Consider the following 41674-nt stretch of genomic DNA (forward strand, 5'->3'; position numbering starts at 1 on the left):
CTGATAGGGTTGGCCGAAGGCGATGCTGTGGGTTCTAGACCACCCAAGGTAAACCTAAGACGTAACGTCTTGATAATCTACGAGATAAGAAGTACCAGCCTATCTAATCTCTAAAACCCGGAGATAGAGTACTTGGAGAAGATGCATGAACGGTACTGCAAGACCGGGAGTCAATCAGCCAAGACTGCCATGATCGACGAAGTAGTGAATGTGCTTGGCTATCACAGAAAACACGCTATTCGGGTTCTCAACGGGATGCTCCCTGGCAAGCGGCCTTCGGTTAAGCGCAGAAGACAGGTCAAGTATCTTGAGTCTCTCCCTGCCATCCAGTTAGTCTGGGAAGCTTTGGACTATCCATGTGCCGAAAGACTTCATCCGGTTTTGGCAAAAACCGCTCAGACACTGGCCTCTCATGGTGAGACCCACCTCACACCAAGTGTTTGCCAGCAACTTACCCAGATCAGTCGTTCCACCTTGGCAAGGCGGATATCAAAGTGGGACTGCCCGAAATTCCGTCATGCCCTAAACAAGAGACCCAATTCATCCGCAATGTCCCAAGTACCACTGGGGCGCTATGATTGGAATGAAACACGCCCCGGCGCCCTAGGAGTAGACCTTGTGGAACACAACGGCGGCTCCTGCATCGGTCACTTTGCATACACATTGACCGGTAGTGGACACTGTCAGCGGTTATAGCCGCCGCAGGGCCATCCTAGGGCGAGGTCAGGCCGGGGTCTTCGCCGAACTCACTAACATCCTCCAACATTGGCCCTTCAGACCCTGGGGCCTGCATTCAGATAATGGCTCGGAGTTCCTCAACAACCACATGGTACGCTTCTGCACGAAGATGAACCTTCAGTTCCACCGTAGCCGCCCTTACAAGAAGAATGACAACGCTCACGTGGAGCAGAAGAACCGCCAACTTGTCCGTGAAGTTGTAGGCTACGACCGCTTTGATACCATTGAACAAGTTGACTGGCTTAATCGAGTCTACGCTTGCCTTGACCCGTATGCTAACTTCTTCCTCCCCTTGCGCAAGGTAATCTCCAAAGAGCGCCTGGGTTGTCACGTCAGAAGGCACTATGACACGGCACGTACTCCGTTCCAGCGCCTCATTGAGGCTGGCGCCATGGACTCAGAAACCCAAGATACTATCGTCAGCCACATCAGTACCCTCAATCCCCTTGCCCTCAAACGTCACCTTGATTCCCTTCTTCAACTTGACCCAAACTCTCTCAAAAACTGTATAATTCACGACTATCCATCCATCTTGCCGGTAACATTCCTAACTGAGTGTTCCATCTCTCTTGGGTAACATTCTTAGATGGGTTGACACGGGACTAAGAAGTGTCAAAGACGGCCGGAAAACGCCTCATGTGCCGATTGAGTCGGTTCTGGCTAGTTTGATTGTGGGATTGGTTTGCCGGCTTCCGAGTCTGAACCAGATAGAGGGGCTGATACAAGCGGGAGCGTTTGACCGGTTGCTGGGTCGTTTGCCCAAGCCCAGTGCGGATACCTTAGCATATGCGCTTTCGAGGGTTGAAGTGGGGAGCCTAAAGAGGTACTTATGGCAGGTGGTCAATAAGGCACGCCTCAACAAGGTGCCGGTCGGAGATATCGAAGGCCACAGGGTGGCGGCGATAGACGGGTCTGAGGTATACTCCAGCAGCAGCGAGCGGATGAGTTGCGCGGAATGTAAGACGAGGAGAGTGGGGGAAGGGATACAGTTCTACGAGCAGGCGGTAGTGGTGTCATATGTAGGAGATTTCCCGCTCTTGCTGGGACTAAGGAGGGTGGAAAGGGGTCAGGGTGAGGTTGCTGCTGGAGTGGAGTTGATAAACGAGCTTGGCCTAGAGCTCTTTCGATACTGTGACATCATAGTGGCCGACGCCCTGTATGCGCAGGCGCCCTTTATCAAGGCGGTGATGGCTCAGAACAAACATGTACTGGTGAAGGTAAAGCAGGAAAACCGGGAGATCATAGCGGATGCGGAAGGATTGTTTTCTGGAAGGGAACCGGACGTGGTGCTCAACGGTGCAAAGGTACACCCGGGAGCGGATGCGATCTATGATGCGAAGATATGGGATGAAGAAGGGTTCATGAGTTGGTCAAGCCTTGGAGTTCCGGTAAGGTGCATCAAGGTGGAGGAGACGGTTACCCGAGTGGAAAAGGGCCAATTGGTCAAGAACACATACGTGGAGTACCTGGTCACAACATGCCCTAAGGCAACCACGCCGGCAAGGGTATTGTGGAGGATCATGCACCGGAGGTGGGACATAGAAAACAGCCTATTCCATAATCTCAAAACATACTCCAGTTTTGAGCACTGTTTCTGTCACGATGAGAACGCCGTGCCCGCCATGTGGCTACTGATGGCGATAGCGTTCAACCTACTAAGACTGTTTGCGCTGAGAAACCTGAGGGAGATCAGGGATTTCATGGGAATAGCGACGATGATACTGATCACTCTGCCCCAGATGATAGCCCCCATCTATGCACTCATCCCTGACCCTGGCTAAATGGGGCTCTCATCGTGGCCGGAGCTCAGGAACAGGAGGCAATACCATGAAATCCCCAGCTCATTGAGCAGACTATCTGCTGCACCCAATTTGGACTACTCCTTCCTGTAGGACCTGGAAACACCCAGGTCCTTCAAAAAACCTAGGGTTTGCGGAACCTCTGGATCGCGATATCCGTGTCTATGCTACCCCGGGGAATTGTGGTATACTACCAATGGTCTGCTTAAGGCCAAATACACACGCCCTCTGACTTCAGCGGTGGTGCCCTGGTGGGTCCCTCTGAGGATGAAGAGGGCGGAGGACAAACCGAATGGAGGTAGTGCTATGGCCGTTGTAACAATGAAGCAGCTCCTTGAGGCCGGGGTCCACTTCGGCCACCAGACGAGGCGCTGGAACCCCAAGATGCGCCAGTACATCTTCACCGAGAGGAACGGCATCTACATCATTGACCTGCAGAAGACCGTCAAGCTGGTGGATCAGGCCTACTCCTTCGTCCGGGACCTGGCGTTCCAGGGTGGGCGCCTCATGTTCATCGGCACGAAGAAGCAGGCGCAGGAATCCATTGCAGAGGAGGCCGCCAGGTGCGGCCAGTTCTTCGTGAACGAGCGCTGGCTGGGCGGTATGCTCACCAACTTCCAGACAATAAAGGGTCGCGTCCAGCGCCTGGTTGAGTTGGATGACTTCCTGGATCGTGACAAGAGCGGTGGCCTGCCCAAGAAGGAACTGGCCTCCCTGGGCCGGGAGAGGGCGAAACTGGCCAAGTACTTCTCGGGCATCAAGGGCATGAAGGACTTGCCCGACGCCGTCTTCGTGGTGGACCCCAGGAAAGAGAAGATTGCTGTGGCTGAGGCCCGGCGGCTCAAGATACCCATAATTGGAATTGTCGACACCAACTGTGACCCCGACGAGATAGACTACATCATCCCGGGCAATGACGATGCGATTCGTGCAGTGCGCCTCCTCAGCGCCAAGATGGCCGAGGCCGTGCTGGAAGGCAGGCAGGGAGTGCAGGTCGCCCAGGAGTAGCGGTATAGGAGGGACCAATTTCGATGGTAGACGCCAAGGCCGTCAAGGAATTGAGGGAGTTGTCCGGCGCTGGCATGATGGACTGCAAGAAGGCCTTGATCGAAACGGATGGTGACATGGCCAAGGCCGTGGAGTTCCTCAGAGAGAAGGGCCTCGCCCTAGCCGCGAAGAAGAGCGGCCGTAAGGCCCAGGAGGGCGTTGTTGAAGCCTACGTCCACGGAGGGGGGCGCATAGGGGTCCTGGTTGAGGTGAATTGCGAGACTGACTTCGTTGCCAGGACACCCGAGTTCAAGGAGCTCGCCCACGAGCTGGCCATGCAGGTGGCTGCCATGAACCCCAGCTATCTTGCCAGGGAGGATATTCCCCAGGAAGTCGTTGACAAGGAGAGAAGCATCCTGGTCGCCCAGGCCAGGGAAGAGGGCAAACCCGACAAGATCCTGGACAAAGTGGTGGAGGGACGGCTGGAGAAGTTCTTCGAGCAGGCCTGCCTTCTAGAGCAGCCCTACATGAGAGATGGGAGCAAGACTGTCCAGGCGCTAGTTAATGAGAGCATAGCACAGCTGGGAGAGAACATCATGGTGAGGCGGTTTGTGCGTTTCGAGACAGGCCAGGCAGACTGACCGTAAAGGATTTACCCCCGTATCGTAGAATGGTTTCCCGCGAACCAAAGGAAACAAGGGGGGTAGCTCTTGAACCCATCTCCGGTGGAACGCCCGAGGTTCAGGCGGATCATCCTGAAGATATCGGGGGAGGCCCTCTCGGGCTCCCGAGGCTACGGGATAAGCCCAGAGACCGTGTCGAAGATAGCCTGCCAGGTTAAGGAAATAGCGGCTCTGGGGGTTCAGGCGGGCATTGTGGTTGGGGGCGGCAACATATGGAGGGGTGCTGTGGGAAGCGCCAAGGGGATGGACAGGGCCACCGCTGACTACATGGGCATGCTCGCTACCGTGATCAATTCCATGGCTCTTCAGGATGCCCTGGAGAAACAGGGCGTAGACACAAGGCTGCAGACGGCCATAGAGATGAAAGAGATCGCTGAGCCCTACATACGGCGGCGAGCCATAAGGCACCTTGAGAAGGGACGCGTGGTGATCTTCGCTGCGGGAACGGGTAACCCATACTTCTCCACCGACACTACCGCAGCGCTCAGGGCTGCGGAGATAGAGGCTGAGGTAATCCTCATGGCCAAGAGGGGCACCGACGGCATCTACGATTCTGATCCCAACCTTAACCCTCAGGCTCGTCGTTTCCAGGAGCTAGAGTACCTTGACATCCTGAACATGGGCCTTACCGTTATGGATTCCACAGCCACTTCCCTGTGCATGGACAACGGGATACCCTTGATCGTTTTCGACCTTGACGTCGAGGGCAATATCCGCAGGGCGGTCATGGGCGAGGCCATCGGCACCTTTGTGGGGGGGGATCTGTATGATAAGGGAGATCCTTGAGGACGTCGAGGAGAGGATGAAGAAGACGGTGGAGATATTCCGGAAGGACCTCGCGAGCACGAGGGCTGGCCGGGCGTCTCCATCACTTCTGGACAAGGTGTCAGTGGACTACTATGGGGAGATGCTCCCGGTGACCCAGGTTGCCACGATATCCGTTCCCGAGCCGAGACTCCTGGTGATCCAGGTGTGGGACCACAACGCTGTCAACAGCATTGAGAAGGCCATTCAGAAGTCGGAACTGGGTATGCCCCCCCAGAAGGATGGGAACATCATCCGCCTGGTGGTGCCCCAGCTCACCGAGGAGAGGCGGCTGGAACTGGTCAAGGTGTGCCGCAAGAAGGCCGAGGATGAAAAGGTCGCCATAAGGAACCTGCGAAGGGACGCCAACGACATGCTGAAGGACCTTGAGAAGGAGAGAGAGGTCTCCGAGGACGAAGCGCGGCGCGCCCTGGATGAGGTCCAGAAGCTCACAGACAAGTACATCCAGGCCATCGAGGGGGTTCTCAAGATCAAGGAAGAGGAGATAATGGAGGTCTAGGAGGAGTGCCTTCTGGACGTGGTGGGGCTTACCCTGACCGAGGCCGAGGTTGTCCTGGAGGAGAGGGGCCTGTCCTGGCAAGTCAGAGTGACGGGGCCCCCGGGGAAGAACCCCTCCGGCCAGCTTCGTGTCATACAGACAAGGGTTATCGGGCCCGCCCAGGTTCTTCTGGTGTGTGCCCACCACGACGCGGGGAAAGGGGGTAGGGGACTTGGCGCTGAAGATCACCGATGAGTGCGCCGCCTGCGGCGCGTGCAAAGAGGAGTGCCCTGAGGAGGCCATTGAGGAAGGCGACATCTACGCAATCGATCAAGATAAGTGCACTGAATGCGGATCCTGTCAAGATGTCTGCCCCACGGATGCAATCATAAAGGACCAGTAACACCAAGACCGAGCCCCCTCAGAGAGGGGGCTCGGTATAAAGGAAGCGCAGGGCGGCTAGGCCGCAAGGAGGCCGAAGTGTCAAGGGGGCGGAACATCCCGCAACATATAGCAGTAATAATGGATGGCAACGGCAGGTGGGCCGCCAAGAAAGGGCTCCCACGGTTCATGGGACACCGTGCGGGGATGACGGCCGTTCGCGAGGTTATCGAGGCCGCCGCCGACGCGGGAGTGAGATACCTGTCCCTGTTCGCCTTCTCCACGGAGAACTGGAAGAGACCTTCAGACGAGATCAGCGCCTTGATGGCCCTCCTCGTGGAGTATCTTGACAGGGAGATCGTGGAACTGGTGAACCGGGGGGTGCGCATGACCATCATTGGCGACCGTTCCCGTCTCCCCCCGGAGGTAGCCCAGGCCGTGCAGGACGCTGAGGAGCGGACCCGCTCCAACGACAGGCTCCAGGTGAACATCGCCCTGAGCTATGGGGGGCGCTGGGACATTCTCCAGGCGGCAAGGAGCATTGCCCTCGAGGTCAAGGAGGGACTCCTGGACCCGGAGGACATGACTGAGGACATGGTCTCCCGGTACCTGGCCACGGGTGGCGTGCCCGACCCCGACATGATAATCCGGGCAAGCGGTGAGCTGCGCCTGTCCAACTTCTACCTGTGGCAGGCCGCCTACTCGGAGATCTGGTCCACACCTGTACTCTGGCCTGATTTCCGCCGACACCACTTCGAAGAGGCCCTCCAGGCCTTTTCCGTAAGGCAGAGGCGCTACGGAGAGGTATTTGGTGAGGAGCCTGATCCATGCTAAGCAAGCGAGTGCTCGCGGCGCTCATTGGAGGGCCAGCCTTCCTGGGCCTGGCATACCTGGGCGGGTTTTCGTTCCTGGCTATGGTAGCGGTCCTAGGGGTGACGGGATACCTGGAGTATGCCGGGATGCTCAGGGTCAAGGGCCACAGGGTGATGGTGTTCCCCGGGATTGTCCTGGGGATATCCATCCTGTGGTGGATGTTGTTCCCGAAAGGATCCTGGGTGCTGGTGGTAGGTCTTATCCTTCCCGTGCTGGGGAGGTTGGCGGGCGGCACCAGGTATAGTATACTGGATTTGTGGATAAGTTTGGGCGGAAGCCTTTACATCTTCGGGCTCCTGGGTTTTGCGTTGAGGCTAAGGGGGCTCCAGGAGGGTTTCCAGGCTGTGTTCCTGCTGGTGGCTGTGGTGTGGACCCTGGACACCAGCGCCTACTTCGTGGGACGCGCCTGGGGACGGCGGAGGCTGTGGCCGAGGGTGAGCCCCAAGAAGACATGGGAGGGGGCCCTGGGTGGAACCCTGGCGGCCCTGGCTGCGGGTGTCCTGGTGGCATACCTCCTGGGGCACAGTGTCACAACGGGGTTCTGGGTGGCTCTAGCCGGCAGCATCGCGGGGCAAGCCGGAGACCTGGTGGAGTCCGCAGTGAAGAGGTACGCGGGGGTCAAGGATTCCGGGCATCTCATTCCCGGTCACGGGGGGATCCTGGATCGCTTTGACAGCCTGATGCTGGCTGCGCCCTGGGTGTACCTGGTGGTGAAGTTCCTGGGCTGATCGGAGGCGTGAGCGTTGTTAAGAAGACTGGAAGTCTACAGGCACTATCTCTACATGGCCCTGTTCTTCCTGGGCTCCTACGTGTTTTTCCGTTACCTCCTAGGCTATTTAACGCCGTTTGTCTTCGCGGCAATACTAGCGTTCATCATGGATCCTGCCGTGAACTACCTGGAGAGGAAGGGCAGGTTCCCCCGGGGGCTTGCCGCAGGCGTGGTGCTCCTCTTTGTCATGGGGGTCCTCTTCTTCCTCCTGGTAAGCGTGTTCACCAATGTCATCCACGAGCTGGCGCTCCTTTCCCGGCACCTTCCCGGGTACTACAGCGTTATCATGGAACTGATTGAAGAGGTGTCAGAAAGGGCTGGCAGCCTCCCCATACCCCTGCGGACAATGGTGGAAAGCCAGGTTGTCAGGGGCTTAACCTACCTGCAGACCTTGGCCGAGACCATAGTCGTCAGCATCAGGGGAGTGCCCCACCTGGTGACCAGCACGGTAGTGGGTTTCCTCGCCGCCTTCTTCCTGTCCAAGGACCGGGATGTCATCGGTCGCTTCATCCTGGGGCTTCTTCCGGGCTCCTGGCGCCAGGCCTACATCAGGACCAAGAAGGACGTGGTGGTCTCCACGCTGGGGCTGGTGAAGGCGCAGGCCTTCCTGATACTGCTGAGCACCGCCATATCCATAGTTGGATTGGAGATTATCGGCGTGCCCTACGCCCTGGTGATGGGGCTCATCATCGGCTTCGTGGACGTCTTGCCCATCCTGGGGCCCTCCGCTATCTACTGGCCCTGGATCATCATAAACCTCATCCTGCAGAACTACCTCTTTGCCCTGGCGCTCCTGGCGCTCTTCGGCATTGTGAGCCTCACCCGGAGCATCCTGGAGCCCAAGGTCATCGGCAGCCGCATCGGCGTTCACCCCTTGGCAACCCTCTTCTCGCTGTACGTGGGCTTCCGCGTGTTCGGGCTGGGTGGCTTCATAGTGGGACCCCTCGTGGCCATCCTCCTCAAGGCATCGGTGCGCTCGGGCCTCCTGCCCTTTTCCACCGATGAAATGTGAGGAGGGCGCTCCATGACCCTCAGAGTGTCAATCCTTGGCTCCACGGGATCCATAGGACGGCAGGCACTGGAGGTTGTGTCCCGGAATCCCGGCCGTCTTGAGGTGGTGGGCCTGGCCGCTGGTCAGAACCTGGACCTCCTCGCCCTCCAGGCCAGGGAACACGGGGTAAGGACCCTGTGCGTCCAGGATGGGCTGGGCGACGCCCTTGCTTCCCGGCTGGGAACCGGGGTGAAGGTATGGGAGGGGGATGAAGGCATCTGCCATCTAGCATCGCTTGATGAGGCCGACATCATCCTGGTGGCCCTTGTGGGTTCACGGGCGATCCCACCGGTAATGGCGGCCCTGGAGGCGGGGAAGACACTAGCCCTGGCCAACAAGGAGTGCCTGGTGGCTGCGGGCCACCTGGTAATGGGCTTGGCAAAGAAGACATCCGCCGAGATTCACCCGGTGGATAGCGAGCACTCCGCAGTGTACCAGTGCCTCATGGGGCAGGACCGGGGAGCCCTTCACCGGATCACCCTGACAGCCTCAGGGGGGGCATTTCGCGACAGGAGCCTCAAGGATCTCGCCGGGTTAACCCCTGAGGAGGCCCTGAAGCACCCCACGTGGCGCATGGGACCCAAGGTCACCGTGGATTCAGCCACCCTTATGAACAAGGGGTTTGAGGTCATAGAGGCTAGGTGGCTCTTCGGCATGCCCCCTGGAGGCATTCACGTGCTCATGCACCCTCAGAGCCTGGTGCATGCCCTGGTCGAGTTCTCGGACGGGACAACCCTGGCACACGTGGGTCCCCCCGACATGCGCATCCCCATACAGTATGCCTTGAGCCATCCCCAGCGCCTGCCCGGGCCTCCCTCAGTGGATCTAGCCTCCGTGGGGAGCCTCGTATTTTTCCAGCCCGACACTGCCCGCTACCCATGCCTTCGCCTGGCCTACGAGGCCCTGGAGGCCGGGGGCACTCTGCCGGCGGTCATGAACGCCGCCAACGAGGTGGCGGTGGAGGCCTTCCTGGGGGGTGACTTGCCCTTCCTGGGCATACAGAGGATAATAGAAGAAGTCATGGAAGGGCATAGAATCGTGAGAGAGCCGGCTTTGGATGATATCATGATGGCTGATGCCTGGGGGCGCCGGGAAGCAAGGCGGCTCGCTCTCAATCTAGGTGGTGGATTTGCGTGACGATTTTTATTGCCTTGGCTGTGCTGGGGCTCCTCATCTTCGTGCACGAGCTGGGCCACTTTATCGCGGCCAAGCGTGCGGGTATCCGGGTAGAGGAGTTCGCCCTGGGATTCGGGCCCAGGGTGTTCTCCGTAGTCAAGGGAGAGACCCGTTACTCCCTCCGGGCGTTGCCCATTGGGGGCTTCGTGAGGATGTCAGGAACCAGCGCCCTGGAGGGCCCAGTTGACCACAGGGGGTTCATCAACAAGGGGGTATGGCAAAGGCTAGGCGTGCTCCTTGCGGGTCCCGCCATGAACTTCACCCTAGCCATCTTGCTCTTCGCCATCATCTTCTCCGTTCTTGGCATCGAGACTCCCACACTGGAACTTTCTGATGTCCTAGAGGGACACGCTGCCGAGAGGTCCGGGTTCCTGGAAGGGGATCGCGTCATATCGGTGGACGGCGTTGAGGTGCAGGACTGGGTCCACCTGGTAACCCTGATTAACGCCTCCCTGGGAGAAGAGGTCGTGGTTGTGGTAGAGAGAGGGGGCTTCCAGAGGATCCTCAGGGTTGTTCCTGAACCCAGGCCTGATGACCCTTCAAGGGGCTTCATAGGAATATCCCCGGACATCAACATCGTCCGCCAGGACCCCTTCTCGGCGCTGAGGGATGCCCTTGGGTACACCCTGGCAGTTTCTGTGCTGTGGATCAGGGGCCTTGTCCTCATGATCCTGGGGAGGGCTCCGGTTGATGTGGCCGGCCCGGTGGGCATAACCCAGCTCATCGGTGAGGCCTCCAGGATGGGCCTGAGAAATCTCATGTACCTGTCCGCGGTGCTCTCAGCGAACCTGGGAATATTGAACCTCTTGCCCATTCCGGCCCTGGACGGGAGCCGCCTGGCCTTTCTGCTGGTGGAGGGGGTTCGGGGTAAGCCTGTGGACCCTGAGAAGGAGAACCTCATTCACTTCCTGGGCTTTGCCTTGCTCATGCTCATGGCAATTGTGGTAACCTACCGAGACATCCTCCGCTGGGGGGCGTCCTAGGTGAGAAGACTGTCCCGCAGGATGGTTGTGGGGGGGCTGGACCTCGGGGGCGGCGCCCCCGTGAGCGTCCAGGCCATGGCCAAGTCAGACCCTCGCGACCCTGACGCCCTCGCCCGCGAGATCGAAGCACTGAGGGCCGCTGGAGCCCAGATGGTACGTCTTGCGGTACCTGACCAGGAGGCCGCCAGGGTCTTCGGCAACCTGAAGCGCATCTTCCCCAGCGTGCCTCTTGTGGCGGACGTTCACTTCAACGCCAGCGTCGCGCTGGCCTGCATTTACGAGGGGGCGGACAAGTTAAGGATCAACCCTGGCAACATAGGAGGCCCCCGGCGCCTTGAGGAGGTGGCCCTAGAGGCCAGCAGGGCGGGCGTGCCCATCCGGGTGGGCGTGAACTCCGGCTCGCTGGAGAGGGAGCTGCTGGAGAGGTACGGTGGCCCTGTTCCCCAAGCCCTGGCCGAGAGTGCCCTTAGGAACGCTCGCCTTGTGGAAGAGGCCGGGCAGCCCGACGTTGTGGTGTCCGTGAAGGCGTCCTCCGTGCCCAGCACCGTTGAGGCCTACCGCCTGGTTGCCCAGGGATCGGACTACCCGCTGCACCTGGGGCTCACTGGAGCCGGACCCCCTTCAAGGGGGGCAGCCAAGAGCTGCCTGGCCCTAGGGATCCTCCTATACCAGGGGATAGGGGACACCATCAGGGTGTCCCTGACTGCGGATGCCTGCGAAGAGGTGCGTCTGGGAAGGGCCATCCTGGAGGCCCTGGAACTGAGGCCCCCTGGGCCTGACCTGGTGTCATGCCCTACCTGCGGCCGGTGCCGGGTGGACCTTAAGGGGTTGGTGGCCCAGGTGGAACCCCTCCTGGTGGAAGTGGGGATACCCCTGAAGGTGGCGGTCATGGGCTGCGAGGTGAACGGCCCAGGCGAGGCCAGGGAGGCTGACGTGGGCCTTGCGGCAGGCAAGGGCCGCGGCGCCATCTTCCGGAAGGGCAGGATAGTCCGGACCGTACCCGAGGAGGAGTTCCTGCCGGCCCTCCGCCGGGAGATGGAAGCCCTTGCCCTGGAAAGAGGAGTCAGCCCACAGTCATAGAATTATGTTCTTCGGTTAACATGAGTACCGAGGAGGAAGCCTCTAGATGAAAGTGGCTGCGATAATACCAGCATATAATGAAGAGAGGACCATAGGCCAGGTTGTGAGTACCCTCATGCACCACCCAGACGTGAGCAGTGTCATCGTGGTGGACGACGGTTCCCGGGATGCCACGGCGGAACTCGCAAGGCGCCATGGTGCCGAGGTTATTCGCCTGGAGCGGAACCATGGCAAGGGCGGGGCCATGAAGGCAGGCCTGAAGTGCACTGACGCTGATGTGGTGCTCTTTGTCGACGCTGATCTCGTGGGCTTTCGCAGGTCCCATGTAGAGGAACTGCTAAGGCCCGTTCTCAATGGTGAGGCCAAGATGACGGTGGGCCGCTTCGCCGGGGGGCGCCCCGCCACCGACCTGGCCCAGACGGTGATGCCCTTTCTCTCAGGCCAGAGAGCAGTGTGCCGTGAGGTGCTGCTCTCCGCACCTGACATGGAGATCAGCCGCTTCGGAGTGGAACTTGCCCTTACAAAGCATGTGAAGAAGAATTGCGTGTCCCACAAAGAGGTCATACTGAAGGAACTCAGCCACCTCACGAAGGAAGAGAAGATGGGGCTCTGGAAGGGCATTGCCGCCCGCGCACGCATGTACAGTGAGATTGTTGCCTCGGTGTTCCGGCCCTGAAGGGCCGGCTCCCGGAAGAGAAACACCCGTGGACCAGGGGTGCTTCACGAGGTGATCCCATTGAGCAGCAGGCTGCCCGCTGGCCCAATTAGGGGTCCCCTTCCTGAAGGACCTGGTGGAGGTGGGACGTAGATTCACAACAGTTTTGAGCACTGTTTCTGTCACGATGAGAACGCCGTGCCTGCCATGTGGCTACTGATGGCTATAGCGTTCAACCTGCTAAGGCTGTTTGACCTAAGAAGCCCGAGGGAGATCAGGGATTTCCTGGGGAGAGCGGCGATGATAATAATTACTCTACCCCAGATAAAAGCCCCCATCTATGTACTCATCCCTGACCCAGGCTAAATGGGCACTCATTGTGGCCGGTGCTCACGACGACCTGGAGGCAATACCGCGAAACCTATAGCTCATTGAGCAGAGTACCGCTATACCCGATTGGGGCACCCATTCCTGTAGGACCTGTTAATGCCCAGGTCCTATAAAAAACCCAGGGTTTGCGGAACCTCTGATGAGTGATTGTTAGAGTAAAGTAGATCCGGGTAATTGGGGGGGTAGAGTAGAAGGGAGAGAGACCCACAACTGGGAATTGGGAGGTTAGAACAACAACCCATTAACCCAGGGGGGGGTCTCTCAAGATGGAATTCAATTTAGATGAATTGGACTTGGGAAAACTGGAGGCGACGGCCTTTCGCATGGCCATGTTGATAGTTCGTGAAGCGCTAGGGGAAATCCTTGGGGCGATGGATGATTACTTGGCGACAGTGAGGGATAAGAAGCGGTACGAGATCAGGGAGTTGGAGGAGCGGGAGCTGGATACTCTTGTTGGGGTAGTGCGTTTCAAGCGTCGGAGTTACAGGGACCTTTTTACGGGTGAGATGGTGCATCTACTGGATCAGACATTGAAGATAAGGGAGTATCAGCGGATAAGTGAGGGAGTGGCGCGAGTGGCGGTTTCACTGGCGGCGTCCGGGCCATCGTATAGAAACGCCCGTGACAAGCTGGAGGAGATGTTGGGAGAGAGAGTAGTCAGCCATGAAGGGATCAGGCAGTTGCTTTTCAAGACGTCTGAGGTGATAGATAAGTCGAAGGAGCCGGAAGTCCCCAGAAGACGAGTGAAGGTATTGTTCATTGAAGCAGACGGGTTATGGACGGGGCGACAGGGGAAGAGACGGAAAGAGCAGACCAGGCATGCTGTGGTACACGAGGGGTGGCGTGAGAGGTATCCTGGGAGCCGGGAATACGAGACGATACGTGAGATACGTTACATGCACCCTCAAGGTTGCAGGCAGGGTTTCTGGGAAAGGCTCCTTAGCCAGATAGAGCAGGTGTATGACCTGGAAGACACAATAGTGATAATCAACGGTGACGGGGCCAGTTGGATAAGAGAAGGGGTGGCGTACTTCCCCAATTGCATGTACCAGTACGATCGCTTCCACATCTCCCGTGACGTCAGGGGTGCGCTGTCAGACAGGGCCCTGAAGGCGAAGGCGGTTGAAGCCCTACGTGATAACGACCTTGGGCAAACGGTGGAGGTCCTGGAGGCGGGGCTGAAGACAGCGACGGGGAAGGAATGCAAGAGGCTCAGGACAGTCAAGGACAATCTCATGTCAAACTGGGAGTACATCTTGGACTACCGGTTGAGGCTTGAGGCGCTGGGATATGATTGCTCGGGTCTGAGGGGGCTGGGGAGCGGGGAATCGAACATAGGGAAGTTCAAGAGCCGGGTGCGGGGCAGGGCCTGGTCACAAAAAGGGATATATGCTTTGGGTAACGTGCTGTTCAAGGTTATGGAGGGTTCCCTGGGGCTTTACACGAGGCAGGTCGTGAACTGCCTGGACGAGCAACTGAAAACAGTAGTGACCGCTGGGGCCGGGCTAGTCAAGAAGGCCGTACTCGGTGAAGAACCCGGCGTCAAGAGGGGGCATTTCCCCTGCCTTGACCGGGGAACTGAAGGGTATGCAGTCTTGTTCCGGAGGCTGCTAGAGGAGGGGTGCGCATTCTAAAGCACTGAACCAAGGCACCGCTGGGTCTGCCCGTTTTCCACAACGGGGATCCCTGGCTGCCTGTCTCGTTCGCTCAATTCCCAGTTCTCCCACGGGCCCCAATGGACAATCACCAATGGGAAGACCCTTTACCCGGGACCTCTTGACACAGACTGAGTGATTGCGCTTTGTTGCGGCATATTCCGCTCTATGCTATAATCAGTGGTGGCAAGGCTGGCGGATCGGCAGTCCAGCAATGTGCGGAGTGGGTTACCAGCCCACTCTTTGCAATTAGGGGCCCGGGAGGCGGTGGTCAAGCCTTGAAGCGCAAGGATGTAGAGAGCGCCGTAGAGCGGCTGGCCCACCCCCTGGCATCGACCAGGGGCCTGCAGCTCGTTGATGTGGAGTTTGTGAAGGAGGGGCCCTCCCTTCATCTCAGGGTCTACGTGGACAAACCTGGGGGCGTTGGCCTTGACGATTGCCAGGGACTCCACGAGGAACTAGGGAGGTTGGTGGATGAGGCAGTCCATACCGGGGATCCCTACTATCTTGAGGTGTCTTCTCCCGGACTAGACCGGCCTTTGAAGAAGGAAAGGGACTACGAGGTCTTCCGTGGGCGCGAGGTGAATGTGAAGACCTTTGGCCCCGTGGATGGAGGTAGGGAATTCCTGGGCACCCTGGTGGGGCTCGAGAACGGTGAAGTGGTATTGGACATCAAGGGGCATCTCGTAAGGATACCCCGGGAGAAGGTGGCCAGTGCGAGGCTGGCGTTGAAGCTTTAAGGAGGCTGAGGCTGTGAACGGCGAGTTCATGATGGCGCTCAAGCAGATAGAGAGGGAAAAGGGTGTGGCCTTGGATGTGCTGGTTGAGGCCATTGAGGCCGCGCTCATCTCCGCCTATCGCCGCAACTTCGGCTCCGTCCAGAACGTCCGGGTTGAAGTGCACAGGGAGACCGGCGAGATCCGGGTATTTGCCAAGAAGACCGTAGTGGATGAGGTGCAGGACCCCCGCCAGGAAATATCCCTGGAACAGGCCCGCTTAAGGCGTCCGGATTACTCCCTGGACGACGAGATTGAGTTCGAGGTGACCCCTAAGGACTTTGGGCGGATCGCAGCCCAAACCGCCAAGCAGGTTGTGGTGCAGCGCATCCGCGAAGCCGAGAGGGGTATCATCTACGAGGAGTACTCTAACAGGGAGGGCGACATCGTAACTGGAGTGGTGCACAGGATCGAGCACCGCAATGTCATGATAGAACTGGGAAAGGCCGAGGCCATTCTCTCCCCAGCTGAGCAGGTGCCGGGGGAGATGTACCGGCAGGGGGAGAGACTGAAGAGCTATGTCATAGAGGTCAAGAAGACCACTAAGGGCCCGGCCATCTACGTGTCCCGGACACACCCGGGCCTACTGAAGCGCCTCTTTGAACTGGAGGTGCCCGAGATCCATGATGGCATCGTGGAGATCAAGGCCATTGCCAGGGAGCCTGGTTCCCGGTCCAAGATAGCAGTATCATCCCGGGACCCCAACGTTGACCCCGTGGGCTCTTGTGTGGGACCCAAGGGGATGAGGGTCCAGACTGTTGTCAATGAACTCAGGGGAGAGAAGATAGACATAGTGCGGTGGGACAGCGAGGTCCCCAGATTTGTGGCTAACGCGCTCAGCCCGGCGAAGGTCCTGGTGGTTGAGCCCGAGGCGAATGACAAGGTGGCCCGGGTTACGGTGCCTGACTACCAGCTCTCCCTGGCCATAGGCAAGGAAGGACAGAATGCTCGCCTGGCTGCCAAGCTCACTGGGTGGAAGATCGACATCAAGAGCGAACAGCAGGTGAAGATGGCCGAGGAAGAAGCCCCGGAAGACGACGCTGGGGAGGATGAAGAGGTGACGGAGGGTGGCGCCATGGGGGAGGGTAAGTCATGAAGCCCCGGCGTGTGCCACTAAGAACCTGTATCGGCTGCGCGGAAACGCGACCCAAGAGGGAGATGCTGAGGATCGTCAGGACCCTCGAGGGCACTCTGGAGTTTGACCCCACAGGGAAGCGTTCCGGTAGGGGAGCCTACATCTGTCCAGAGGCAGGGTGCCTGGAGAAGGCCGTGAAGGCAAAGAACCTGGAGCGAGCCATGAAGAATCCCGTTTCCACCATAGAGGTGCAAGACCTCAAGGACAACCTGAGGGCGGCGGTGGAGGAGGTCTCCCGCAGGCAAAGGGTATAGGCCAACGGAAAACGGAAACAGGCATTTGGGGGTGAGTGGATGACAGAGAAGATCAGGGTATATGAGCTGGCCAAGGAGATGCTGGTGGATAGCAAGGTCATAATCCGTGTCCTGGACCAGATGGATGTGCCCGTCAAGAACCACATGAGCACTATGGAGGCGGAGGTGGCAGACCAGGTCCGGGAGGTTCTCACCGGAAGGGCCAAGATGTCGCCTCCTCCGAAGAAGGAGATCAAGAAGACACCGAGGCCTCCGGTGCCTGCCGCTCGCCCAGGACCCATAAGACCAGTAGTCCAGCCTGGGCAGGCGGTCAGGCCCAAACCTGTGGGACCTGCCGTGCAAAAGGAACAGAGGCGCCAGCCATCCAGGCCCATTTCGCCCCCCCGGCCAGTACAGAAACCGCCGGGAGGCCGGCCCGGGGCGCCCCAGGCACGCCAGAGCCCGCACCAGCCCGGACGGGATGAACGGCGCCAGCCCGGGCAGAAGGGCGGCCGTTTCCGGCAAGACCAGGCTGAATTCGCTCGCAGGGGACGAGGGAAGAAGGCAGACTGGCGGAAGTCAAAGGGCACCACAGGGACCCAGGCTGCCGCCAAACCCAAGAAGCCCCAGAAGATAGTGCTGGAGGGCTCCATCAGTGTGGCCAAGATGGCGGATAAGATGGGCCTGAAGGCAACGGATCTCATGAGACAGCTGGTATCTATGGGGGTCATGGTCTCCATCAACCAGGAAATCGACACGGAAACCGCTATGGTCATAGGACAGGAAATGGGGTACGAGGTAGAGGAGCGCCGCTCTGACCAAGCCATGGAGAAGGAGCACCTTCAAGAGGTCGAGGACAGCCCGGAAAACCTCAAGCCCAGGCCGCCGGTGGTCACAGTGATGGGGCACGTTGACCATGGAAAGACATCGCTCCTGGACGCCATCAGGCATGCCAATGTCACTGCCCAGGAAGCAGGGGGTATCACCCAGCATATAGGCGCCTACACCGTCGATGCCGGCGGGCGCGATGTAGTTTTCATTGACACGCCGGGTCATGAGGCCTTCACGGCCATGAGGGCCAGGGGGGCCAAAGTGACAGACCTGGCGGTGCTGGTGGTGGCCGCAGATGATGGTGTCATGCCCCAGACCATTGAAGCTATGAACCACGCGAAGGCCGCAGGGGTTCCCATCATCGTTGCCATCAACAAGATAGACAAGCCCAATACCAACGTGGACCGGGTGAAACAGCAGTTGTCTGAGCACGGCCTCATCCCTGAGGACTGGGGTGGAGACGTGGTGTGCGTACCGGTGAGCGCAAAGGAGAAGACCGGGCTGGACACCCTACTGGAAATGATCCTCCTGGTCTCCGAGATGCAGGACCTCAAGGCCAACCCGGAGCGTCGCGCCGCGGGGATTGTGGTAGAGGCCGAGCTGGACAAGGGGCGCGGCCCAGTGGCCACCGTTATCGTCCAGACGGGCACCCTGAAGGTAGGGGATGCCTTCGTGGCGGGGAGCGTGTGGGGCAAGGTCAGGGCCATGATGGACCACAGGGCGAGGCGGGTCAAGAAGGCAGGCCCCTCGATGCCGGTGGAGGTCATCGGCATGGCTGACGTCCCGGAGGCAGGGGACCCGTTCAATGTAGTTCAGGATGACAAGATCGCCCGGACCATAGCGGAGCACCGCATGGTTAGGCAGCGGGAGAAGGACCTCAGGGCAATCCACCGGCTAACCCTGGAAGACCTCTTTAGCCAGGCTGGGGAAGGGGAGATCAGGGAACTCAACCTCATCCTCAAGGCGGATGTGCAGGGTAGCGTTGAAGCGGTGAAGCATGCCCTGGAGAACGTGCAGCACACCGAGGTAAGGCTAGCAGTGATCCACACTGGCGTGGGTGCCATCACCGAATCCGACGTCATGCTAGCGGCTGCCTCCCAAGCCACCATCATTGGGTTCAACGTGCGCCCTGATGCCAATGCCCGGAAAGCGGCGGAGGGCGAGCACGTGGACATAAGGACGTATCGAGTGATATATGAGGCCATAGATGACATCAAGGCAGCGCTACAGGGGATGCTGAAGCCCAAGACCAGGGAGGTAGTCCTGGGACGGGCTGAGGTCAGGGCCACCTTCCGGGTTCCCAAGGCTGGGACCGTGGCCGGGTGCTACGTTACCGAGGGGAAGATGACCCGGCAGGGGAGGGTCAGGGTTATCAGGGATGGGGTGGTTGTGCACGAGGGGCGCATGGATTCCCTAAAGAGGTTCAAGGAGGACGTGCGGGAGGTCAGCGCCGACTACGAGTGCGGCATATCCCTGGAGGGGTTCAACGAGGTCAAGGAGGGAGACACCCTGGAGGTGTTCTCCACCGAGGAGATGAAACCCGAGGCCATGGCCTAGGTGAAGGAGGGCCCTGGCATGTACGTGGCAGCCTGCAGGCTCGATATCCAGATCCCAGGGAGCCGGTCCTTGAAGGACCGGAGGCGGGTGGTCCAGAGCGCGGTAGACAGGCTCAGGCACCGCTATCACGTATCGGCTGCAGAGGTCTATTCCGGGGACCAGTGGCAGCGTTCCGCCATCGGGATGGCCTTTGTCAGCGGAGACCTCTCCCATGCCCAGCGGGTTGTGGGTGAGGCGGCACGGTGGCTCCGAGCCAACCTGGACGGAGATGTCCTAGACGAGGCGATGACGGCCATCGGCCCCACGTTTTGACGGCCCGGCCTAGACCCTTGGCGTTTTCTCCGGCAAGGAGGGGATCAGCGTGGGACAGCGCAAGGTTGAACGGGCTCAGGAAGCCCTGCGGGAGGAGATAGGCTGTATCATCCACGACGAGATGAAAGACCCGAGGATAGGTTTCGCCAGCGTGGTCCGGGTAGAGGTATCCCCTGACATACGTCACGCCAGGGTGTTCGTGAGTGTCCTGGGCAGCGAGGAAGAGAAGGCTTGTACATTGCAGGGGTTGGAGGGGGCCAAGGGCTTTATCCGTTCTGAGCTGGGAAAACGGCTCAGGCTGAGGTTCACGCCTGAGATATCCTTCAGGTTGGATGACTCTATCGAGCGGGGAGTCAGGATTGCCCGGCTTCTCGAGGAGATGGTTCCCGCCAAGGAGGAAGGGGCTGGGGACAAGTGAGAGCCGGGCCCCCAGAGGTCGCCGGTCTCCTGAAGGGGGCGGAGGCCCTTCTAATCACGTGCCACATCATGCCCGACGGGGACGCCCTCGGGTCCGCCCTGGCTCTGGCCCAGGGGCTCATGGCCCAGGGTAAGAGGGTTGAGGTGGTCTGCCAGGATCCCGTGCCGGAACTCTACTCGTTCCTCCCGGGGTCCTCTCTCGTGCTCACCCCGGACCAGGCAAGAGGGCCTCACGAGGTGGCGGTGTTCCTGGACTGTACCGATGCGTCCCGGGTAGGCGAGGCCGCACTGGCCCTGGCCAATGGCGCGCGGGTGCGCCTTAATGTGGATCACCACGTGACCAACAGCTTCTTTGGGGACATGAACTACGTTGACCCCCAGCGGGCCGCCGTGGGAGAGCAGGTCTACCTGGTACTCCAGGCCATGGGTGTCAAGGTGGGAAAACCCACCGCTATGTGCCTCTACGTTGCCATCGCCACGGATACGGGCCAATTCTGCTACAGCAACACTACCGTGGAGACCCACAGGCTGGTGGCCAGCCTGCTGGAGGACGGGGCAAATCCCGCCCAGGTATCGGAGAGCCTCTATGAATCCCGCTCCCTCCCGAGCCTGAGACTGCTGTCCCTTGCCCTGGGCGCGCTGCGTGTCAGCCCCTGCGGCCAGGTTGCCTGGGTATCACTGTCCCGTTCAATGCTCAAAGCGGCAGGAGCCCGGGATGACGAGGCAGAGGGGCTCATCAACTACCCCCGCTCGCTCGAGGGTGTTGCCGTGGGCATCCTCTTGAAGGAGATAGATGAAGACCGGGTGAAGGTGAGTTTTCGTTCCAGAGATCGCGTTGACGTGAGTCGCTTGGCAGCATCCCTGGGGGGAGGGGGGCATCCCAGGGCTGCGGGGTGCCTGCTAGAGATGGGTCTCCAGGAGGCGGAGGATGCCGTGGTAAGGGTGGCTCTTGAGGCGGTGAGGGAGGATAGAGGGCTTCATCAATGTTCTCAAGCCCCCGGGACTGACCAGCCATGACGTGGTCCAGTACTTCCGGAGGCTCCTGGGCCAGAAGAGGGTGGGGCACACTGGTACCCTGGACCCGGGTGCCGCCGGGGTGCTTCCCCTGGCGGTGGGACAGGCCACCCGTCTCGCCGAGTACCTGCTGCTCCTGGGCAAGTCCTACCGCTTTGAGATCACCCTGGGGGTGACCACGGACACCCTCGATGCCTCAGGCCGGGTGGTCTCCGAGGCCCTAGCCAGGGTGACCGCCAGGGATCTGGAGGGGATCCTCTCCGTATTCACCGGCAGGGTCCAGCAGGTGCCTCCCATGGTGTCTGCCGTGAGGCGCCAGGGGGTCAGGCTTCACACCCTGGCTCGGAGGGGTATGGAGGTAGAGAGGGAGCCCAGGGAGGTCCAGATCTACTCCCTGCACCTGGCCGCATTCTTCCCTGGTGAGCACCCCCGTGCCTTGCTGGACCTGGCCTGTTCGTCGGGTACCTACGTGAGGGTGCTGTGCCAGGACATGGGAGAGGCCCTGGGTTGCGGGGCACACATGTCCTTCCTGGTAAGGACCGTTTCCGGGCCTTTCATCCTGGGTGAAGCCCTCCTCTTGGAGGAAGCGGCGGGAATGGCCCGGGCCGGCAGGGCCCAGGACATGCTGGAACCCATGGAACGCGGGGTGGCTCACCTGCCCGAGGTCAAGGTGCCATGGGATGAGATAGGGATGGTAGCCACGGGGCGGCCTCCCAGGCTGGCCTCACCGGATGGCTTGGTCCGCCTGGTGTCTCCCGGCGGAAGGCTCCTGGCCGTGGCCGAGGGAAGCCAAGGCGAAGCGAAGCCCCGGAAGGTGTTTGTTTCCAAACTGAGGGGAGAGCAGGATGAGGATCACCAGGAACGTGGATGACCTCGGGAACACGGGCAAGTGCGTGGCCATGGGCTTATTCGATGGGGTTCACATGGGACACCAGACCTTGGTGAAGAGGCTGGTTACAGCCGCCCGGGGTGCCGGGGGCAAGGCTGTGGTGCTTACCTTTGACCCCCACCCGCTGGAGATACTAAACCCGGCTTTCGCGCCCCCGTACCTAACCAATCTTGAGGAGAAGGCCCTCCTTTTGGAAGCCCTGGGGGTCGATGACCTGCTGGTGCTGGCCTTTGATGCCTCCTTCTCCAGGCTGAGCCCTGAGGCCTTTGCTGGGGGTGTCCTGGGCAGGATCAGACCATACCAGGTATTCATCGGCTATAACTTCACATTCGGCCACAAGGGACTCGGCACCGCCCATACCCTTGTGGAGATGGGGCGCAAGCACTCCTTTGAGGTTCAGGTGGTGGACCCGGTGAAGTACAAGGGTGCAGTAGTATCCAGCACCCTCATACGGGACAGTATAGGCCAGGGAAGAGTGGAACTGGCCAATGAGATGCTGGGCAGGGCCTACACCCTCCCCGGGGTCCTCGGCAAGGAACCCCAGGGAGGCACCAGCCTTGGCTTCGGGCCGGGCCGGGCCCTGCCGGGCTCCGGTGTATACGCTGTCCGCTGCCAAGCCGGCAGAGCCCTTGACGGGGTCTGCCTGGTAAGATGGCCAGGTCCCCGGATCCTCGTGGATTCACTGGGTCCTGCCCTCCCCGAGGGGCCAGCCCGTGTTACCTTTCTGAAGCACTGGAGGGGTTGTCTTCCCCAAGCCCTGGAGGACCGTCACTGCATGTGGGCCCGCCGGGCGCTGGACGGCACGCCTTGGTGGGTCTGATTTACAAGGCGTCCAGCGTTATGGTAGAATGACTTCAGCCCTCAAGCCCCTTGGGCCTGAGGTATGATGAACCCCGTTCTAGGAGTCATGTGTTCTCCGGCGGACCTCTTGGTCGGGGGGATCTGGAGAGAACAGGAGGTGAAGTAGGGTGTCACTGGACTCTGAGAAGAAGCGCGAGATAATTGACCAGCACCGCATGCATGAGAAGGACACGGGGTCCCCGGAGGTACAGATAGCCATACTCACGGAGAAGATCAATTACCTCACGGAGCACCTCAAGGAGCACAAAAAGGACCACCATTCCCGCAGGGGACTGCTTAAGATGGTTGGACAGCGAAGGGGGCTCCTCAACTACCTGAAGAACACCAACGTTGACAGGTACCGTGCCATTGTGGAGAAACTAGGCCTGAGGAGATAGGCGGTTTCTCCTTGCGTTTTCTTAGGAAGGAGGAGGTAAGAAGGTGCAGGAACAGGGGGGTGCACCGAAGGGCCCAGTCGACACAGATGACCGAGGCTTTTTCGAACACCACAGGCGAGTGGAAATGGATCTGGGCGGACGGCCCATCTCACTGGAGACAGGCAAGATGGCCCGGCAGGCTGGCGGCTCTGTCATCGTCTCCTATGGTGGGACGGTGGTGCTGTCGGCGGCCACCGGTTCGGAAAGACCCAGGGAGGGCGTGGACTTCCTGCCCCTCACCGTTGACTACGAGGAACGCCTCTACGCGGTGGGTCGCATCCCTGGCAGCTGGACAAGGAGAGAGGGAAGGCCCCACGACAAGGCGATACTGGCGGCCCGCCTAGCCGACAGGGGACTCAGGCCTCTCTTTCCCGAGGGCCAAAAGCGTGACGTGCAGGTGGTCAACATGGTGCTCTCCGTGGAACAGGACAACGCCCCGGAGATATGCGCCATCAATGGCGCCTCAGCGGCGCTGATGCTCTCTGAGATACCCTTCATGGGACCCATTAGCGCCGTGGAGGTGGGGATGGTCGATGGCAGGCTCATCGTGAACCCCACCCATGAGGAGACCCAGAAGAGCCTCATGCGTCTCACCGTAGCTGGAACACGGGACGCGGTGCTCATGGTGGAGGCGGAGGCCAGGGAGGTTTCCGAGGATCAGATACTCAAGGCCATCGCCCTGGCTCACGATGTCATCAGGGACCTGTGTGATCTCCAGATGAGGCTGGTGCAGGAGGCAGGGCGAGGCAAGGTGGATGAGGAGGCTCCCGGAGCCCTCCAGTCCCAGGTGGAGTCCATGGTAAGAGCTTACCTGGCTGAACTCATAGAGACCCCCCAGGGGATACCGCCAGCTAAGAGCCTTGAGGATATAAGGGGCATCCTGGAGCCCCTCAGGAAGGAACACCCCGACGAAGACATCAACCAGGCCTTCAAAGACGTCCTGGCATCGGAGATCAAGGCCCGGGTACCCTCCCTTGTCAGGGGCGTCCTGAGAGAAGGCATCCAGAAGGCCGTAGAGGTGTCCAGGTCAGGCAAGGCAGACGGCATATCCCTGAAGAAGGAACGGGAGGCCCGGCTGGACCGGGCGCAGGACGATGCCTGGAAGCGGCTGGCACCGCTCCTGCCCGGATGGGAAAAAGAGGTCAGGGGTGTGATCTACAAGACACTGAAGACCGTTGTCCGCCGGATGATGCTGGACGAGGAGGTCCGCATAGACGGGCGCTCCCCTACGGAGGTAAGACCCATCTGGTGCGGTGTGGGTGTTCTTCCCAGGACCCATGGCTCAGCCCTGTTTACCAGGGGTGAGACCCAGGTGCTCACCGTGGGTACCCTGGGGGCCGTGGGCGACGTCCAGATGCTGGATGACGTGGATGAAGAGGAATACCGCCGCTTCATGCACCACTACAACTTCCCTCCCTTCAGTGTGGGGGAGGCGCGTCCCATGAGGGGCCCCGGCCGCAGGGAGATCGGTCACGGAGCCCTGGCCTCCAAGGCCATTGAGGCGGTGCTGCCAGACGAGGAGTCATTCCCCTATACCATCAGGCTGGTCTCCGAAGTGCTGGAGTCCAACGGCTCTACATCCATGGCCTCGGTTTGCGGGAGCTGCCTGTGCCTGATGGACGCAGGGGTCCCAATAAAGGCTCCGGTGGCGGGCGTTGCCATGGGCCTGGTCAAGGAAGATGACAGGGTCGTGGTGCTCACGGATATACAGGGCATCGAGGATGCCCTTGGGGACATGGACTTCAAGGTGGCTGGAACCGATAAGGGCATAACGGCCCTGCAGATGGATGTGAAGAACACCGGTATAGGCCATGATGTGCTGGCCAAGGCGCTGGAGCAAGCCCGTGAGGGCCGGCTTCACATCCTTGCCCGGATGCTCAAGACCATCTCTGAACCTCGACAGGACCTGTCGCCCCACGCGCCCAGGATCATTTCCCTCAGGATAGACCCGGAGAGGATCCGCGACATCATTGGCCCGGGCGGCAAGGTCATACAGAAGCTCCAGGCGGACACCAACACAAAGATCGACGTGGAACAGGACGGCCGCGTGTTCATCTCTGCCTCCGACCCCGAGGGTGGGGCCAGGGCGGAACAGGCCATCCGGGCGCTAACCGCAGAGGTTACCCCTGGCGAGATCTACACCGGCAAGGTGACGCGGCTCATGAACTTCGGGGCCTTCGTGGAGATCCTCCCCAACAAGGAGGGCCTCGTCCACATCTCCGAGCTGGCCGAGGGTAGGGTTGGCAAGGTGGAGGACGTGGTGGCGGTGGGAGACGAAGTGGTTGTCAAGGTGCTGGAGATCGACCGGCTGGGAAGGGTCAACCTCTCCCGAAGGCAGGCCCTGAAGGGTTCCGACCGGGGTGACGGGTGTGGTTCAAGAAGGTCCTAGAGGGAGAGCCCCCGGCTCATCCTGCCCCAATGCGAGGGATGCGTGACGTGAGACTGGGGGCGCACGTGAGCATAGCCAAGGGCTTCGAGGGGATGGCCAGGGAGGCGTCCCGCCTGAACCTCGAGGCAGTGCAGGTGTTCTCTAGGAGCCCAAGAGGGGGAAAGCCCCGGGAGATCTCCTCCCAAGAGGCGGAGGCGGCACAGGCCATCCTCAAAGAGGCTGGAGTGCGGCCTCTCATCATTCACACCCCCTACCTGGTGAACTTGGCTGCGGAGGACCCTGGGAAACGGGGTTACAGCCAGGAAGTCACGGCCCTGGACTTGGCGAGGGCGGACCTCCTGGGAGCCTCCCTGGTGGTGGTCCACGTTGGCAGGTACGAATCCTCCCTGGAGGAGGGCCTCAGGATCATCGCCCAATCCTTGGACGCTGTGATGGACGCGGCGGGCTCCAGGGCCCAGTTGTGCCTGGAGAACACCGCAGGACAGGGGAGGGAGGCGGGCTACAGGTTCTCGCACATAGGGCGGGTCATGGAACTCGCTGCCCGGGGCTCGGAGCTCCGCGTCTGCCTGGACACCTGTCATGCCTTCGCCGCAGGCTACGAGGTTTCAAGCCATGAAGGGTGGGAGGCTCTCCTTGAGGAGTTCGACCTGGAGGTGGGCCTGGATAGGCTCAGCTGCATCCACTGCAACGACTGTGCCGGGTCCCGGGGTTCCAGGGTGGACAGGCACCGCCATATCGGAGAGGGAAAGATCGGTTTGGAGGGGTTTGGAGCCATGCTCAAGAGGCCCGAACTCCAGGGGCTTCCCTGCATACTGGAGACCCCGGTGAAGACCATGGATGACTACAGGAAGGACCTTGATGTGTTAGGGCGCTTGAGAAAGAGAGCATAGCAGGAACGGGGCGGAGAATATCCTCAACTAGGAGACTCGGGGAGGGTATCCCGTTGAGGCCGTATCTCCGCCTCTTGGCGACGGGGGTTGTGTTCCTGTGGCTAACCAGGGCTCCATGGCCAGCCGGGGCCCGGGAGCACGTGGACCGGTTGCTTTGCGGCGTGCATCCTGGCGTGCGCCTGGAGGGTGCCCTGGTTTCGGGCTATCTTGCCCCGGAGGTACAGGGGGTTCTGGGCCGCTGGGCACGGCTGAGGGATCAGGACCCGGTGGACGCCACGATCCGCCAGGGGACCGGCGAGATCCTCCCGGAGAGACCCGGGCGAATCCTGGATATCCCTGCAACGCTTGAACAAGTCATTGCTGCCAGGGAGTCCCAGGCGGTAACCGCTGTGGTGAGGCCTGTCAAACCGCGCTGGACGCGGGCGGACTTGGAGGCGATATCTCAAGTCATAGCGGAGTTTTCCACGTGGGTGGGAGGCTCTGAGGAGAGGGCAAGGAACGTGGCCCTGGCTGCGTCCATTCTTGGTCATACCCTGGTCTTGCCCGGGGAGGTGTTCTCCTTTAACGAGGCCCTGGGGCCAGCCACACTCGAGAGGGGCTTTCTCTCGGCCCCGGTCATGCTGGAGGACGAGCTAGTGATGGGCCCGGGGGGAGGAGTGTGCCAGGTGTCATCCACCCTCTACAACGCCGCCCTGCAGGCAGGGTTGACCGTCAGGGAGCGACACCCGCATACCCAGCGTGTAGGGTACGTGCCCGAGGGCCGTGATGCCGCCGTTGCCCGGGGCTACAAGGACCTGAAGATACAAAACCCGGGTCCTTACCCTGTAGTATTCATGCTGGAGGTGACCGGGCGAAACCTTCGGGCCTGCATCCTGGGCCAGGCGCCCGGGGACTCGACGGCAAAGCGGAGGTAGATGAGTTGATCGAAAGCCACGACACAGGTTCTTCGGTGGTCCAAGAGACGCCCCTTGACAATGGTCTTTGGGTCCTCAGCCAGGATGTGCCCTACGTGCGCACGGTGTCCGTGGGTCTGTGGATGAGGACGGGTTCCCGGCATGAGGGCCCCGGGGAGGCTGGAGCCAGTCACTTCATAGAGCACCTCCTCTTCAAGGGCACCAGGAAAAAGAGCGCCAAGGAGATCTCCGAGGAGATCGACCTCCTAGGGGGCTATATGAACGCCTTCACAGCCAAGGAGCACACCTGCCTCTACGCCAAGGTCCCCCGGGAGCACTTCAAATCCACGCTGGAGCTCATGGGGGAGATGCTCCTGGAACCCCTGTTCGACCCTGTAGACATAGACAGGGAAAGGCAGGTGGTAATGGAGGAGATCGCCACCTACGAGGATAACCCAGAGGGAGTGGTTCACGACCTGTTCTACAGTGCCCTCTGGCCGAGCCACCCCTTGGGCCGCCCCGTCTTGGGCGAGCCGGAGACCCTGCTTGGCCTGGGACGGGACACTCTCCTGGACTTCTTCCACAGGCACTACACGCCCGGCAGGATGGTGCTCTCGGCGGTGGGACGCCTGGATCACGGGGAGGTCCTGGCAGAGACCAGCCGCATCCTGGGAGGAAAGGGCAGGGTGACGAGCCCGTGGGAGTTCTGCCCCCCCGCGGCGGCTTCATGCCAGACCCAGTGCTACAGGGATACGGAACAGGTCCACATCTGCATGGGGTTTCCCACGGTTCCCATGGAGCACCCTGATGTATACCCGCTGCTTCTCCTGGGGGAGATCATGGGCGGCAGCGCCAGCTCCCGGCTGTTCCAGAGGGTCAGGGAGGATCTGGGACTCGTCTACTCTATCTACTCCAGTGCCAGCCACTACTCGGATGGGGGCACCTTCCTGGCGTACGCCGGCTCGAGTCCCGGACGCTGGCATGAGGTGAGGGAACTCATCACCCAGGAGATATCGTCTATGAGACGTGAGGGGATTACCCCCCGGGAGCTCCGCCGGGCCAAGGCCCAGGTAATTGGCGGCCTGATGCTCAGCCTGGAGAGCACATCCTCCAGGATGGGAAGGATCGGGAAGACCAAACTGCTCCTGGGCAGGGTGGTGACCACCGAGGAATCTGCCTCGCGGGTCGAGGCGGTAAGCCTGGAAGACGTCAACCGCGTGGCTGCCGAGGTGCTTTCGCCTGAGCATGAGGCCCTGGCTATACTCGGACCCATAGAGGGGACGGGGGGATAGCATGGACAAGCTTGATGAGATCTTCTATCTGCAATCCAGGTTTGACCAGGATCTAGCCAGGAGAAGGAACTTGGACTATGATATGAGCACGTGGGTGCAGAAAGGGATCCTTGCCTTGGTCTCCGAGATGGCGGAGCTCCTGGATGAAGTGAACTTCAAGTGGTGGAAGAACGCCAAGCCCGTTGATGTGGAGGCCATTCATGAGGAGCTCGCGGATATACTGCACTTCTACGTGAGCCTCTGCCTGAAGGTAGGGCTTGACGCTCCCGGGCTTCACAAGGCCTACGTGGCCAAGAACCGGGAGAACTTCCTCAGGCAACAGGGGCTGTCCGATAGGGCAGGTTACGAATCCTGATAACCCGGAAGGTGCGCATAAGGCTTTTCCCCTCGTCATAATGTGTCCCTGGGAGGACTCAAGACGGGGGTGGGCAAGTGGTCGTTAAGGTGTTCCTGGCTCTGGTACTGGTGGTGCTGTGTGTGCTCTCGGTACGCCGGAGGGCACGGGTGAGAGCACTCCTGGCAGACCTGCCCATGGAGACGAAACCCTCCATTATATCCGCGGCCATCATGGAACTCATAGCGGTGGCCGGGGGAGTATACATCGCGCTGACAGCGGTAACCTCTTTTCTTGCCGTGGAGGTTCCTGACCGGGTACTGTGGATGGGTCTCAGGTTCAACCCGCTCGCGGCCATCTCCATGTTGGTCGCAGTGGTGCTTCCCTTCACTCAACCCGAGCCCCAGGTCAGCCTCGGGCGGGCTCAGGAGACACTGAATAGGCATCTCCCAGGGGGAAACACTAGGATGAGAAGAACTGGGAGGTGACTACATCATTGGATCGTAGCGTAGTTGGTGTATTCCGCTCAGAGGAACAGGCTGAAAGGGCAGTTTCTGAGCTTAGAGACAAGGGCTTTAGGGACAACGAGATCAACATTGTCGCCAAGGGTCGCAACAAGGGAGGCGGGCAAGAGCGCGGTCGCAGGGGTCAGTCCGGGGTGGAAGACGTCTCCGGCGGCGTTACTGCAGGGGGAGCCATTGGAGGCCTGGCAGGGCTCCTGGCCGGAGCCGGTGCCCTGGCCATACCGGGCGTTGGCCCCATAGTCGCGGCGGGTCCTATCGCCGCGGCACTGTCAGGGGCGGTGACTGGGGGAGTAGCCGGCGGTCTCCTGGACTTCGGCATACCCGAGGAGAAGGGGCGCCAGCTGGAGCGTGAGGTGAAGGAAGGCAAGATCCTGGCGCTGGTGAAGGCCAGGGAGGAAAAGGTGGATGAGGCGGCGGAGATATTCCGGCGTAACGGCGCGGTGGAAGTGGAAACCCACTAGAACCCGTAAAGACAGAGCGCGGGGCGCCGGCAGGCGGCCCGCGCTCTGCAATTACAGGGACAGTGACAGGGGTCATACCATAAGATGATCAGGGGAGAAGAGACCGGAGGGGGGCCGAACATGCTAGGCAAAGTGGCTATTGTGGGTGTCACCGGGCTTGTCGGTGGCAAGGTGCTGGAGGTTCTCATGGACAAGAGGCTGGGCGTCCGTGAGCTGGTAGCCATGGCGAGCCATCGTTCCGTGGGGCAGTCTGTGTGCTTCCAGGGGTCCCAGGTCCCTGTGATCGAGGCTAGGCCAGAGGCCTTCCGCGGGGTGGACCTCGCCTTCTTTTGCGCGGGAACAGGCATTTCCAGGAGCCTTGCCCCTGAGGCTGTGAAGGCCGGAGCAGTGGTCGTCGACAAGTCCAATGCCTTCAGGATGGACCCGGCGGTCCCCCTGGTGGTACCCGAGGTAAACCCCGAGGCCATGATGAACCACAGGGGGATCATAGCCAGCCCGAACTGTTCCACCATCCAGATGGTGGTGGCGCTGAAGCCTCTGCATGATGCTGCGACCCTGACGAGAGTTGTGGTGACTACCTTCCAGTCGGTATCGGGTACCGGCAAGGATGCCGTGGACGAACTGGTTATCCAAAGCAGGCAGGTCCTGGACGGCATGACGCCCAGCCCTTTGGTGTACCCCCACCAGATCGCCTTTAACCTGCTACCTCACATCGACAGCTTTGACCCCCAGGGGTATTCGGGAGAAGAGATGAAGATGGTGAAGGAGACACAGAAGATCCTGGGACTGCCTGGCTTGCCCATTGCCGCTACCTGCGTTCGAGTGCCGGTGGCAGTGAGCCACTCCGAGTCGGTGCTGGTGGAGACGGCCAGGCCCCTTGGCCCAGCGGAGGCCCGGCGAGTACTCTCAGGTTCCAAGTCTATTGTGGTCCTTGACGACCCCGCCAGCGGCATCTACCCAATGCCGGTGGAGGCCGCGGGGAAGGATGAGGTGTTCGTGGGAAGGATCCGCCAAGACCTGTTCCAGGATAACGCACTGCACTTCTGGGTGGTCTCGGACAATCTGAGGAAGGGTGCGGCCACCAACGCGGTACAGATCGCCGAAGCGCTTTTGACTAAGGGATTGTTCTAGGGAGAGGGAAGAACAATGAGGATTATTGTACAGAAGTTCGGAGGGACATCGCTGTCCAGCCCCGAGCGAAGGGAAATGTCGGCCTCCAGGATTCTCGCCGCCATCGGCGAGGGATACAGTCCCGTAGTTGTGGTCTCTGCTATGGGAAGGGCAGGAGACCCGTATGCTACCGATACCCTCCTAGGCATCGTCAGGGAGATATCTAGCGAGATGGACCCCAGGGAAACGGATCTCCTGGTCTCCTGCGGGGAGATCATTTCCTCTGTGGTGATGGCGGCAACCTTGAGGGACAAGGGGCTGGCGCCCCGGGTGCTCACAGGGGGCCAGGCGGGGATCATCACGGACGGCGTCTACACCGATGCCAGGATAATCCGGGTGGAGCCATCCCTGATCCTCCGGTGGCTGAGGGATGGTACCACAGTGATAGTCGCCGGCTTTCAGGGCTTGGCGGAATCCGGGGACGTGACAACCTTGGGAAGAGGCGGCTCCGACATAACCGCCACGGCGCTGGGGGCGGCGCTTGATGCGGAACTGGTGGAGATCTACACTGATGTGGACGGCATTAAGACAGCGGACCCAAGGCTCGTTCCAGACGCCAGGACCATCGAGGTGCTGGCCTACGATGAGATATGCCAGATGGCTCACGAAGGGGCGAAGGTGATCCACCCCAGGGCCGTGGAGATCGCTATGCAGAGGCGAGTACCTCTCAGGATCAAGTGCACCTTCACGGAGACTCCGGGGACCCTGGTCACCTATTCTGTTGAGGGAACCCAGGCCTGGCCTGATGCCCGGCAGGTGATGCCGGTGACCGGTGTCACTCACATCATGGGTGTCGCCCAGGTGGCAATGACAGGGGAGGCCCAGGAGGGTGCCCCAGGTGACCTGGGTTTCTTCCGGCACCTGGCCGACGCGGGGATCAGCGTGGATATGATCAACGTTACCGGTGCCCTGAGGGCCTTCATAATCAGGGACGACCTGGCGGAGCGGGCTGCCCGTGTGCTGAAGGACCAGGGCTACCAAGCCAAGATTGACCGGAGACTCACCAAGGTGTCTGTGGTGGGCTATGGGATGCGGGGCATCCCCGGGGTCATGGCAGCGGTGGTGGAGGCCCTGGGGTATGCAGGCGTTGAGATACTTCAGACTGCCGACTCTCATGTAACAATATCCTGCCTGGTGAGAGAGGGCGACGCCGAGGTGGCGGTCCAGGCGCTCCATGCCAAGTTCGGCCTGGGAAAGCGGGAGGTGTGAGAGAGGTGGCCTTCGGAAGTCTCCTGACGGCCATGGTAACACCCTTCAATGAAGATGGGGAAGTCAACTACAAGAAGGCCGGGGCCCTTGCGGAGAAACTGGCCCGGGAGGGCAGCGATGCCATCGTTGTGGGGGGTACTACCGGTGAATCCCCCACACTAAGCCGGGAGGAACGCTCCAGGCTCCTTGATGCTGTGCTGGAGGTGGTGGGGCATAGCTTGAGGGTGGTAGCGGGGACGGGCACCAACTGCACCAGGGATTCGGTGGAGCTGAGCAAGATGGCGGAAAGGGCAGGGGCGCATGGTCTCATGCTGGTCACGCCCTACTACAACAAGCCTCCTCAGGGAGCGCTAGTTAGCCACTTCAAGGCAGTGGCAGAGAGCACGGGGCTCCCTATCATGCTATATAACGTGCCCGGGCGCACAGGGGTGAATATGACCCCAGAGACGGTCCAGAAGGTTTCGGAGATACCCAACATCATTGCCCTGAAGGAGGCGGCGGGCAGCCTGGACCAGGCCTCTGAGATAGCGCAGGGGATGCCGGAAACCTTTACCCTTTATAGCGGGGATGACAGCCTCACCCTGCCCATGCTTGCGGTGGGGGCATCCGGCGTGGTGAGCGTTGCCTCCCACGTGGCTGGCCTCGAGATAAAGGCTATGATCCAGGACTACCAGGCAGGTAGAGTAGCCCAGGCCCGGGAGCGCCACTTGAGGCTCTTTCCCCTCTTTAAGGCGCTCTTCATCACCACTAATCCCATACCCGTCAAGGCAGCCCTAGAGATTGCCGGGTTCAGGGCCGGGGGAGTGAGGCTGCCCCTGACCGCAGCCAGCGGCGAACAGCGGGAGACCATCCGCGGCGCCATGCTCAAGGCTGGTGTACTGTAGGGGCTTATGTCCCCTTGGATTTCCTATAGGTGTCTCGCCTTTGGGGCAGGTACCACGTGTTGCCTGGCTGCCGCTTGGCTTGGGGCACCTTTTTTGCTATGATTGAAAATAGCGTGGATTCTAAACTAGGTACGAGGTGGTATTGTTGAAGCCTTTGCAGGTAGTAGCCCTGGGCGGCCTGGGAGAGATAGGCAAGAACATGATGGCCGTGAGATACGGTGAGGAGATCCTGGTCGTAGATGCGGGGCTGGCCTTCCCGGAGGAGGAGATGCTGGGAATAGATCTGGTCATTCCCGATACCAGTTACCTCATGGACAACCGGCACATGGTAAAGGCCATAGTGCTCACCCACGGTCATGAGGATCATGTAGGTGCCCTCCCATACATCCTAAGGGACCTGAATGTCCCCATCTGTGGTACCCGGCTTACCCTAGGCATGGTGAAGCGAAAGCTGGCGGAATTCGGGCTGGATACGAGGGCGAAAACCACGGAGATCTGGCCCCGCCAGGTGGTGAAGATTGGCTGCTTCAAGGTGGAGCCCTTTAGGGTGAACCACAGCGCCGGCGATTGTGTCGGCTTGGGCATACACACACCCATGGGTCTTCTGGTCCACACGGGTGACTTCAAGTTTGACCAGACCCCCGTTGACGGTGAGGTAAGCGACTACCACAAGCTAGCTGAGTTCGGTGACCAGGGGGTATTGCTCCTATTTTCGGATAGCACTAACGCGGACAGGCCTGGCTTCACCTCCTCAGAGAGGGTGGTTGGTGAGACCTTTGATGAGATCTTCGGGGCCTCCAAGGGGCGGATCCTGGTAACCAGCTTCGCCAGCAACGTCCCCAGGATCCAGCAGGTCATCAACTCTGCCGTGGCTCACCGGCGGAAGGTCGCCGTGGTGGGCCGCAGCATGGAAAACGTGGTGGAGGTTGCACTGGAGCTGGGATACCTCAAAGACCCCAGGGGAATCCTGGTGCCCCTGGAGGAGGTAAACGGCTTGGCCCCTGACCGCTCGGTGATCCTGACCACCGGAAGCCAGGGTGAACCCATGAGCGCCCTGGCGCGCATTGCCGTGGGGGAGCACAAGCGGGTGGAGATCCTCCCCGGGGACAGGGTGATACTGGCCTCCACACCAGTGCCGGGCAACGAGAAGCTGGTAACCCGCACAATAGATAACCTCTTCCGCCAGGGGGCCGAGGTCATATACGAGCATGACACCCGTGTCCACGTCTCCGGTCATGCCAGCCAGGAGGAGCTCAAGCTCATGCTGAACCTGGTACGACCGAAGTTCTTCATGCCGGTGCACGGGGAGTACCGCCACCTTGTCAAGCACACCCAGATAGCAGGGGCCCTGGGCGTCCAGAGGGAGAATATTCTCCTGGGGGAGAACGGGTGGCTCTTCCGCCTGAGCTCCAACAGGGCACAGTGTACGGGTACCGTATCCGCGGGCAAGGTCCTGGTGGACGGGTTGGGAGTGGGCGACGTCGGCAACATCGTCCTGAAGGACAGGAAGACCCTGGCCCAGGAGGGGATCCTCATCGTTGGGGTGGCCATGAACATGAAGGAGAAGGCAATTGTGGCGGGTCCAGACATCATCTCCCGGGGTTTTGTGTATGTCAGGGAATCTGAGGAGCTGATGGAGGAGGCCAAGACCAAGATCCTCGCGGTGGTGAGCGAGTGCGAGAGGAACGGGGGGCTTGAATGGAACCCGCTGAAGGCGGGGATCAAGGAGGCCCTGGGACGCTTTCTCTTTGAGAAGACGGGCAGGAGACCCATGATACTTCCCATAGTCATGGAGGTCAAGGCCTAGGCCCATCAGGGGAGGGATCGAATTGAGGCTGATCAGGAACATCGAACTGCCCTTTGATCAGAATGAACTCATCCTCCACCTTGGAGGCCAACTAGGAAAGGAGCCCAGTCCCCGTGTGCAAGAGGCTACAGCCCGGATGCTGTCTTTAGCCATGGAGCTGGCGGAGCCCGCCGGGCTCTTTGAGGTCTTCCCTGTTCTCAAGAGGGAGAAGAGGCGGATGTACCTTGATGAGAATACCTACTTCGAAAGCGCGTTGCTGGTGAAGTTCTCTGGCACTGCCGGCAGCTTGGCGGTGTGCATCTACACCCTGGGGAAGCGCTTGGAGGACCGGGCTGACGAGCTCATGAAACAGGGTCATCTCCTTGATGGGGCTCTCCTGGATAGCATTGGCACCGTGCTCTTGAGCAACACCGGGCTCAAGGTCTACGATGCCATCAAGGAAGAGGCCGAAAGCCTAGGGGTGGATGCTAGTGTGCCGGCGAGCCCTGGGCAGATTGACTGGTCGCTCAAGCAGCAGAAGACGGTGTTTGATCTCCTGGACGCCCAGCAGATAGGCGTCACGCTTACCCCCAGTTTCCTGATGATCCCGAAGAAGTCGGCCTCCGTAGTTGTGGGCCTGGGCCATGGTGTGGTCAAGAAGGGGGAGGGGCGCTCCTGCGACTATTGCCCCCTAAGGGATACCTGTCCATCCCGGAAGGTTAGCGACTACCGCCTCAGGAAGGCGTCCCAAGGGTAGTCCGGGGGCCCCCCTGGTGGGCCCGGGGAGCCCCCTTGGGTACTGGGCCTTTCAAGTGGCCGGCCTGTTCAGGGGGATGCAGCAGATGAACCTGAGGGTTGCAGCCCCAGAGTTCTCAACCTTATGCCAGTCATATGGTGCTACCCAGAGGACCGTGCCTGGCCCGATCTCCGTGGCCCCATTCTCGCCGACCACTCGCCCGGTGCCCTCCAGGATGTACATCTCCTGCTCGAACCAGTGTTCGTGGTAGGGGGTGCACCCCCCGGGCTCTACGTCGAAAAGGCGCATGGCGAAGGTAGGCGCCCCGGTCTTGTCGTTGATAAGCCACCGGAGCCTTACCCCCTTGGCCTCGGGGTCCGTCACCTCTTCCTGTGTAACCTCAGTGAAGTGAAACACCTTCATTCCTGTCCCTCCATTCTCTTCACACCGGGACAGGTTTCTCCTTGAGGGACCCGGATCCCTTGCGCCCAAGCAACCTAAGCGCACAGGTTTCCGGTCTTTGTGCCTTGCCCCGCAGGGACAAGCACTGGCCCTGGGGCCAAGTTCCAGGAAGCAGAAGGCATAAGGCGACAAAACCTTCAATGGTTTGCAGGAATTCCGACACCTGCGGCGAACCCCCTCATCAATGATGAGCGATGCGTGCCCTTGGGAAGGGGAGGTGGTGGCCTGGTTTAAGGGGCCTTACAGGATCCGGGTTGAGAGAAGCCTTAGAACAGGAGGGGGACCCTGATGACAGCAGCACATTGGTTGTACGTGCTGGGCGTGGTTGTGGTTCTCGTAGTCATGGGTTTCAGGCGCAACGTGGTCATTCCCTGCACGGTCTTCACCTTCCTGGTGGCACTGGCCTTTACCGGAAACTTCGTAGCCTCGGTCCAGGCGCTCTTCACAGCAATGCTTGTGGCGGCAACAGAGCTCTTCGGCATCTTCCTCATCATTTCCGTAATGGTAGCCATGCTCAAAGCCATGCAGGCCTCAGGAGCCGACAGCCTGATGGTGGCGCCTTTGAAGCGCCTGATGGTTTCCCCGCTGGTGAGTTACATAGTACTGGTTTTGGCCACCTTTGTCATTTCCATGTTCTTCTGGCCGACACCCTCAGTCCCGCTGGTGGGTGGGCTCCTTGTGCCTGCCGCGGTGGCCGTGGGACTCCCGCCTGTGATGGGAGCCGTGGCGGTCGCCCTGGCGGGCCAGGGCATGGCGCTGGCTGGTGACTTGATAATCCAGGGCGCACCCGGCCTAACTGCCTCCGCCGCCGGGGTGGACGTAGGCCTGGTAGTGGTAAAGGGAGGGATCCTGACCCTGATTACTGGGGCAGTGGCTATCCCCCTTGCCTACTACCTTTCCCGCAACGAGATAAGAACCTTTGCCCAGCAGGTGCAAGAGGTGGGGGTCGCCGCCCTGGTAGGTGATTCCTATGTTGTGCGGGACAGTGCCCTCACAGCACCCCACATGCGAGGCACGGCGGTGTTCCTGTCCAGGCTCACTCCAGCGCTGATGATCCTGGCCATCCTGGGAATGATTGGGTTTAACATCCTTGGGGGTGATGCCACTGCATTGCTGGGTGGCACTGCTGTAGTCATCCTGGTGGTGGGTTCATTGATGACCCACAAGGCTAGCGGCCTTGATGAGATATCTGAGTATCTGGGTGAGGGTCTCACCTTCGCCTTCAGGGTCATGGGGCCCATCATCCCCATCGCGGGCTTCTTCTTCCTTGGAGGGCCAGACACGGTGGTAAGGGTACTGGGGGATACGGCGCCGGGCTTCCTCTTTGACATCGGCGAGATGGTGTCCCAGTACATACCTGCCACGGGAGTCTTCGCTAAGTTTGGACTCCTTATTGTCGGGATAATTACGGGCCTGGACGGTTCAGGCTTTTCCGGGCTGCCCCTGGTGGGCGGCCTGGCGGGCTCCCTGGCAGGCGGTTCTGCCCAGGCCGCTTCCACCTTGGGTGCGGTTGGACAGATAGGCGCTGTGTGGTGTGGAGGCGGCACCTTGGTTGCCTGGAGCACCCTGGTGGCCGTCGCAGGCATATGCGGTGTACCTGTCATGGATGTTCTCAGGAAGAACGTGGTACCTGTGCTCGTGGGCCTCTTCGTGGCGACTCTTGTGGCTGCTATTGTGCTATAGCCTCCCGGCCAGATCAGGAGGGGAGGGGCCTCATCCTCCCCTCCTTTGTAATGGCAGCGCCCGGGACCTATAAGAGCCAGCACGAGCTTGGAAAGGTGGCTCACCATGCTTCTTATGGACCTGCGGCTCTTCGCAGCTGGGGCCGCAGTCACCATCAAGGGTGCTGGCTGCTTTGCTGACGGTGCCAGCCACCTAGCAAGAAGCACCGGTGTCTCTTGGTGGTCATCGCGCCACTATAGTCAGCATCAGCACTACTTTGCTGGAGACTCGATTTCCTCATGCTGCCTATACCGGGCACAGCGGCTTGGCAACGGGAAATACAGTGGGCTCGGTCCTGGGAAACGGCGGTATCATCCTGGGTGGCAGGGTTCTCATGAGGAGCTGCTGCCGGATCAGCGCATCTTCCGCCATGAAGGCTTCTTCATGGTTGTCTGTGGCTGCCTGGTCCTCATCTTAGCGCTGGACGGCACCATCTCCCGGCTCGAGGGGGTTCTCTTTCTGGGCTTGTGCGCGGTATACCTGGTCCTTCCGCTGTGGCGGCCGAAGGAGAGAGAGGCCCGGCATTCCGCACCAGCAAGCGAAGGGCGGACTGGTGCGCATGGGCTTCTTCGTCCTGGGCGGCCTGGTGGTGGGTGCCGGAAGCCGGATCCTTGTGGCCACGGGGGTCCGCCTGGCCACCCTGGGGGTCCCCTAGATCTTCGTGGGTCTCACCATGATGGCCTTGGGTACCACTGTTCCTGATATGGTATCCTGTACAACGGACACCAGGCGCTATCTGTGGACAACACACTGGGCACCCGCATCCTCAGTCTCACCTGGGCGGGATAGCGCGATAAGGGGCTTTCCCCGTCAGCGCCAATACGTTGGGGGTGGATCTGCCTGTTACGCTGGCAGTCCTCTTTCCTGGTTTCTTTGGCAGGACCAGGCAGAGGCTTGGCCGCTGTGAAGGTGCTGCGCTGTTGCTGGTCTATGCGGGTTATCTCTCCTACCGGGCTGGCACTCATGGTGTGGGGTTTCCGGGCATGAGAATCTGCTTCATGGGCAGTACTGGGTACGTCCTATTCCTCCCGTAAGGCAAGGCGCGCGCCGGGGGCCCTCCACCCATATTTCCCTCCGGGTATGCAGCGTATTTGTCCCTGCACACCTCCAGCGTATTTTCTCCCCTTGGCCATTCAATACTACTGTGGGAGGGGAGGCTTTTCATTGGGATCAGAACTAAGTCAAAAGCGGAGGACCAGGACCCTTAGGCCAGGCAGGGAGGGGCGGGACTCAACCCTGGAGTCCATCGAGAAGATGGGCTCCACTGGTGTGGTTTCGTCAAAGAGCCGCATTCACTGCCTTACCGTAATAGGGCAGGTGGAGGGTCACCTCTTCTTGCCCTCCCAGAACAAGACCACCCGCTATGAACATGTCATTCCCCAGCTGGTGGCCATTGAGCAAAGCCCTGATGTGGATGGCCTCCTGGTGGTCCTGAACACCGTCGGGGGAGACGTCGAGGCCGGGCTGGCCATTGCGGAGGTGGTAGCCAGCCTGTCAAAGCCCGTGGTCTCCCTCGTGCTAGGGGGCGGTCATAGCATCGGGGTGCCCGTGGCCGTGGCTGCCGACCACTCCTTCATAGCGCCCACAGCCACAATGACCATTCACCCCATCAGGCTGACAGGCTACGTGATTGGAGTGCCCCAGACCTACGAGTACCTCGACAAGATGCAGGACCGGGTGGTAAGGTTCGTGGTGGATCACTCGCAGATCAGCGAGGAACGCTACCGTGAACTCATGTTCCGCACTGGTGAACTCGCCCGGGACATCGGCACGGTGCTGGTAGGGGAGGACGCGGTCCGGGAGGGCCTCATCGATGCCATCGGTGGGCTGGACGCGGCCCTGAAGCACCTGGAGGGCCTGGTTTACCGGAAGGAGCCTTCCCCCCAGCCGCCCATGGAGGAGGCGCCAGAGTGATCCTCTACACACCCCTGCCCCTGGAGGTAGTGATGGGATCCAGGGATGAGCGTTCCTTCCTGGAGTTCCGGAGGGGCCCCATGGTGCTCCTGGTGGAACCACTGGATCACCGGCAGGGCAGGCTCATGGCGGTGGTGAGCACCGACCCGTCCCACTTTCTCCTTGAAGGCCTTCAGCCCGGGGACATCATATCCCTGGCCGAGGCCGGCACCCCCATCTCCCAAGCACCCTAGGACCGGCAAAGCCTCGGCCCTCTCAGGCAACCACTGCTACGTGTGCAAGATGGAAGGGTGCAGGGCGAGCCAGAACATGCCGGTTGGCCCGGCGCTGGTCGTCGCTTCAACGTCATGGCATACTGCATGGCTCTCTGGCTTGCGCACTATATGCTATGGTAGAATGGAGGCCACAGTCTCCCGCTCGCAGGAATCACCCTCAGTGTCTCCGCTACTGGCCGGAGACCTCCAGGCAACGACACACCGGGAGGATGACCCAGTCTATGATCAACTGGACTTCAATGCTCAAGAAGCCCGAGTTTCCCAGATCCAGCAAGTACCACCCGGATTGGATACTCGAAAACCAAATGGGACCGAATGCGCTGTGGTTACTAGAGTGGTTATGCCAAACGCTGCCGTTCGAGGCGGGCATGAGGGTGCTGGACTTGGGATGCGGAAAGGCAATGACCAGCATCTTTCTGGCGCGGGAGTTCGGAGTACACGTCTGGGCTGCCGACCTCTGGATGAACCCAGACAACAACTGGCGGCGAATCGTCGAGGCTGGGGTTTCAGACTTGGTGTGTCCCATGAGGGCCGAGGGGCACAGCCTGCCGTTTGCCAAAGGGTTCTTCGATGCGGTGGTCTGCATTGACGCCTACCACTACTTTGGGACCGATGAGCTGTACCTGGACTATCTCTCGCGCTTCATCCGGCAGGGCGGATCGGTCGGGGTAGTCGTTCCCGGGTGCATGCAGCACATAGGAGACCCACCGCCTGAGCACCTGACTCAACCTCAGGCCAACGGCAAGGTCTTCTGGGAGAGCTCTTGCCGGAGTTTCAAGACCGCAGGGTTCTGGCGTAAGTTGTGGGAACGCTGTCCAATGCTGGCCGATACTGTGGTCGACGCACAGCCTGACGGCTGGCGTCACTGGCGAGACTTCGAGCTGGCTGTTGAGGCGGCAGGGAAGGGCATCTTCCCCTCAGATGCCGAAGCGCTGGAAAAGGACCAGGGGCGATTCCTTGGGTTCCTCCGCCTAACGGCGAGACGTACCGAGACGGAGGCGGAGAACCTTTACGACCCGGGTCTGGGCATGATGGATGGACTGGATAGATAGGGAACAGGGCGTGCAAGGTCTTGCTCCAGAACCGCAGTGTCTCTAAGCCCTGGAATGCCTAGATCCTTGGACATGCGCTCGACAAGCCTGACCGGCAACTCTGTGGACCCTTTTACTTAAAGCCCGTCCCTCTTTCCACCCATCGCCTCGACCACCAGGGCAAATCACATGGGGTCAGAAACCTTGTGCTCTTGTACCTCGGGCTTAGGACGTCTACCCCGGGATTCAAAAGAATGGTCCGGGGGTCAGGCTTGCGGCCCCAAGGCTGTTTCGTAGTCCAACCCCTGCATGGAAAACGGTCCCATATGTGCTAGCCCCGGCACAGGGCGTCCTATCAGCCTGGGGGTCCTACCAGTACAGGAGATGCCGGGCAGTTGTGTTTGCTTCCCGCATAGCCCTCTAGCAAGGAGAAATCCGGATCCCCAGGTAGGAATTCCCGGCGTACCGCACGAACACTAGTCCCATGACCTTCCCAGTGGGGAGGATGAAACAGTACCGGATAACTGACTTTTCCTCTAGAAACCTGCCCGAAGCATTTGACAAGGAGGCAAGAATGATGTATACTATAGAGGAGATTGGTGAGGATTTCGTGGTGGTCAACGGTGAACGGATTGAAGTTGACCCGCCATTTGAGACCGTGCCAGACAAGCAAGAATATGAGATTTGGTTGAACGAGGTAATGCTGGATGCTGTTGAGACAATTGGAAGTAGAGAGAA

Annotated in this window: 44 protein-coding genes; 42 read left to right on the forward strand and 2 right to left on the reverse strand. The window is 60.3% G+C overall.

Translation table 11 applies throughout. From position 1 onward, the window contains the following. Positions 1 to 793: 793 nt before the first annotated feature. A complete protein-coding gene (locus AB1576_05880; protein MEW6081294.1) occupies positions 794 to 1069 on the reverse strand; it encodes a hypothetical protein in 276 nt (91 codons plus the stop codon). 424 nt (positions 1070 to 1493) lie between these two features. On the opposite strand from AB1576_05880, the gene AB1576_05885 reads away from it, so the two are divergent. The 37 genes from AB1576_05885 to AB1576_06065 all read left to right on the forward strand — a co-directional run bounded on the left by AB1576_05885 (position 1494) and on the right by AB1576_06065 (position 35553). Further along, positions 1494 to 2519: a transposase gene (locus AB1576_05885; protein MEW6081295.1), complete on the forward strand. Its 1026-nt coding sequence runs from the start codon at positions 1494 to 1496 to the stop codon at positions 2517 to 2519. 324 nt (positions 2520 to 2843) lie between these two features. Further along, the gene (rpsB, locus tag AB1576_05890) at positions 2844 to 3545 is read left to right on the forward strand and encodes a 30S ribosomal protein S2 (protein ID MEW6081296.1); all 702 of its coding nucleotides are present in this window, start codon (positions 2844 to 2846) and stop codon (positions 3543 to 3545) included. Positions 3546 to 3568: 23 nt separating this feature from the next. Beyond that, positions 3569 to 4165, forward strand: coding sequence for a translation elongation factor Ts (gene tsf / locus AB1576_05895; GenBank protein MEW6081297.1), 597 nt, complete (start codon positions 3569 to 3571; stop codon positions 4163 to 4165). An 84-nt stretch (positions 4166 to 4249) separates the two neighbouring features. Then, positions 4250 to 4993 carry a UMP kinase gene (pyrH, locus tag AB1576_05900; protein MEW6081298.1) on the forward strand — a complete coding sequence of 248 codons (744 nt, stop codon included), beginning with the start codon at positions 4250 to 4252 and terminating at the stop codon, positions 4991 to 4993. Continuing rightward, positions 4974 to 5531, forward strand: a complete 558-nt coding sequence (gene frr, locus AB1576_05905; protein ID MEW6081299.1) for a ribosome recycling factor — start codon at positions 4974 to 4976, stop codon at positions 5529 to 5531. The genes pyrH and frr overlap by 20 nt, the downstream gene beginning before the upstream one ends. 211 nt (positions 5532 to 5742) lie before the next feature. Continuing rightward, positions 5743 to 5913: a 4Fe-4S binding protein gene (locus AB1576_05910; protein ID MEW6081300.1), complete on the forward strand. Its 171-nt coding sequence runs from the start codon at positions 5743 to 5745 to the stop codon at positions 5911 to 5913. A gap of 77 nt (positions 5914 to 5990) precedes the next feature. After that, positions 5991 to 6725, forward strand: coding sequence for an isoprenyl transferase (locus tag AB1576_05915; protein MEW6081301.1), 735 nt, complete (start codon positions 5991 to 5993; stop codon positions 6723 to 6725). Further along, positions 6719 to 7492, forward strand: a complete 774-nt coding sequence (locus AB1576_05920; GenBank protein ID MEW6081302.1) for a phosphatidate cytidylyltransferase — start codon at positions 6719 to 6721, stop codon at positions 7490 to 7492. The genes AB1576_05915 and AB1576_05920 overlap by 7 nt, the downstream gene beginning before the upstream one ends. Before the next feature lie 15 nt (positions 7493 to 7507). Next, complete coding sequence (gene ytvI / locus AB1576_05925; GenBank protein MEW6081303.1) at positions 7508 to 8545, forward strand: sporulation integral membrane protein YtvI; 1038 nt, start codon at positions 7508 to 7510, stop codon at positions 8543 to 8545. A gap of 12 nt (positions 8546 to 8557) precedes the next feature. Next, complete coding sequence (locus AB1576_05930) at positions 8558 to 9721, forward strand: 1-deoxy-D-xylulose-5-phosphate reductoisomerase (GenBank protein ID MEW6081304.1); 1164 nt, start codon at positions 8558 to 8560, stop codon at positions 9719 to 9721. Next, complete coding sequence (rseP, locus tag AB1576_05935) at positions 9718 to 10743, forward strand: RIP metalloprotease RseP (protein MEW6081305.1); 1026 nt, start codon at positions 9718 to 9720, stop codon at positions 10741 to 10743. Before AB1576_05930 ends, rseP begins: the two co-directional genes overlap by 4 nt. Next, a complete protein-coding gene (gene ispG, locus AB1576_05940; protein MEW6081306.1) occupies positions 10744 to 11823 on the forward strand; it encodes a flavodoxin-dependent (E)-4-hydroxy-3-methylbut-2-enyl-diphosphate synthase in 1080 nt (359 codons plus the stop codon). It abuts the gene before it with no gap. 46 nt (positions 11824 to 11869) lie between these two features. Further along, positions 11870 to 12499: a glycosyltransferase family 2 protein gene (locus tag AB1576_05945; GenBank protein ID MEW6081307.1), complete on the forward strand. Its 630-nt coding sequence runs from the start codon at positions 11870 to 11872 to the stop codon at positions 12497 to 12499. A gap of 198 nt (positions 12500 to 12697) precedes the next feature. After that, positions 12698 to 12844, forward strand: a complete 147-nt coding sequence (locus tag AB1576_05950) for a hypothetical protein (protein MEW6081308.1) — start codon at positions 12698 to 12700, stop codon at positions 12842 to 12844. A gap of 290 nt (positions 12845 to 13134) precedes the next feature. Continuing rightward, positions 13135 to 14502 carry an ISLre2 family transposase gene (locus AB1576_05955; GenBank protein ID MEW6081309.1) on the forward strand — a complete coding sequence of 456 codons (1368 nt, stop codon included), beginning with the start codon at positions 13135 to 13137 and terminating at the stop codon, positions 14500 to 14502. Positions 14503 to 14801: 299 nt separating this feature from the next. Next, the gene (gene rimP, locus AB1576_05960; protein ID MEW6081310.1) at positions 14802 to 15263 is read left to right on the forward strand and encodes a ribosome maturation factor RimP; all 462 of its coding nucleotides are present in this window, start codon (positions 14802 to 14804) and stop codon (positions 15261 to 15263) included. 13 nt (positions 15264 to 15276) lie between these two features. Beyond that, complete coding sequence (gene nusA / locus AB1576_05965; protein ID MEW6081311.1) at positions 15277 to 16395, forward strand: transcription termination factor NusA; 1119 nt, start codon at positions 15277 to 15279, stop codon at positions 16393 to 16395. Continuing rightward, complete coding sequence (locus AB1576_05970) at positions 16392 to 16688, forward strand: YlxR family protein (GenBank protein MEW6081312.1); 297 nt, start codon at positions 16392 to 16394, stop codon at positions 16686 to 16688. The genes nusA and AB1576_05970 overlap by 4 nt, the downstream gene beginning before the upstream one ends. A 39-nt stretch (positions 16689 to 16727) precedes the next feature. Beyond that, the gene (gene infB / locus AB1576_05975) at positions 16728 to 19055 is read left to right on the forward strand and encodes a translation initiation factor IF-2 (protein MEW6081313.1); all 2328 of its coding nucleotides are present in this window, start codon (positions 16728 to 16730) and stop codon (positions 19053 to 19055) included. 18 nt (positions 19056 to 19073) lie between these two features. Further along, complete coding sequence (locus tag AB1576_05980; GenBank protein ID MEW6081314.1) at positions 19074 to 19367, forward strand: DUF503 domain-containing protein; 294 nt, start codon at positions 19074 to 19076, stop codon at positions 19365 to 19367. 49 nt (positions 19368 to 19416) lie between these two features. Further along, a complete protein-coding gene (gene rbfA, locus AB1576_05985; GenBank protein ID MEW6081315.1) occupies positions 19417 to 19785 on the forward strand; it encodes a 30S ribosome-binding factor RbfA in 369 nt (122 codons plus the stop codon). Next, positions 19782 to 20801, forward strand: a complete 1020-nt coding sequence (locus AB1576_05990; protein ID MEW6081316.1) for a bifunctional oligoribonuclease/PAP phosphatase NrnA — start codon at positions 19782 to 19784, stop codon at positions 20799 to 20801. Before rbfA ends, AB1576_05990 begins: the two co-directional genes overlap by 4 nt. Before the next feature lies 1 nt (position 20802). After that, positions 20803 to 21669: a tRNA pseudouridine(55) synthase TruB gene (gene truB, locus AB1576_05995; GenBank protein MEW6081317.1), complete on the forward strand. Its 867-nt coding sequence runs from the start codon at positions 20803 to 20805 to the stop codon at positions 21667 to 21669. Continuing rightward, positions 21644 to 22507, forward strand: coding sequence for a hypothetical protein (locus AB1576_06000; protein MEW6081318.1), 864 nt, complete (start codon positions 21644 to 21646; stop codon positions 22505 to 22507). The genes truB and AB1576_06000 overlap by 26 nt, the downstream gene beginning before the upstream one ends. A 148-nt stretch (positions 22508 to 22655) precedes the next feature. After that, positions 22656 to 22925: a 30S ribosomal protein S15 gene (rpsO, locus tag AB1576_06005; protein MEW6081319.1), complete on the forward strand. Its 270-nt coding sequence runs from the start codon at positions 22656 to 22658 to the stop codon at positions 22923 to 22925. 43 nt (positions 22926 to 22968) lie between these two features. Next, the gene (locus AB1576_06010; GenBank protein ID MEW6081320.1) at positions 22969 to 25353 is read left to right on the forward strand and encodes a polyribonucleotide nucleotidyltransferase; all 2385 of its coding nucleotides are present in this window, start codon (positions 22969 to 22971) and stop codon (positions 25351 to 25353) included. A 47-nt stretch (positions 25354 to 25400) separates the two neighbouring features. After that, positions 25401 to 26243: a deoxyribonuclease IV gene (locus AB1576_06015; protein ID MEW6081321.1), complete on the forward strand. Its 843-nt coding sequence runs from the start codon at positions 25401 to 25403 to the stop codon at positions 26241 to 26243. A 53-nt stretch (positions 26244 to 26296) separates the two neighbouring features. Continuing rightward, positions 26297 to 27157 carry a VanW family protein gene (locus AB1576_06020; protein MEW6081322.1) on the forward strand — a complete coding sequence of 287 codons (861 nt, stop codon included), beginning with the start codon at positions 26297 to 26299 and terminating at the stop codon, positions 27155 to 27157. Positions 27158 to 27162: 5 nt separating this feature from the next. After that, positions 27163 to 28428 (forward strand): pitrilysin family protein, encoded by a 1266-nt coding sequence (locus tag AB1576_06025; protein ID MEW6081323.1) that lies wholly within the window; start codon positions 27163 to 27165, stop codon positions 28426 to 28428. Between the two features lies 1 nt (position 28429). Continuing rightward, a complete protein-coding gene (locus AB1576_06030) occupies positions 28430 to 28783 on the forward strand; it encodes a dUTPase (protein ID MEW6081324.1) in 354 nt (117 codons plus the stop codon). A 77-nt stretch (positions 28784 to 28860) separates the two neighbouring features. Continuing rightward, complete coding sequence (locus AB1576_06035; protein MEW6081325.1) at positions 28861 to 29250, forward strand: hypothetical protein; 390 nt, start codon at positions 28861 to 28863, stop codon at positions 29248 to 29250. A gap of 8 nt (positions 29251 to 29258) precedes the next feature. Next, positions 29259 to 29747, forward strand: coding sequence for a general stress protein (locus AB1576_06040; GenBank protein MEW6081326.1), 489 nt, complete (start codon positions 29259 to 29261; stop codon positions 29745 to 29747). Between the two features lie 120 nt (positions 29748 to 29867). Next, a complete protein-coding gene (locus AB1576_06045; GenBank protein MEW6081327.1) occupies positions 29868 to 30878 on the forward strand; it encodes an aspartate-semialdehyde dehydrogenase in 1011 nt (336 codons plus the stop codon). A 15-nt stretch (positions 30879 to 30893) separates the two neighbouring features. Beyond that, the gene (dapG, locus tag AB1576_06050) at positions 30894 to 32126 is read left to right on the forward strand and encodes an aspartate kinase (protein ID MEW6081328.1); all 1233 of its coding nucleotides are present in this window, start codon (positions 30894 to 30896) and stop codon (positions 32124 to 32126) included. Further along, complete coding sequence (dapA, locus tag AB1576_06055; protein MEW6081329.1) at positions 32123 to 33010, forward strand: 4-hydroxy-tetrahydrodipicolinate synthase; 888 nt, start codon at positions 32123 to 32125, stop codon at positions 33008 to 33010. Before dapG ends, dapA begins: the two co-directional genes overlap by 4 nt. Before the next feature lie 136 nt (positions 33011 to 33146). After that, positions 33147 to 34817: a ribonuclease J gene (locus tag AB1576_06060; protein ID MEW6081330.1), complete on the forward strand. Its 1671-nt coding sequence runs from the start codon at positions 33147 to 33149 to the stop codon at positions 34815 to 34817. Positions 34818 to 34839: 22 nt separating this feature from the next. Beyond that, positions 34840 to 35553 carry a hypothetical protein gene (locus tag AB1576_06065; GenBank protein ID MEW6081331.1) on the forward strand — a complete coding sequence of 238 codons (714 nt, stop codon included), beginning with the start codon at positions 34840 to 34842 and terminating at the stop codon, positions 35551 to 35553. Positions 35554 to 35604: 51 nt separating this feature from the next. Here the strand turns inward: AB1576_06065 and AB1576_06070 are convergent, their stop codons facing one another. Beyond that, positions 35605 to 35955 (reverse strand): cupin domain-containing protein, encoded by a 351-nt coding sequence (locus AB1576_06070; protein ID MEW6081332.1) that lies wholly within the window; start codon positions 35953 to 35955, stop codon positions 35605 to 35607. A 327-nt stretch (positions 35956 to 36282) separates the two neighbouring features. Here AB1576_06070 and AB1576_06075 point away from each other — a divergent pair, with 327 nt between their 5' ends. From AB1576_06075 to AB1576_06095, 5 genes are all read left to right on the forward strand, one after another. Further along, positions 36283 to 37677 (forward strand): hypothetical protein, encoded by a 1395-nt coding sequence (locus tag AB1576_06075; protein ID MEW6081333.1) that lies wholly within the window; start codon positions 36283 to 36285, stop codon positions 37675 to 37677. A 1275-nt stretch (positions 37678 to 38952) separates the two neighbouring features. Next, positions 38953 to 39630, forward strand: a complete 678-nt coding sequence (locus AB1576_06080; protein MEW6081334.1) for an ATP-dependent Clp protease proteolytic subunit — start codon at positions 38953 to 38955, stop codon at positions 39628 to 39630. Beyond that, positions 39627 to 39863 carry a YlzJ-like family protein gene (locus AB1576_06085; GenBank protein ID MEW6081335.1) on the forward strand — a complete coding sequence of 79 codons (237 nt, stop codon included), beginning with the start codon at positions 39627 to 39629 and terminating at the stop codon, positions 39861 to 39863. Before AB1576_06080 ends, AB1576_06085 begins: the two co-directional genes overlap by 4 nt. A 263-nt stretch (positions 39864 to 40126) precedes the next feature. Further along, on the forward strand, positions 40127 to 40957 hold the full coding sequence (locus AB1576_06090) for a methyltransferase domain-containing protein (protein ID MEW6081336.1): 831 nt from the start codon (positions 40127 to 40129) through the stop codon (positions 40955 to 40957). 484 nt (positions 40958 to 41441) lie between these two features. Then, positions 41442 to 41674, forward strand: a 233-nt coding sequence (locus tag AB1576_06095; protein ID MEW6081337.1) for a hypothetical protein, incomplete at its 3' end; no start/stop codon positions are given.

This window comes from Bacillota bacterium (genome assembly GCA_040754315.1).
GTDB lineage: Bacteria > Bacillota > Sulfobacillia > DUSP01 > JBFMCS01 > JBFMCS01.

What these genes read in the sequence shown, in the direction of transcription:
- rpsB (MEW6081296.1), top strand. Translation starts at nt 2,844, where the DNA reads ATGGCCGTTGTAACAATGAAGCAGCTCCTTGAGGCCGGGGTCCACTTC.
- tsf (MEW6081297.1), top strand. Translation starts at nt 3,569, where the DNA reads ATGGTAGACGCCAAGGCCGTCAAGGAATTGAGGGAGTTGTCCGGCGCT.
- frr (MEW6081299.1), top strand. Translation starts at nt 4,974, where the DNA reads ATGATAAGGGAGATCCTTGAGGACGTCGAGGAGAGGATGAAGAAGACG.
- AB1576_05920 (MEW6081302.1), top strand. Translation starts at nt 6,719, where the DNA reads ATGCTAAGCAAGCGAGTGCTCGCGGCGCTCATTGGAGGGCCAGCCTTC.
- AB1576_05930 (MEW6081304.1), top strand. Translation starts at nt 8,558, where the DNA reads ATGACCCTCAGAGTGTCAATCCTTGGCTCCACGGGATCCATAGGACGG.
- AB1576_05945 (MEW6081307.1), top strand. Translation starts at nt 11,870, where the DNA reads ATGAAAGTGGCTGCGATAATACCAGCATATAATGAAGAGAGGACCATA.
- AB1576_05950 (MEW6081308.1), top strand. Translation starts at nt 12,698, where the DNA reads ATGGCTATAGCGTTCAACCTGCTAAGGCTGTTTGACCTAAGAAGCCCG.
- AB1576_05955 (MEW6081309.1), top strand. Translation starts at nt 13,135, where the DNA reads ATGGAATTCAATTTAGATGAATTGGACTTGGGAAAACTGGAGGCGACG.
- AB1576_05970 (MEW6081312.1), top strand. Translation starts at nt 16,392, where the DNA reads ATGAAGCCCCGGCGTGTGCCACTAAGAACCTGTATCGGCTGCGCGGAA.
- infB (MEW6081313.1), top strand. Translation starts at nt 16,728, where the DNA reads ATGACAGAGAAGATCAGGGTATATGAGCTGGCCAAGGAGATGCTGGTG.
- AB1576_05980 (MEW6081314.1), top strand. Translation starts at nt 19,074, where the DNA reads ATGTACGTGGCAGCCTGCAGGCTCGATATCCAGATCCCAGGGAGCCGG.
- AB1576_06000 (MEW6081318.1), top strand. Translation starts at nt 21,644, where the DNA reads ATGAGGATCACCAGGAACGTGGATGACCTCGGGAACACGGGCAAGTGC.
- AB1576_06030 (MEW6081324.1), top strand. Translation starts at nt 28,430, where the DNA reads ATGGACAAGCTTGATGAGATCTTCTATCTGCAATCCAGGTTTGACCAG.
- AB1576_06045 (MEW6081327.1), top strand. Translation starts at nt 29,868, where the DNA reads ATGCTAGGCAAAGTGGCTATTGTGGGTGTCACCGGGCTTGTCGGTGGC.
- dapG (MEW6081328.1), top strand. Translation starts at nt 30,894, where the DNA reads ATGAGGATTATTGTACAGAAGTTCGGAGGGACATCGCTGTCCAGCCCC.
- AB1576_06070 (MEW6081332.1), bottom strand. Translation starts at nt 35,955, where the DNA reads ATGAAGGTGTTTCACTTCACTGAGGTTACACAGGAAGAGGTGACGGAC.
- AB1576_06075 (MEW6081333.1), top strand. Translation starts at nt 36,283, where the DNA reads ATGACAGCAGCACATTGGTTGTACGTGCTGGGCGTGGTTGTGGTTCTC.
- AB1576_06090 (MEW6081336.1), top strand. Translation starts at nt 40,127, where the DNA reads ATGATCAACTGGACTTCAATGCTCAAGAAGCCCGAGTTTCCCAGATCC.